Source organism: Streptosporangium sp. NPDC023963 (assembly GCF_040639135.1).
GTDB lineage: Bacteria > Actinomycetota > Actinomycetes > Streptosporangiales > Streptosporangiaceae > Streptosporangium.
Window position 1 is genome coordinate 57,672 of the sequence record NZ_JBEZZK010000008.1, and the last position, 55,277, is coordinate 112,948.

Consider the following 55,277-nt stretch of genomic DNA (forward strand, 5'->3'; position numbering starts at 1 on the left):
CGGCGACGACCTGCTGGTCTGCCTGGAGCACTCCGCGGCGATCCGCGCGATGGAGCAGGGCCGTCCCTTCACCCTCCGGGACCTCGAACCGGCCAACTCCCGGGCTCTGGGCACGATTCTCGACCATCTGGACGCCCAGGAGAAGGACTGGTTCCGCTTCGGGCGCCAGGCCGTGCAGTTCCACCTCCGCAACGCGGAGGCCTGGGCGAACAGGGCCACCGGCGAGGATCTGGCGGCCCAGATCGATCCCGGCTTCGTCTTCGGGCCCACACGAGTGTCGCTCTCCCGCTAGATGGAGTGATCCGTAGGCCCGACCTAGTGTCTGATGAATCCCCTTCTGTGAGGAGAACGCAGCATGTCGCTGACCGTTTCGAACGACCTTCTCGACCAGGCCAAGGCCGGTGAGGTGGAGGACGCGGCATTCGTCACCTGTGTCAGAGACTCCCTTCCATACGCCTGGTCGCTCATCAGCGACCTGGTCAAGGAGCGTGAGCACACCGGTGCCGAGTTCGCCGACAACACGGTGCCCCCGCCGGACGAGGCCGCTCGCGGCCAACTCCTGCGCGCTCTCGCCAGTGACGCCATGCGCGGCGCCCTGGAGCGCCACTTCGGGGTGAGGCTGGCCTTCCAGAACTGCCACCGGGTCGCTGTCTTCGACCCGTCCGCCACCGGCGCCCACGCGGAGTTCGTCACCGCCAGGTCGCAGATTCTCAACCAGACGCCCGAGCTGGTCGACTGCTGACGGCTTCGTTCCGAGGAGGACCGGCCCCCGGCCGGACGTTCACGGAGAGCAGGGCGCCCCGTTCCCGAAGAGCCGGGCGCCCCGTTCTTTGAAAGCCGGACGTTCCCAGAGGAAGGCGTCTATCCGAAGAGCCCGAGCTGGCCCTCTCCGGCCAGCGGGTTGCGATGTCTCTTGAGGTGGCGCCACCGGGGAAGGTCGTCCAGATAGGACCAGGACAGGCGGTGATGCTCCGTCGGGCCGAAGGCGGCCAGCGCCGCCTGGTGGACCGGTGAGGGGTAGCCCGCGTTGTCGGCGAACCCGTACTCCTCGAAACCCAGCGAGGCCATGTAGGTGTCCCGACGAACCTTGGCGATCACGGAGGCCGCGGCCACCGAGACGCAGGAGAGATCGCCCTTGACCTCGCACCTGACCGGCCAGGGTGCGCCCAGATAGTCGTGCTTCCCGTCCAGGACGACCACGTCGGGCCGGGCGGGAAGCCCGGCCAGCGCCCTCCTGGCCGCCCGGCGCAGGGCCTCGGTCATCCCGAGCGCGTCGATCTCCTCGTGGGACGCCTCTCCGTACCCGATCCCGGCCGCCCAGGCGGTGATCTCGGAGACCATGGCGGCGCGGCGGGCGGGGGTGAGCAGTTTCGAGTCGGTGAGCCCGGAGGGCGGTTCCGACAGGTCGGTGACCACGGCGCAGACCGCCACCGGACCGGCCCAGGCTCCGCGCCCGACCTCGTCCACCCCGGCGACCAGTTTGGAACCGCCGTCGTTCAGCAACCGCTCGAGCACGTAGGTGGGAGGCACGTGCCGACGTTACCGGGCCGCGAGCCTCCGGACGCCATCCCGGTCAGGCGTCGTCATCCCGGTACGGGCCTTCGTCCGCCACTTCATCCGGGGCCTCGAACTCCGGCCGGGCCTCCGGGCGTTCCCGGGAGGCCGGTTCGACCCCCTCCAGGTCGGCGGCGAGGAGCCGGGCGGCGACGTGGACGGCCCGGAGGGTGACGGAGACGGCGGGACGGTGGACGCTGGACGACCGGGCGACGGCGTGCACGACCCGGCCCACCGGCGGGCCGGGGAACCGGCGGACGGCGATGCCGCGGACCCCGCTGGCCAGTGCCAGGGCGGGGACGGCCGCGATGCCGATGCCCTTGGCGACCAGGCCGATGATCGTGCCCAGTCCCTCGAACTCCCAGGGCACCGGCCTGTGGCCGCCGACGTCGGCCATCAGCCGGTCCACCGCCAGCCGGGAGGGCTCGCCGTCCGGGGTGGCCATCCAGGGCTCGTCGCGCAGCTCCCACAGGTCGACCGGGACGTCGGGGGAGGCGAGCCGGTGCCTGCGCGGCACCACGAGCACCAGCGGATCGCGCAGCAGCGGGAAGACCCGTACGGTGTCGGGCTCGCGCATCCGGCCGTGCCAGTCGTCGATCAGGGCGATGTCCACCTCGCCCGACTGCACCTCGCGCATCCCGCGTCCCGAGCGGCCCTGTCCCATCCGCAGGGTGAGCTCACCGTGCCGGCGCAGCGTCCTGGCCAGCGCGGGCGCGAAGGCCACCGCGGCGGTCGGGAAGGCGGTCACGGTGACCCGCCCCGACGGGGTCGCGGCCTGGGCCGACAGGTCGGACTCGGCGCTCTCCACCATGGCCAGGATGCGCTCGGCGTGCTCGACCAGGCGCCGCCCCGCGTCGGTCAGCTCCGCGCTCCTGGCGGTCCTGTCGATCAGCACGGCGCCCGCCTGGCGCTCCAGCGCGGCCAGCTGCTGCGAGACCGCCGAGGGGCTGTAACCGAGGGAGGCCGCGGTGGCCGCGATGCTGCCCCGGCGAGCGAACTCACAGATCAGGACGAGTCTCCGCAAATCGAGCATCAGTTTTCCTTACGCCCACCCACGACAACCGAAGCTTGTCCTGATGCCCCCATCCCACCAGGCTGGAAGGCGTTCCACAACGGCCCGCGCTGTTCCGTGGCGGTCCGTCCTGTCCGCGAACAGCCCGCACTTCTCCACGGCACATTCCGCACTTCTCCACGACGAGGCAGGGGTCCCGCGATGAGCGTCACACTTTCCGCCACCCTGGCGGCCAACGAGGACATCGAGCGAAGACGGCGCGCCGGGGAGCGCGTGCTGCACCTGGCCTTCGGCGAGGCCGGCCTGCCCGTGCATCCGGCCCTGAGCGAGCGACTGGGCGCGGCGTCCGGACTCAACGGCTACGGGCCCGTCGCCGGCGCGCCCGCGCTGCGCGAGGCGGCCTGCGGCTACTGGTCGCGGCGCGGCCTGCCCACCGACCCCGACCTGGTGGTCTGCGGCCCCGGGAGCAAGCCCCTGCTGTACGGCCTGCTGCCGGCGATCGGCGGCGACATCGTGCTGCCGATGCCGAGCTGGGTCAGCTACGCCGCCCAGGCCGAGCTGGCCGGGGCGCGCTCCCTGCTCGTTCCGACGCCCCCCGGCGAGGGTGGGGTGCCGGATCCCGAGCGCGTGACGGCGGTGGTCAGGCACGCCCGTGCCCGGGGGCGCGACGTGCGCTCGCTGCTGGTCACGCTTCCCGACAACCCCAGCGGCACGCTGGCCGGTGCGGCCACGATCCGGCGGATCGCCGAGGTCGCCCGTGAGCTCGACCTGACGATCATCTCCGACGAGATCTACCGCGACCTGGTCCACTCCCCGGACACCGGTTTCCTCAGTCCCGCCGACGTGGCTCCCGAGCGAACCGTGATCACCAGCGGGCTCAGCAAGAGCCTCGCCCTGGGCGGCTGGCGGATCGGCGTGGCCCGGCTCCCGTCGCCGGCCCTGCGCGACCGGCTCCTGGCCGTGGCGAGCGAGATCTGGTCCAGCCCCGCCGCGCCGGTCCAGCAGGCGGCGGCGTACGCCTACACCGAGCCGCCGGAGCTCGTCGAGCGGGTGAGCCGGAGCCGCGAGCTGCACGGCGCGGTGGCGCGGGCGGTGTACGAGCGATTCGTCCGCGCGGGCGTGCGGGTGGACGCGCCGCGGGGCGGTTTCTACCTCTACCCCGACTTCACCGGGCTCGACTTCGCGTCCTCCGCCGACCTGACCGCCTGCCTGCTCGACCGGCACGGCGTCGGGGTGCTCCCCGGCCACGCCTTCGGCGACGACCCGGCGGCCCTGCGGGTACGGGTGGCGACCAGCCTCCTGTACGGCGAGACGGCGCGGCTGCGGCTGGCCGCGCTCGACGCCCCCGACCCTCTGGCGCTGCCCTGGATCTCGGCCTCGCTGGACCATCTGAGCGAGGCGCTGACCGGTCTGCTCGCCGGGCGGGGAACACCCCCGCCCCCCGTGCGCGTCCCGCTCGTCACGGCCCCCGCGGCGGGGTGACCGCACCCCGCCGGGCCCGCTCGGGCGGCGGAGGTCTCCGGGGTGGCGTTATCGGCTCTGACCTGGTATCTCTTACCCCGAAGACCCACGAGCCACGTGTGTTCCTCGATGCTCATCAAGATGTCTCGTGTCGTTTGGTATCAAGCAGGGGAAAGAGCCCTCATTATGTGCTCATGCCCGCTTTCGTCACCCTGTCCGGGCGCCTCGTGCGCCTGGAACCGCTCAGCCTCGCGGTCGTCGACGACCTCGTCGCCGCGGCGAGTGAAGACCGTTCTACCTACGCCTTCACTCGCGTCCCCCATGGCCGGGACGAGATGGTCTCCTACGTGGAGGCCGCTCTGGCTGAGCAGGCGGAGGGCCGCACGATGCCCTTCGCCATCCGGTGGCTTCACACCGATCGCGTGGTCGGTGCCACCCGTCTCATGAACCTGGAGTACTGGCAGGGCCCCATGCCCTGGCCGCCGGGCGCCCGTGGGGCGGTGGGCGATGTCCCGTCCGTGGCGGACATCGGTTACACCTGGCTCTCCGCCTCCGCGCAGGGAACCGGCGTCAACCGCGAGAGCAAGTATCTGATGCTCTCCCTCGCCTTCGAGACCTGGCAGGTCCACCGCATCACCATCAAGGCCGATATACGGAACGTACGCTCCCGGGCCGCCATCGAAGCCCTCGGCGCGCACCTCGACGGTGTGCGGCGGGCGGAGAGCCGAGGCGCCGACGACACGGTCCGAGATACCGCGTACTACTCCATCCTGAGTGACGAATGGCCGGTCGTCCGAGAACGGATGCACGCGCGGATGGGCCTGGTCGAGGCCGCGTGAGACGGACACCCCACGTGCGGCGATATGAGAAGTGGTGAATGATCAAAAGGATGGAGAGCTAAAAAGCACTCAGAAAGCACATAGAGTCAAAAACATTATTCTAATTACTTAATGGAACAAAAGGCCCGCCCGGAATTTCGGGCGGGCCCGGTGTTCGTCCGATGTCGCACGTGAGTCGCGGCTCGCGTGGTCAGCGGGTCGAACGGAGATCGCGGGTGAGAGGAGGGCGTTCGCACACCGGTGTCACCGGCACGGCCACCGGATCCACCGGGGCCCCGTGGTCACTCCTCGTCGGACTCGACCTCGTAGATGTAGCGCCACTTGCCGCACAGCGTCTTCTTGGCGTGGTGCCTGTCCCAGTAGCAGACCCTGACCTGCAGGTTGTCGATCTCGTCCGCGACGTAGTGGAACTTCTGGTAGCCGCTGGTGCCGCACTTGCGGGCCCAGGTGTAGTTCTCGTCGCCGTCGTGGGTCTCGAACTTGAACTGGGCGTAGCCGCAGAGCCGGCTCGGCGAGTACTTGTCGTAGAGCCTGCCCTGGACGTGGAGGCGGTCGTCCTCGTCGAGCGACACGCTGCCCCTGGCGGCGGCGCGGGAGTCGTCGTAGTACTTGGAGTAGTAGTAGCCCCAGGGCTCCTCGTCGTACCCGCTCGAAGCGGTGAGGGTGGCGGCTGTGGCGGGAGTGGCGAGGGCGGGGACACCGATCGCGATGACGGCGGTGGCGGCAGCGAGACCGAGAAGTTTGGTGATCGAGCGGCGCATGGTGGTTCTCTCCTTGAGGGGTGTGGCTCCCGGCTTCCGAAGGAGCCATGGCTCATTGATAGGCCCCGGTGCCTGCATCGCACTTACCGCGCCTTTATCCACACCTGCAATCCACTGACATGTCGGGCATGGCCGCCCCCGTATGGGGCCATGCCCGACGACACCAGCATTGGGGGCACGGCTCAACAGCCGATTGACGTGCAATCAACGTCTCGGCGAACAAGCAAGCCTCTACCTACGGGGTAAGCAAGGGAGGATCTATCATTTGGCCATAAAACTTCCCATTGGGCGGAGATTCAAGAAATGGCTGTTCAGGGCAGCGAAGACGGACTGCGGTTCGCGGTGCTCGGTCCTGTCCAGGCATGGCGCGACGGTTCCGAGCTCGATCTGGGCACTCCGCTGCAACGTTCCATCCTGGCGATGCTCCTGCTGAGGGAGGGCCGGGCGGTCACACCGGCCGAGATGATCGACGCGATCTGGGGGGAGGACGCCCCGCCCCGCGCGCTCGGCGCCCTGCGTACCTACGTCTCCCGGCTGCGCGCCGTGCTGGAGCCCGGCAGGTCGCCGCGCACCCGCCCCGAACTGCTCACCTCCGTCGGCAGGGGGTACGCGCTGCGGCTGAACGGCGGCTCCCTCGACCTGCTTCTCTTCGAGCGCGGCCTCCAGGAGGCGGAGACCGCGCGCCGCGAGGGCGATCTGGCCCGCGCCGCGGAGAGCCTGCGCGCGAGCCTGGCGCTCCACACCGGCGAGCCGCTCGCCGGGGCCGTCGGCCCGTACGCCGAACACCAGCGCGGACGGCTCGCCGAGCGCCGGATGAGCGTGCTCGAGGTCCTGATGGACCTGGACCTGGAGCTGGGCAGGCACGCCGACGTCCTGTCCGAGCTGATCGCGCTGACCGGCGACCACCCGCTGCGCGAGCGGCTCCGGGCCCAGCTGATGCTGGCCTACTACCGGTGCGGGCGCAGGGCGGAGGCACTGGCGGCCTTCGCCGACACCCGCGCCACGCTGATCGAGGAGCTGGGCATCGAGCCGGGCTCCGACCTGACGAGCATGCACCAGCGCATCCTCACCGGCGACCCGGCCCTCACCCCGGCCCCGGCCGGCCCGCCGGCGCGGCCCGCGCCCGCGGAGGCCGTCACGACCGCCGAGGCCGCCGAGACGGCCGCGCGCGAGGGCTCCGAGGCGAAGCCGCCCCCGGAGGCGGACCCGGAGGCCGCGAGGACGCCGGAGGCGCGGGCGGCGGCGAGCCCGGAGCTGCCTCGACCGGCGCAGCTTCCCGCCGCCGTGAACGACTTCACCGGCCGCCGCCAGATCATCGCGCGGCTGCGCACGCTGCTGTCGGCCCAGGACGGCTCCGAGGGCGTGCCCGTGGCGGCCATCTCCGGTATCGGCGGCGTGGGCAAGACGGCCCTGGCCGTACACGTCGCCCACGCCATGCACGACCTGTTCCCCGACGGCCAGCTCTACGCCGACCTGCGCGGGTACGGCGAGGAACCGACCGCGCCCGAGTCGGCGCTGGCGGCCTTCCTGCGCGGGCTCGGCCTGCCCGCCGACGCCATCCCCGACGGCCTGGCCGAGCGGTCGGCGCTGTTCCGCTCGCTCCTGGCCGACCGGCGGATGCTCGTGCTGCTGGACAACGCCCGCGACGCCGCCCAGGTGAGTCAGTTGCTCCCCGGCTCGGCCGGGTGCGCGGCGATCGTGACCAGCCGGGGCAAGCTCGCCGACCTGGCCTCGGCCAGGCTGATCGACCTGGACGTCATGGAGCCGGACGAGGCCCTCGCGCTGTTCGGCATCGTCGCCGGCGAGGAGAGGGTGGAGGCCGAACGCGCCGCCGCCATGGACGTGGTCGCCGCCTGCGGTTTCCTGCCGCTCGCGGTGCGGATCGTGGCGGCGCGCCTGGCCGCGAGGCCGGCCTGGACGGTCGCCTCCCTGGTGCCCCGGCTGGCCGACGAGCGCCGCCGCCTGGACGAGATGCGCGTGGGCAACCTCGCGGTGGAGGCGACCTTCGCCCTCGGGTACGGCCAGCTCAACCCCGCCCAGGCCCGCGCGTTCCGGCTGCTCTCCCTGCCCGGGGGGCCGGACATCTCGATCGGGGCCGCCGCCGCGCTGCTCGCGCTGGACCCGATGGGCACCGAGGACGTCCTGGAGTCCCTGGTGGACACCAGCCTGCTCGAAGCCCCCGCTCCCGGCCGTTACCGCTTCCACGACCTGCTCAAACTCTTCGCCCGCCGCGTCGCGGAACGGACCGAGAACGCGACGGAGGAGAGCTGCGCCGCGGGCGAGACGAAGCGGGGAGAGCGGCGCGGGTCCGGTGTCAGCGTGACCATCGGCGGGGAGGGCGAGGCGGCGCTGCGCCGGTTGCTCGACTTCTATCTGGCGTCCGCGCGCTCGGCGCACCGCCTCGCCTACGAGGGCAGCACGATGGCCGACCGGCTGGGAGTCACCGGCACCGGTCACGCCTTCGCCTCCGCCGACGAGGCGGTGGCCTGGCTCTCGGTGGAGGCGGAGTCGCTGTTCGCGTCGATCGCCCAGGTGACCTGCGCCGACAAGGCCGACGAGCTGCTGCCGGGGGCCGACCTGCTGCTCGCCATGGAGCCGCTGCTGGAGTCGGGGAGCCACGTCCGCGAGTTCGAGAGCCGGACGCGGGAGATGCTGGCCGTCGCGCGGCGGATCGGCGCCGGCTCCAGCGAGCTGCGCTGCCGCTACGTGCTCGGGCGGGTGCTTTTCGGCGCCAACCGGCTGGCCGAGGCGGAGGAGGAGTTCCGTACGTCGCTGGAGCTGTCGGCCGGAGGCGACCGCATCGTCACCGGCGAGGTGCTCAACGCGCTGGCCGTCGTGGCCGGGCGGCGGCGCCGCCACGAGGAGGCCCTGGCCTGGTTCGGCGCGGCGCGCGAGGCGTTCAGGGAGGCCGGGGCGCGGGGCGGGGAGGCCCTGACGCTCAGCTACTCCGCCCGCGACCACCTGTTCCTGGAGCAGCCGAAGGAGGCGATCGCCGCCGCCGAGCAGGGGCTGGCCCTGTTCATCGAGATGGGCTCCAGCGCGGGCACCGCCAGGGCCCGCTACCACCTGGGGATGATCCTGTCGCGGGTCGGCCGGCTGAACGAGGCGGTCCACCACCACGCCGAGTGCCTCGCCTTCTTCAGGGCGAGCAGGCAGCGGGTCTGGGAGCAGCGGGTCTGTTCCCGGCTGGCCGAGACGTTCATCAACGCGGGACGCTTCACGGACGCGGCCCGTCACGCGGAACAGGCGCTGACCGTGAGCCGGGAGATCAGCCACCCGTACGGCGAGGCGCAGGCGCTGTGGGTGCTAGGCAAGGCGCTCAACGGTCTCGGCAGGGTCGGGCGTGGCCGGGACTGCCTCGAACGTGCCCACGACCTGTTCGGCAGGCTCGGGGCGCCCGAGGCCGAGGATCTGCGTCTTCTGCTGGAGCGCGACCAGGTCGACAGCTGATGCCAGGCCGTCGTACAGGTCGTCGTCGAGACGCGTCATCCAGACGTGGTTGATCACCGGTGTTCCCCTCGAAGTCAGGCCCCGTGGCTCGGGATGGGCGTGGGGGTCCGGCCGGCCGTCTGACCCGGGCGACGCGTAGGGGGCCCGGTCATCCGGTGCGTCGCCCGCGGGTCGGCCGCCTCACTGTGACAGCCGGCCGGACGTGGCACGGACCCTTCACCCCCCGGGTCCGTGCCCCACGACCAGAGCTTCTCCCGCGGCGTTTGCCATCCGATTGACAAGCGATAGCGGGGATATCCACAGCCTGTGGACGATCACCCTGTGGATATGTGGAAAAACCCTTCCGCGATCAGCGGGCGGAGGGCGGCGGGAGCCTTTGTCCGCAGGTCATCGTGGTCCTCGCCGGTCAGCTCCGCGATCGCGGCGAGCAGCGGGTCCAGTGGATAATCGCCGTCGCAGACGCCCGCGAGGGCGGCTTCCACGGTCCCGACCACCGCGCTGCGGCGCAGCCCCCCGGTCTGCCGCAGCACGATGCGCGCCGGGTCCTCGGCGCCCGGGGGGCCGACCCGCTCCTCCAGCACCCCCTCGGCCACCACGAGCCTGGAGCCGAGCAGCTCGGCGTCGGTCAGGCGGTGCGCCGTGGTGATCGAGCCGAGCACCTCGTCGACGTATCCGCCGACCGGCAGCTCCACCGGCCGCCCGTACTCCTCCACCCGTACGACGGGGTCGAGGCTCCCGGAGTCGTTCAGCGTGATCCAGCCGAAGCCGATCCCGGTGACGTTCGCCGCCTCGAACCAGCCGAGCCAGTCGTCGTAGAGCTCGCGGTGGCGCGGGGTGCCCTGCTCGGCGGCGTCCCGCAGCCACAGCTCGACGTACTCGGCGGGATCCTGGACGTCGCGCTGCACCACCCAGCCGTCGCAGCCGGTCCCGGCGAGCCAGCCGCCCACCCGGTCGCGCCAGTCCTCGCCGTCGACGTGCAGCCAGTTGGCCAGCAGGTGGCAGGTGCCGCCGGGCGCGAGGTGGCGGGGCGCCCGGCGTACGAGGTCACGGCAGAAGTCGTCGGCGTGGAAGCCCGACTCGCGGTAGGTGAACCGGCCGGCCGGAGAGATCACGAACGGCGGGTTGGCGACGATCAGGTCGAAGCGGTCGTCCTCGACGGGATCGAACAGCGAGCCCAGCCGGGCGTCGACGCCGGTGATCCCGGACAGCGCCCAGCTGAGACGGGACAGCTCCAGGGCGCGCGGGTTGACGTCGGTGGCCGTGATCTCCTCGGCCCTGCCGTCCAGGTGAAGGACCTGCACCCCGCACCCGGTACCGATGTCCAGGGCACGCACGACGGGGCGGCGGGAGGCCAGCTGGGCCAGGTTCGCCGAGGCGCCGCCCGCGCCGACGACGTGGTCCGGGCGCAGGGCCGGGTCGCCCGGCCTGACCTTGCGGTCGGAGACGACATAGCCACCGGGGCCACCGGTCTCCCAGGGCTGCAGATGGACCGTGGAGGTGACCCGGCCGCCCTCGACGGTCACCAGGCCCGCGGCGGCCAGTTCCTCCACGGGAAGGCCCGCGGGCACCCCGCGCGCCTCCACGGGAGCGCCGAGCCACCACAGCCGGATCAGGGTGGCGAGCGGGTCGCCCTCCGCGGTGGCGCGCAGGGCGGGGACCGTCTCCTCGCGGGAGAGCGCGGTGGCGGCGACGTCGCCGAGCCGCTCGCGGACGCCGTCGATGGTGTAGCCGGTGTCGAGCAGGAGTCCCCTGAGCCGGCCGAGCAGATCGTTCACCGGGCAATCCTCGCACCGGGCACGTCCGGATGCTCCCGGTGATGAGACTGTTACCCATCGGGGTAAGCGTTCTGCAAGCGGACTTCAAGTGGAAAGCGGTACTTCTTGGGAGCCGCACCACCCGCTCCAAAGGATCCATGATGCTGATCCCCTGTTTCGCCTGCGAGTCCCGTTTTCACCCTGACGAATATTTCCGCGCTTGCCACGACTACCACCGTGGCAAGGATCTGGTCGCATGGACCTGCCCGCGGTGCGGCAACCAGGATGAGTTACGGGTCTTCCCGGGGGAGCTGGGATTCGGCTACGCCCGGCGCGGCAGGTTCGACGTCTCCGACCGGGTGCGGGTGCCCGGCCTGCGGCGCCGGCGTCAGGACCTGCGGTTGGACATCTCGCTGGACGAGGGCGTCTGGCGGGTGGCGACGCGGACCCGCCAGCTGGTGGGAGCGCACTGAGAACCCACGCGCCGAGACCCCGGCTGGTGGGAGCGCACCGAGACCGCTCCGGCCCGGAAAAGCCCCCGTGATCCGGGCCGGAGTATCGGTGACACCCGTCGCCGCACAGGCGGCGCTCGAAGTGGCCGGGGACGGGGGGCGCTCGGAGTGGCCGGACGGGGACGGCGGACGAGCGGCGGTCAGGGGGTCTGCTGGGGGGCCTGCTGCCGCAGGCTCTGCCAGGCCGCCTCGCGCAGGCCGCCGATCTCCTCGGGGGTGGGCTGGTGCGCGCCGGCGAACCACAGGCGGCACATCTCGGTGGCCGGTCCCAGCCAGAGCACGTAGCACATCGTCGGGTGGACGGGCTGGAGCAGGCCGTCCTTCATGTGCGGGCGCCACCAGTCGGAGACCTTCCTGAAGAACGCCCTGCGCGACTCCGACACCTCGGTGCCGCCCGGCTCGTCGCGCCTGGGCGGCCGCTCGCTGATCAGCAGATGGGCCCGCTCGCGGTGCTCGCCGCACCAGGACATGTGCAGCGCGACGATGGCCTCGATGCCGCCCCGCGCGCTCTCGTGACGCTGGAGCTCGGCGAGGAAGGCGTCCTGGTACATGCGCAGGGTCTCGGCGTACAGGACGCCGAAGACGTGTTCCTTGCTGGCGAAGTGGTGGTAGAAACTGCCGACGCTGACGCCGCTCTCCTCACGGAGGCTGGCCAGCGTGGTGGCCGAGACCCCGTCCTGGCTGAATCGGCGCAGGGCACCCTCGACGATCCTGGTGCGGCCGTCGCGTCCGCTCTTGGCAGTCTTCACGGATCCCATGGTGGAGCAACAGAACCTTGTTCCGCAAACTGCCCGGGAAACAGCTTGGACCACGTCGATCGTACCGCCTTGATCCGGGGGCCGTATCGCCGCCCCGGATGACCGGTTCGGCGGCGTCGCCCCCGGGCCTCCGGTCCGGATCCTCCCCCCGGTACGCCCCCGCTGGGACCGTCCGCCGAGACCGCCCGGCGAGACCGTTCGACGAGACCGCTCGGCGAACCCGGGCGGGGCCGCGCGGGAACCGGCCCGGACGGCGGCGTTAGCGGAGAATCCTCGCGGTCACCTCGACCGTGCCGGAGGAGACGCGCATGGTCGCCTCCGGCCATGTCCTGCGGACCATCGCCAGGACCGTGCGGTTGTCCCCGAGCACGTCCATCCCCACCGTCCTGGCCCCCCTGGCCTCCGCGCGACGCATCAGCGTGCGGACGAGCCGGGAGCCCAGCCCCATTCCCTGCCACTCGTCGCCCACCACCACGGCGATCTCGACGTCGGCCTCCTCGCCCCGGTAGCTCATCGCGTGCCCGACGAGAAGGTTCCCGTGCACGGCGAGCAGGGCGTCGCGCCGCCCGTCCACCGTGAGCAGCGTTCTGACGAAGCTCGCGCTCGGACGGCCCATCCCGGCGAAGAACCTCCGCGTCTGGGTGCGGGGCGACAGTCCCCCGAGGAAGCGGCGAATCCCCTCCTCGTCGTCCGGCCGCGCGGGCCGGATCTCGACGGCGCCTCCGGGCACGGCCGCGACCTCCCCCGGCCCGGTCGCGACGTCACCGGACGTCCGCACGACGTCCTCGTACACGACCGGGGCGTCCCCGGGTCTCCGCACGTCCCCACATAAGGCCGGGGCGTCCCCGGGCGCCTGGACACCGCCAGGCGACACCACCTGAGTTCGCATCATGGACTCAGAGTCTCGCGAGACGGCTGAGTATGTCAACTAGACTTAGGGGTACGTTGGAGGTGCTGCGATGGCGACTTACGATTCGCACATGAATGAGGCGGCTCCCGGCAACCTGCCCCCGCGATTGGACAACTGCTCCATCGAACGCGCCCTGGGCGTCGTCGGCGAGAAGTGGACGTTCCTGGTGCTGCGCGAGGCGTTCGGCGGCGTGCGGCGCTTCGCCGACATGCAGGCCGCCACGGGAGCGCCCAGGCAGGTGCTCAGCGCCCGGCTGACCCGTCTGGTGGAGGAGGGACTGCTGCGCAAGGTCCCCTACCGCGAGCCCGGCCAGCGGCAGCGCGACGAATACCGGCTGACCCAGATGGGCCTCGACCTCTATCCGACCCTGGTGGCCCTGATGCAGTGGGGCGACCGGTATCTCAGCGACCACGAGGGACCGCCGGTGCTCGTCACCCACCGCGGCTGCGGCGCCCTGGTCGAGCAGCACTTCCGCTGCGCCGAAGGGCACGAGGTGGCCGGTCCGAGAGAGGTCACCCCGCGGCCCGGCCCAGGACTGCGCCTTCGGTCTACGGCCTCGGCGTCTCCAGGGCCGGCGTCCCCGGCTCCGGGCTCTCCGTCCCTCGCGTCTCCAACCTCCGCAGGCAGTGCCTCAGGCTGAGCACCGAGATCAGCCCCGCACCGCCGAGCAGCACCGCGACCGCGGAGGTGCGGACGAGGAGGTAGGTCTCCAGAGTCTGGCTGAGCAGCAGCCACAGGCTCAGCGCCCCGTTCAGCAGTTGCGCGCAGCCCCACAGCACCGACTGCGACACGAAGAAGCGACGCATCCGCGGATGCTCCGTCACCTGGTCGGGCAGCGGCACGAGATCGGCTACCACCCGCCGGATCAGCGGTCTCCGCAGCGGCGCGGTGAGCAGGAAGCCCATGCTCACGCAGAACACCCCGAGGCAGGGCTGCAGGAAGAACACGATGGGGTTGCCCGTCGCCACCGTCAGCACCACCCTGACGGTGATCGTGCCCGCCGCCAGCAGCAGCGTGCCGGGCGCCTCGCCGCCCTTGACCAGCCGCCAGGCGACGCCGCCGTAGACCCAGGCCGCCGCCACCGCCAGCGCGACGTTCGCGTTGGTGAAGATCAGAACGACGTAGAAGACGAGAACGGGAAGGATCATGCTCTCGAACACCCTGGGGGCGGCGTGCCGCAGCAGGGTCCCGATGCGGGGGAGTACGAGCGGAGCCGGGGGGGCGGGCATGAGCACAGTCATCAGGGGCGGGCTCCGGAGGTGGTGGAACATCCCGGGGGAAATCTCACCCGACCGTACGTGATGTCCGGAGTGTCCGGCGAGCTTTTCCATGACATCCGAGGATCGGGCGGTCCCGGGCACCTTACTACGCCCAAAGACGCGTCCGGCCCCCCTCAAAGGCGCACTCGGAGGACGGGGCGGTGCCCCCGGTGCCTACCCTTGATGACGTGTACCGGTTCCTGCTGACTCCCCGATGGCTGGCCCTCCACGTGGTGGTGCTGCTGGTCATCCCCGCTTTCGTGCTGCTCGGCCAGTGGCAGTTCGGGCGCTTCGAGGAGAGGTCCACCAGTAGCGACCAGATCACCGGCAACCTCCACGCCGCCCCCGTCGCGGTGGAGGAGCTCACCGCACCCGGCGGCACCGTCTCTACGCAGGACAAATACCGCACCGTCCTCACCAAGGGGACATACGACGCGAACGCCCAGCTCCTGGTCCGGCGCCGCGTCCAGGACAAGGCGGTCGGCTTCTACGTGCTGACCCCGCTGGTCACGGCGAACGGCACCGGCGTGCTGGTGAACCGGGGCTGGGTCAAGGCGGGCGGCACCGCCGACGCCCTTCCCGAGGTCCCGGCGCCGTCCTCGGGTGAGGTGACTGTCACCGGCAGGTTACGTCCCAGCGAGACCGAGGAGAGCTCGGGCATCCGTGACCGGGCGGGCCTGCCCGCGGGGCAGGTTCTGCTGATCAACACCGAGGCGATCGGGGCCCGCCTGCCGTACAAGCTCCTCGGCGGGTACGTCGAGCTGATCGAGCAGTCGCCGGCGGCCGCCGCCGCGCCCGCGCCCGTCCCCACGCCGGACGTCGGCGAGGGAGGCGGCCTCAACCTGGCCTACGGCGTGCAGTGGTGGCTGTTCATCGGCGTCGCGATCGGCGGCTGGGCGCTGCTGATCCGCAGGGAGGCCGCCGACCTCAAGGCGGCGGCCTCGGCACCGGCCACGACCGGCGGCCCGGATCCCGGCGCCACCTCCGAGCGGGATGAGCGCGGTGAGTCCGGTGAGTCCGGTGAGTCCGGTGAGTCCGGTGAGCGCGATGGATCCGGCGGGCCCGACGAGTCGCTGGACACCGCCCCGCGGGCCGCGGCGGCACCGGCGGAACGGGCCGGGTCCTGACCGGGAGCACCCCCGTAACACGGAACCCCTGAGGGCGGGAGCGCGGAGACGAGCCGTCAGGAGCTCGCCGGCACTAGCTGAGCACAAGGTTCAGAAGGTAACCGACGACCGACGTCAAGGCCGTGGAGAGCATTCCCAGCAGTATTCCCAGCAGGAAGCCCTCCCAGCCTCTCAGCCGCCCGCGCGGCGCGGGAACCCGTCCGGCCTCGAACCAGAACGGGCGGGGTTCGAGCAGGAGGAACAGGATCGCGCCGATCCACCCGGAACCGAGGATCCAGAACCAGGCCCACCGGTTGCCCAGCCGGGGTGTCGAGCCGAGCATGATCAGGAAAGTGAGCACCCAGGCCGCGATCGGCCACCCACCGTTGATGGGCGTCGGCAGCTCGAGGACCCACTGGGACCCGAGACTGATCTCCCTGGAGTCGCTCAGCTCGGTCACCCTGGCGCCGCTCCGGCCCAGATCGCCCTTGAGGTCCGCCATCGTGTAGGGGGGCGGTGCCGCCCCGAGCGTCTCGGCGTCGAGCTCGCGCCAGGTCAGCGGGCCCTCGACCCATCGGAGGTAACGGATCGCACCGTCCTGCTCGTCGTACTCGACGAGGGAGACGCGGTCGGCCGCGGCCGCGGCGCGGAACTCGGCCCGCGTCTCTGGCAGGGGCGCGCGGTTCAGCACGTTGATCAGGACGCCGAAAATCAGGATGATCAGGAGAACCGACCGGATGGTCAGCCCGACGATCCGCCAACCGCGACGGACCTCCAGCGCTTCAAGAGCCATACTCCATTTACTACTCGACGATCACGCGTTGACCATGGCCATGCCGAAAAGAAGCGCCACCGCGATCGCGAACCCGCGTGTCCCGTCGAGCCTGGCCGGCGCGGGCAGCGCCTCGTGCGGGTCCCGCCACAGGGGCCTCGGCTCCAGCAGGACGTAGAGCAGCGAGCCGCCGGTGAGGAACATCCAGAACCACGCCCAGCGGCTGGCGTAGCGGGGGTTCGGCCGGGCCAGCATGAGCAGCCAGGCCAGGATCTCCGCCGCCACCGCCACCGGGCCGAACGGCTCCCACCACCGCGCGTAGGCGGGCGAGCCCGCCAGGGCCCCGAAGCCCTCGGTGCGCACGATCTCCACGGAGGGATCGGCGGCGGCGCGCACCTGGGCCAGGAAGGCCTCCTGGCGGCGCTCCAGGGCCTCGGGGACCAGCCGGGTGGTCCGGGGGTCCCAGACGTCGTCGGGCTGGTCGAAACGGGCCTGGCTCCAGGAGAGCGGCCCGTGAGACCACGTCAGCGTGCCGTAGGCGGGCCAGTTGCGGTCGTAGACGACCTTGGTCACCTCGCCCGCCCGCAGGTCCGCCACGAGCTCCGCGGCGGGCCGCAGGGGAGGTGCCTGGTTGATGTGGACGACGACCGTGGACAGCGCGAGCACGAACAGCAGTGCCACCCGCACGGCGTACGGGATGTCATCCCGTGCCGGAATCGCCACTCGCATCCCTGCCCCCATCACGCGAGACCCACCGCTGGATAGGTTAGAGGGCGTGATCCGGCATATCGAGTTCGCGCGGCTGTACAACTTCCGCGACGTGGGCGGCTACCGGACGGACGGCGGGATGGAGGTGCGCTGGCGGCGGCTCTACCGCTCCGCCTCGCTGCACATGCTCGCCGACGACGACCTCGACCGTTTCCACGCGCTCGGCGTCCACACCGTGATCGATCTGCGCCATCCCGACGAGGTGGCGCGTCGCGGCCGTGCCCCGCAGGGGCCGGGCTACCACAACCTCCCGGTCGAGCACCGCAGGTGGGACACCGCCGGCGACTACCACCCCGACGCCGGGGTCGCCAGGTTCTTCGCCGACCGCTACCTGGAGGTGGCCCAGGACGGGCACGCCGAGCTCAGGAGCGCGCTGGAGGTGATCGCCGAGGCGGACAACGCGCCCGTGGTGGTCCACTGCGCGGCGGGCAAGGACCGCACGGGGCTGCTGGTCGCCCTGGTCCTGCGGCTGCTGGGGGTGTCCGAGGAGGATGTGGTCGCCGACTACGCGCTGACCGGGCTGTGCAAGCCCCAGATGGTCGCGTACTGGGAGAAGGAGCATCCGGGGGAGCCCCGGTGGGCGGGGTTCGGACAGGCGCCCGCCGAGGCGATGCGCCTCTTCCTGAGCGAACTGGGCCCGGTACGGGACTACTGCCTGCGGACCCTGGGCGTGGACGAGAGCGTTATGTCCGCTCTTAAGAATCATCTTTTGAAAAATCCTGATATTGAGGCGATCTCTGGGTAGGCGCCCTCTCAGGGCCCGCCATGGGCAGCACCCTCCGGCGGGCCCGCCCCCCCGGGGCCGCCTTACCCCCCTACGGTGGCCCCGGGGCCCACCCGCCCGCCCGGCCGCCTGCCGAAGACGTCACGGCGAGCATCGCGGGAGACGTGGGAGGCGTCGTGGAGGCATCGTGAAGGACGTCACGGCGAGCATCGCGGGAGACGTCGCGAAAGACGTCGTGGGAGACAGAGATACCAAGCGGAGACCTTGCGGCTTGATGAGTGTTATTCCAGCGGAATACGGTTGACCGTGTGACTACGCCGCTGCTCCCCGACCCCGAGCCCAGGCGGCGGGACTATGTGATCATCTCAGCCGACGACCACCTGATCGAGCCGCCCGACATGTTCGACGACCGGCTCCCGGAGAAATACGCCGACAAGGCGCCCAAGGTGGTCGAGACCGACTCCGGTCACCAGGTCTGGCGTTACGGCGGGGCCACCTACCCCTGCGCCGGGCTCGACGTGGGCGCCGGCCTGCCCCGCGAGCAGTGGACGCTCGACCCGGTGCGGTTCGAGCACATGCGTCCCGGATGCCACGACGTCGAGGCCCGGATCGAGGACATGGACCGCGCCGGCGTCTGGGCCGCGCTCTGCTTCCCCGGGATGCTGGCCGGGCAGTCGGGCATGGTCTTCGCCAAGACCCGTGACCAGGAGCTGGGCCTGTCGGTGCTGCGCGCGTGGAACGACTGGCACGTGGAGGTCTGGGCGGGCACCTACCCGGAGCGGATCATCGCCCTGCAGCTGCCCTGGCTGACCGACCCCGAGGTGGCCGCCAAGGAGATCCGCGACAACGCGGCGCGCGGGTTCAAGGCGGTGCTCTTCCCCGAGTTCCCCACCCGGCTGCGCCTGCCGTCCATCCACAGCGACCACTGGGACCCGTTCTTCCAGGCGTGCGAGGAGACCGGCACCGTCGTCTGCCTGCACGCCGGTGCCGGTTCCTGGGCCCCGGTCCCGTCTCCGGACACCCCGATCGAGGCGATCACCACGTTGATGCCGGCGAGCGCCATGTTCGCCTGTGCCGACTGGCTCTGGTCGGGCATCCCGCTGCGCTTTCCCGCGCTGCGGATCCTGATCGTGGAGGGCGGCGTGGGCTGGCTGCCGATGCTGGCCGAGCGGGCCGACTACGCGCTCGACCACCCGGTGGCGGGAGAGGCCTCGTGGGAGGGTGGCCTGAAGCCCAGTGAGGTGCTGCGGAGAAACTTCTTCTTCGGCACGCTCAACGACCACGCCCTCTCCGGGGTGCGGCTCGCCGTCGGGCTGGAGCACGTGCTGCTGGAGAGCGGCTACCCGCACTCCGACTCCACCTGGCCCGACACCCAGCAGGCCGTCGCGACGAACCTGGGCAGCCTGCCGCCCGCCGACATCGCCCGGGTGGCCTACGGCAACGCCGCCCGCCTGTTCGGCCACCCGCTGCCCTCGCGTGCCTGGCTCAGGATGGAACAGATCTGACCGTCCGCGCGCCCGGCCCGGGAAGGGCCCATGGGAACCCGCTCGAGTGGGAACCCGCTCGAGTTCCCCGCCCGGGACGGAGCGGCCCTGACGCGGCCCTGACCCGCTCGCGCCCTCGGCTCAGGGCCGAACGGACCTGACCCGCTCGCGCTCCCAGTCGACGTAGCGCCCGCCCTCGCCGAGCAGGGAGCCCATCAGCCAGAGGAACACGCCGAAGTCGTCGGCCACCCCGAGGAGAAGCAGGAAGTCGGGGACGACGTCGATCGGCGAGATGATGTAGAGCACGCCGAGCCCCATCATCGCCAGCTTGCCCTTGCCCATGCCGGAGTACTCCCCGCGCATGACCGCGCCGACCATCCTGGGGAGGGCCCGCAGACGAGCGCCGAGACCGGGCGAGCCCGGCTTCGTCACGTCCTTGTACGTCCGCCACGCCTGCGCCGCGCGCGCCGCCTTCGCCATGGAATCCTCCTCGGAACCACGTTCGCCTGGCGGCGTACTACCCCGCCGCCTCACGATATAACGCGTGGCTTCCGGACAGGGTTCCCGAGGCCGGTCAGCGCATCGCCGCGTGCCGGAAGGGGCGTTCCTCCTCGATCTGGGCGGCCACCCGGACGAGCAGGTCCTCCCGCCCCGCGGCGGCGACCAGCTGCACCCCCACCGGCAGTCCGTCCGCGGTGTGGTGCAGCGGCAGGGAGATCGCGGGCTGCCCGGTGGCGTTGACGGGCGAGGTGAACGACACCGCCTGGTTGGTACGGCCCCGCGAGGTGCTGACGTCGTCGGGAGGCAGCCAGCCGAGGTGGAAGGGCGCCACCCCCAGGGACGGCATGAGCAGCAGGTCGTGCGACTCCCACCAGGCGGCCATCCGCCGCCTGAACCCGTCGATCCAGTCGCGCGAGGTCACGTAGCCGACCGCGCCGAGCCCACGGCCCGCCGCCGCCAGGATGCGGTTGCGCGTCTCCAGCTCGCCGAGCTCGACGGGCCTGCCGCGCCAGCGCCCGATGTCCTCCACGTCGGCGGCCACGTGTGCGGCGACGATCGTGCCGAAGTGCGAGGCGAAGCCGTCCTCGGCGAGCGCGGCAGGCCCTCCCCGCTCGACGTCGTGGCCCAGCGCCTCCAGCAGCCTGGTGGCCCCGGTGACCGCGGCCACCAGGTCCGGGTCGGACGGGACGTCCCCGCCGGGGTGCTCGGTGAGGAAACCGATCCGCAGCCGCCCGGGGTCCGCCCCGACCTCCTCGGCGAGCGGGCGCCTCCAGGCGGGCGCGCCGTACGGGTCGCCCGGCATCGTCCCGGCGATCACGTCGAGGGTCGCCGCGCCGTCCCTGACCGTACGGCAGAGCAGGCCCGCGACCGAGAAGCCCGCCCAGGGCTCGCCTCCGGAGGGACCGGAGCTGACCCTGCCCCTGCCGGGCTTCAGCCCGACCAGCCCGCACATGCTCGCCGGGATCCGGATCGACCCGCCGCCGTCGCTGGCCGTGGCCACCGCGACCATGCCCGCCGCCACCGCCGCCGCGGACCCGCCGCTCGATCCTCCGCTGCTGTAGCGGAGGTCGTACGGATTACGGGTGGGACCGAACGTCACCGGTTCGGTGGTGATCGCGGTGCCGAACTCCGGGGTGTTGGTCCGGCCCAGGATCGTGAACCCCGCCCGGCGCAGCTTGGCCACCGCGTAGCCGTCGCGCTCGGCGCGCATCCCGTCGAGGGCGCGCGACCCCGCGCCGTACGGCTCCCCCGCCATGGTCCAGCCCAGGTCCTTCAACAGCGTCGGCACGCCCGCGAAGGGGGCGTCGGGGTCGGCCTCGCCCGCCTCGGCCAGTGCCCGCTCGAACCTGCGGTGGACGACCGCGTTGATCGCGCCGTCGTGCGCCTCGATCCGCGCGATCGCCGCCTCGGCGAGCTCCCTCGGGGAGACCTCTCCCTTCCTCACGGCCCGCGCCTGTCCGAGCGCGTCGAGCTTCAACAGGTCGTGCAAGGGGTCACTCCTCGACAGGGGCCAGATCTCGTACGGCCTGGGCGATCGGGACCCCGCCCACGGGGATGGGGGCAAGGATCGGAGTGTTCAGACCGTTGTCCACATACTCCCGGATCCTGGCCCGGCACGTGGCCGCGTCGCCGTGCACGATGAGCTCGTCCACGACCTCGTCGGGGATGGCCTTGAGCGCCGCCTGCCGGTCTCCGGCCGCCCAGGCCTCGTGCATCGGCCGCAGCACCTCGCCGCGTCCCAGCCAGTCGTGGAAGGCGGCGTAGACCGGGACGGTCAGGTAGCCCGCGAGCATGCGGCGGCCGAGCTCGCGAACCTTCTCCGCGTCCTCGCTGACGCACACGAACAGCCGGGCGATCAGCTCGGTCTCCGGGCCGACCTCGGCCCTGACCTTCCGCACGTCGCCGGGCGAGAGCCAGTTGGTGATCGCGCCGTCGGCCTCCTCGGCGGCCAGGCGCAGCATGCGGGGGCGCAGCGCGGCGAGCACGATCTTCGGCGGGATCTTGGGGGCGCGCTCCAGCTTGAAGCCCTTGACCTCGAACGTCTCGTACCGCTCGGTGACCTTCTCACCCGCGAGGGCCGTGCGCAGGAAACGCAGGGTGTCTCTGGTCCTGGCGAACGGCTTGACGAACTCCCCGGCGTTCCAGCGCTCCACGATGGCCGGGGAGGAGGCACCGATGCCCAGGACGAAGCGCTCGGGGGCGAGGTCGGCGAGCGTGGCGGCGGACATGGCGAGCAGGCCGGGACCGCGGGTGGAGACCGGGACGATCGCGCTGCCGAGCCGCATCTCCGGGGCCCATTCCGAGGCCATCGCCAGGGGTACGAAGCCGTCGACGCCGTTGACCTCGGCGGACCAGGCGTCGGTGTAGCCGAGTCCTGGCAGCTCGGCGATCAGATCCCTGGAAGCGGCCAGCGAACGGTCGTAGAAGGGGATCGTCATACCCCAGCGTGGGCCCGTGGTCATGTGCCGCCTCCGTGTCGGTGCTCGCCGCCGGGGACCTTTCCCCAGAACGATGTTCTGATGTAGCTTGCCGCACCCGCTCGGGGCGCCGTCAAGAGCTCGACCGTACCAACCGGACGGTATGTCAGAAAAGAATGATCTCCACCGACCGGCTGCTTACCGCCTCATCACTTTCCGTATGATGTTAGAAACTTTACGTGACGAAGCATCGGCGGAGGAACCAACGACGGGGCCGGCTCGGCGGGGCGGTCCTCGCGACCTGCATGGCGGCCCCCGTTCTGGCCGGGACACATCCCCTCGCGGCGGAAGGCGGCTCGGGGCCGCCCCCGGGGGTCTCGCACGCGGCCCTGAGCCTGGCCTCCGGCCGATCGGCGCTCCCGGAGCCCGAGCGGTCATCCCCGGCCTCCCCGGCGCCGGACCACCGGCCGAAGCCGGAAACCGGCCATTCGGCCGCACTGAAACCCGAACCGGACTACCCGACCGCGCCCCCGCCGGGGGCGGACGACCGGAAGGTCCCCTGGTGGCACTGGTGGAACTGGTGGAAGCCCGCGTCAGACCATCCGGCGGACCTCCCGGCCAAGCCGAAGCCAGAGCCGAAACCCGAACCGAAGCCAGAGCCGAAACCAGAACCAGAGCCGAAACCGAAACCCGCGCCGGAGCCGGAGCCGAAACCGGAACCCGCGCCCGAACCCGCGCCCGAGCGGCCGGCTCCCACCGTTTCCGCCCCTCCCGCCCCTCCCGCCCCGGAGCCTTCCGCACCTCCCAGGCCCCGCGTCCCGGTGCCCCCGCCCGTTCCCGCCCCCGTTCTCGAAGTCGTCACGCCGACGCCGACGCCGAGCCGGAGCCGCACGCCCCGGCCCAGGGCGACGCCCTCCGGCGTGCCCCCTCTCCTGCGGCAGCGGCTGGTGCTCGATCGCTACGCCGAGCGGCGCAAGGGCACCGACAGAAGGCTGGTCCTCCTGGTGATGTTCACCGGCGTGATCTCGGTCGCCGCGGTCACCGCCCTCAACCGCAGGGGCCGCGGATGATCCGGGCGGCACGGACGGCGAAGCCCGCCGGCGGGACATCCACCGGCGGGCTTCCGGGCCGCCCTGCGCGCCAGGCCGCGGCCTGATCGCCGAGGAGGGCGAGGAGGGCTACGGCTGGGCGGGGAATTGGCCGTCGATCTGGTCGTACTGCCGCTGCGCGGCCTTGAACGCGTCGGGCTCGACGGCGCCGAGCCCGCTGAACGGATGGCTGATCAGGATGATGAAGCAGATGCCGACGACGACCACCCCCGCCCGGACCACGTCCGCGATGATCGACGAGGTCGTGGGCCGCACCCCGAGCGTCCAGGGCAGCGCGATCACCAGCAGTCCGGAGATGATCATCAAGATCACGAAGGTGCTCTCCAGGCCGGTGCTCGCGTCGTCACCCCGCACGATGCGGGCGTGGGAGACCTCGGAGATCCGGTCGAGCGCGGCCTGCTGGAGGTTCTTGCTCTCGTCGCCGAGCGGGCGGAGCCTGAGCACCGTGGCCCGCATGTCCGCGAGGATCTGGCCGGGGAGCGGGGACATCTCGCGCCCGGCCATGAGCGGCCAGTCGAGGTCGATGCTCTGCGCGGTGTACTGCCGGATCTGGGAGCGGACGGGTACCGCCTCGGGGATGGGCGCGACCGACCAGTACATCTCGGTGAGGCTCTCGGCCTCGGCCTGGACGTCGGCGTCCGACACCGAGAGCCCGTCCCGGCACAGGACCGCGGCGTAGGCCAGCACCAGCAGGTAGACGGCGAGGGCGAGATTGGCGGAGAAGTCGACGGACGACGAGACGTGCTCGCCGTCCTCCCGCCCCTTCCTTCTGAGGACGCGGAACGCGATCAACATGATCGCGACGGACACCACCACCAGCACGGCTACCCAACCCATGGGACTCCCTCGAAACCGTCATCGAATCAACTACACAGGGTAATCAGATCGATACGGTTGTTCATGGGGTTCCGCCGGGATTCACTCGCGAAGTTCGTGAACCCCCGCGATGAAGTCACGGGCGACCCCGCGCAGGCCGGGCAGGTGCGAGAGCCCCACCAGGCGGTCCACCAGCGGCACGGTGAGGTCGATGAACCGGTGCGTCCTGCGGCATCCCTCCGACTCGTCGTGCACCCAGAACAGGACGACGCCCATGGACATCAGCCAGAGCAGCTCGGGCAGCTCGGCGCGCAGCTCGCTGTCCATGCGGTCGGAGGACCCCTCCACGACCCGCCGGTAGATCGCGATCGACGCCTCCCTGGAGGGTGAGGACTCGGCGCTGAAGGGGTTGAGCGGGTTGTTCGGCTCGGCCGCGTGCTTGAAGAACTTCACCGCGAACTCGTGGTACGGCTCGGAGACCCGCACCCACTCCCGCAACACCCCCGCCAGCCGCGCGGCGAACCGGTGCTCGGCGGCCAGCAGCTTCTCGCACGCCGCCTCGTGCTCGGCCTGGGCCCGGTCGTAGTACGCCTGGACCAGGATCTCCTTCGAGGCGAAGTAGTAGTAGGCGTTGCCCACCGACACCCCGGCCTCGGCGGCGATGGCCCGCATGGTGGTCGCCTCGTACCCCCGCTCGCGAAAAAGACGCAGGGCCGTCTCCACGATGGCCTCACGGGTCTTGTCCGATCCACGGGTTCTCGGGGGCGGCTCGGTCATGGGGTGCTCGTTACCTGTCGATCGGAGCTGGGAGAACGGGCTCATCTGGTCTTTCTCCACTGAACGAACCCTAGATCATCCGTCCCGCACCACCGGGGATGAGCCTCAGTGAACGACCCTAAGCGCGCCACATGGCCCTCGCCACTCATATCCGTGATTGCTCCGCCACTCTCGATGCCGCCCTGCCCCGCGCCGTCCGCCAAGGACGTGACGATGGTGCCGTACGCGGCAAATACCGACATGTCGCCTATCTCTGGAACTGCCGTCTCAGCAGGTCATCGAGCCGCCCGATCATTCCCACTACCGGGCAAAAATCACTCTTCGTGAGGGATCATCCGGGTTCGGGAGTGGGATTGATCCTTTTGGCGGAAGGGCTCCCACGACAAGGGATACATAAATGGGGACATGTCCCTGTAGACAGCGGGCTGCCCGGTTTACCGCCGGAGCACTGCTCGCTCTGCAGCTATCTTTCATCGCATCGGCCCCGCACCACAGCGCGACCGCGGAAAGCGGGAACGCGTCGGCCGGCGCCGCGATCGTGAGCCGGCCCGTCGCGGCCGGCCCGGCGGAAGGACGCCGGTCCACGATCATCGGAGTGTACGACATCGGCACCCTGGAAACCGCCGGGCGCCGCATGCGGGAGCTGTGTCACCCGGCGGCCGCTCAACCGGGCCGGGAGAGCGCGGTTCCTCTCCGGCCGGAGGACGCCGCTCCCGCGGACACGCCGCCGCGGTCCACCGAGACCACCGCGACCGCCGCGCGGACACGGACCGCCACCCTGGCGGGCGCACCCCGTGAACAGGCGGCCCCCCGACCGCCTGAGACCACCGCGCGAACGCGGACCGCCGCCCTGGCGAGCGCACCCCGCGAACAGGCGGCCCCCCGGATCCCGCAGACCACCCCCCAGACCCCCGGGAAAGCACGGGCGTTCCAGGCCCAGGGAAGCGTGCAGGCCCCTCCGGCCGCCGCCACCTCGGGGGAGAAGGCTCCCGCCGCCCTCGAGAAGCCGGCCGAGGCCCACCCTCCCCAGGCGCAGCAGGCCCGGCAGCCCACGCGGCTCCAGCAGACGGACGCCAAGCGGCTCCTGCGGGCGGCGGGCCTGCGCTGGACCTCCTCGGGTAAATGCGCGAACCGCCAGGGGCGGAACTGCACCTCGCTGGAGGCCGTACGGTCCGCGACCGTCTCCAGCGCCATCGAGCTGAAGCGGCGCAGCGGCTGTCCCCTCGTCGTCACCGGTGGCACCGAGGTGGGCCACGCCCCCGGGCCCTACAGCCACTACGCGGGCTACAAGCTGGACATAAAGCCCAACGCCTGCATCAACCGCTACATCACGAAGAACTATCCGGCGCAGGGGGTACGAGGGGACGGAGCCCGCCTGTACGGCCAGTCGGCGACGTCGGGCCCCCTCTTCGCCCGCGAGGCGGACCACTGGGACATCCTCTTCCGCTGACCCGGCGGAGCACCCGGCCACGCGGGGGCACGGGCCCTCGATCCGTGATCAGGCGGGATCGCCGGCCCTCGGTCCGGGAGTGCACGGGGCCACCGATCCTCGATCCACGACCACGCGGGATCACCGCTCCTCGAAGTGCCCGTCCTCGGCCTTCCCGCCGTCGCGTGGACCCCACCGCCCCGGCGTCCGCGCCCCCGCGACCGCGAGGGCCGTACGGCGGCGTGGCGTCATCGGACACCACGCCGCCGTACGGCCCTGGAGAAACCCCGGAGAAACCCCGGAGGAACTACGCGAACTCGGCCGCGACCAGTTCGGCGATCTCCGCCGCGTTCAGGGCCGCGCCCTTGCGGAGGTTGTCACCGCAGACGAACAGGTCGAGGGTGTTGGGGAAGTCGAGCGCCTGGCGGACCCGGCCCACGTAGGTGGGGTCGGTTCCGACGACGTCCGCCGGGGTCGGGAAGACGCCGTTGGCCGGGTCGTCCATGACGACCACGGTCGGAGCGGCCTCGAGGATCCGGTGGGCGTCGGCGACGGTGATCTCACGCTCGAAGGTCGCGTGCACGGCCAGCGAGTGGGTGGTGATCACCGGGACGCGGACGCAGGTCGCGGAGACCTTCAGGTCACCGATCCCGAGGATCTTCCGCGACTCGTTGCGGAGCTTGATCTCCTCGGAGGCCCAGCCGCCGTCCTTGAGCGAACCCGCCCACGGCACGACGTTGAACGCCACCGGCGCGGGGAACGGCGACTCCTCGTCCCCGAGCTTGTTCTGCAGGGCCTTGCGCACGTCACCGGCGGTCTGCCCGACCGTGCGGTCACCCGCCAGGGCCTCGACCTCGTCGTAGAGGCGGGCCGAGCCCGCCACGCCCGCGCCGGAGACCGCCTGGTACGAGGCGACCACCAGCTCGCGCAGGCCGTACTCCCGGTGCAGGGCGCCCATCGCGGCCATCATCGACAGGGTCGTGCAGTTGGGGGTGGAGATGATCCCCAGCGGCCTGGTGCGCGCGTCCTGCGGGTTGACCTCCGGCACGACCAGCGGAACCTCGGGGTTCATCCGGAAGGTGCCCGACTTGTCGATGACGACGGCACCGCGCTCGGCGGCGATCGGCACCCAGGTCGCGGAGACCTCGTCCGGCACGTCGAAGATCGCGATGTCGACGCCGTCGAAGACCTCGGGGGTCAGCTCCTGGACGACGAGGTCCTCGCCGCGGACCCGCAGGACCTTGCCGGCCGAGCGGGCGGACGCGACGAGCTTGATGTCGCCGTAGACGTCCTCGCGGTTGGAGATGATGTCGCGCATCACGGTGCCGACGGCACCGGTCGCGCCGATCAGGGCAAGGGTGGGCTTGCGGCTCATCGCCCGCTACCTCCGTAGATCACGGCTTCAACCTGGTCCGCGTCGAGATCGAACGCGCGGTGCGCGGCGCTGACCGCCGTGTCCACCTCGTCCTGCCCGACGATCACCGAGATGCGGATCTCCGAGGTGGAGATCATCTCGATGTTCACCCCCGCGTCGGCGAGGGCGGCGAAGAACGTCGCGGTGACGCCGGGGTGCGAGCGCATGCCTGCCCCGATCAGCGAGATCTTGCCGATCTGGTCGTCGAAGAGCAGCGACTCGAAGCCGATGCGCTCCTGGATCTTCTTCAGCGCGGTGAGCGCGGCCGAGGCGTCACTCGTGGGCAGCGTGAAGGAGATGTCCGTCCGGCCGGTCGTCGCCGCCGACACGTTCTGCACGATCATGTCGATGTTGATCTCGGCGTCGGCGAGCGTTTTGAAGATCGTCGCAGCCTCACCGACCTTGTCGGGCACCCCGACAACGGTGATCTTGGCCTCGCTCCGGTCGTGCGCGACGCCGGAGATGATCGGCTGCTCCATCTCTGTTCCTTCGCTGTCGGGGTCGGAGACGACCCACGTGCCTTCCTTGGTGCTGAACGAGCTTCTGACGTGGATCGGCAGGCTGAAACGGCGAGCGTACTCGACACAGCGCAGGTGCAGGATCTTCGCACCGCACGCCGCCATCTCCATCATCTCGTCGTACGAGATCTTGGGGATCTTGCGGGCGGCCGGGACGATGCGGGGGTCGGCGGTGAAGACGCCGTCCACGTCGGTGTAGATCTCGCACACGTCGGCGTTCAGGGCGGCGGCGAGCGCCACCGCCGTGGTGTCGGAGCCGCCCCTGCCGAGCGTGGTGATGTCCTTGGTGTCCTGCGAGACGCCCTGGAACCCGGCCACGATCGCGATCTGGCCGCCGTCGAGCGCCCCGCGGATCCGGCCGGGCGTCACGTCGATGATGCGCGCGCGGCCGTGCGAGGAGTCGGTGATCACGCCGGCCTGGGACCCGGTGAACGAGCGCGCCTCCTGGCCCAGGTTGGCGATCGCCATCGCCAGCAGCGCCATCGAGATGCGCTCACCCGAGGTGAGCAGCATGTCGAGCTCGCGGCCCGGTGGAAGCGGCGAGACCTGCTGGGCGAGGTCGAGCAGCTCGTCCGTCGTGTCGCCCATGGCAGAAACGATCACCACGACGTCGTTGCCGGCTTTTTTCGTCGCGACGATCCGCTGCGCGACCCGCTTGATGCAGGACGCGTCGGCGACGGACGAACCACCATACTTCTGAACAACGAGCGCCACGAGATGTCTCCGAAGCAATCTAGGGCTGTGGAGCTCACAGTCTACTGGCGCCCTCGCTGAGGCCTTCTGATCAAACCAGTATGTGGACGATCACACCGTTGTGCGCTCCTCGGCGACATCGAGTCGCGTGTGGGCGACAAGCGCCTGAAGTGCGCGCATCGCCGCTCCGGCGTGGTTGCCCCAGGTGTTGAAGTAGGAGTACTGCCACCACCAGAGCGCCTCCAGGGGGCGCCCCGCCCTGTGGTGCCTCAGGCCGTGCAGGAGGTCGGCGGCCACCGCCGTCAGGTCGTCCGACAGGCGGTACGGGGTGACCCCGGTGTCCTTGTAGGGGTCGAAGACCTCGGCGTAGTCGTCGACCGGCCCCAGCCGCTCGGCGAGGGCCGTACGGACGACGTCGACGTCCGGGTCCTCGCCCAGGTGCGGCTCCCAGTTGCCCGACAGGATCACGTCCTGGCTCGCGCCGAGCTGCGCGCCGGCCGAGCTGACCTGCGCGACCTCCACCAGCAGCAGCGGCAGGATGGCGTCGCCGCCCTCACCGCCCGCCAGGCGGGTCAGGCCGTCGATGTAGTTCTTGGCGTGCTCCGCGATCCGTTCCGCGAGAGCGCTCCACGCATCGTCAGACATCAAGGAGCCTTCTTCCTTCGAACGCGCGGCCCAAGGTGACCTCGTCCGCGTACTCGAGGTCACCGCCTACCGGCAGACCGCTGGCCAGTCGTGTCACTTTCAGTCCCATCGGCTTGACCAGACGGGCGAGATAGGTCGCCGTCGCCTCCCCTTCGAGGTTGGGGTCGGTGGCGAGGATCAGCTCGGTGACCTGACCGTCCGCCAGGCGGGTCATGAGCTCCCGGATGTTCAGGTCGTCGGGGCCGACGCCGTCGATCGGGCTGATCGCCCCGCCGAGGACGTGGTACCGGCCCCGGAACTCGCGGGTCTTCTCGATGGCCACGACGTCCTTCGACTCCTCGACGACGCAGATCACGTGGAGATCGCGCCTGGTGTCGCGGCAGATCCGGCACTCCTCCTCCGCGGCGACGTTGCCGCAGACCCGGCAGAAGCGGACCTTCTCCTTGACCTCCAGCAGAGCGTGCGCGAGCCGCTTCACATCGGCCGGCTCCGCGGCCAGCAGGTGGAACGCGATGCGCTGCGCGCTCTTGGGACCGACTCCGGGAAGCATCCCCAGCTCGTCGATCAGGTTCTGGACGACCCCTTCGTACATGACCTAGAACCCGGGAAGCTGGCCGAGCCCGCCCCCGCCGCCCAGCCCCTGCGCGAGGGGACCGAGCTTCTCCTGCTGCAGGTCGGCGGCGGCGCGCACGGCGTCGCGGATGGCTGCGATGACCAGGTCGGCGATGGTGTCGGCCGTCTCCTGGGGGTCGCCGGGGTCCACGGCCTCGGGACTGATCTTGAGTTCGAGCAGCTCGCCCCCGCCGTTGACCGTGGCCACGACAAGTCCGCCGCCCGCGGAGCCCTCGACTTCCGCGTCGTTCAGCTCCTGCTGGGCGCTCACGAGCTGCTGCTGCATGAGCTGTGCCTGCTCCAGCAGCTGCTGCAGGTTGACATCCCCTGGGTTCACCGTCGTTGTGCTCCTCGTCCGTGACATCGGTCGTCACGAGCCTACGGGGTTCGGGCCGGGTGTTGTACTGCAGCGAGCACGCGTTCCCCCAGTATGGGGATTAAACCCCCGTCGGGCCCCGGGCCCCCCTCCAGACGTCCGAGACCCGACGCGACACGCGCCGGAGCGGCCGCACACGACAGCGTGTGATCGGAAGATAGCCCTCCGAAGGTTGCACACACGTTGCGATCATTCACTCACCCTTCGCACACCCTCTTTGGCCGAACGGGTTGCGGGCGGGGGTCTCGACCGTTGATGCTTCGGCCATCGGCTCTATTCCGGGGGGATATGTGCGCGACAGCCACCGGGGAGCTGTCCAGGCGGCCGATCTCGACTCCTACTCCTCACGACTGCGACGCCTGCACGAGGCGCTGATCAGGGGCGAGCGGCCGGCGGGCGAGGGACCCAGGAGCGTGATCTCCGCGTCGTGGCGGCGGTCCCTGGACGCCGGGGTCGACCCCGACGCCAGGTCGGCCCCCCTCGCCTTCGAGGGCGAGGACATCCGCGAGGTCCGCTCGGCGCACCCGATGAGCAGGCTTCTGCCGATCATCACCGGGACCCTCCTGGAGGCCGTCGACGCGGACGACCAGATCCTGCTCGTCACCGACGCTCGCGGCAGGGTGCTCTGGCGCGACGGCAACCACCGGACGATGGAGAGCGCCGACGAGGTGGGGCTGGCCGACGGCTTCGACTGGAGCGAGGGCGCGTTCGGGACCAACGGCCCGGGCACCGCGCTCGCCACCCGGCGGCCCCTGCACGTCTTCTCCGCCGAACACCTGGTCAGGGCGCTCCACTTCTGGTCGTGCTCCGCCGCGCCGATCGTCGACCCCGACAGCGGCGACCTGCTGGGCTGTGTCGACATCAGCGGTAGGACGCGCTCCATGCACCCGGCGAGCGTCGCCCTCGTCGAGGCCGCGGCCCGGCTGGCGGAGAGCCACCTCACGCTGCGCATGCTCGAACGCGACGAGCGGCTCAGACGCCGTCACGAGCGGCACCTGAGCGCGCTGCGCGGCGAGCCGGGCGCCCTGGTCACCACGACCGGGCGGATCATCGCCGGTGACGACACACGCCAGTGGGCTCCGCGCATACGCCTGCCGGAGGCGGGCGACCGGGTGATCCTGCCCGACGGGCGGAGCGCCTTCCTGGAGGTCCTCGGCGACGACGGCTTCCTGCTCCGCCTCGCGGGCCCGGCCAGGAGGCCGGTGCTCGCCCTGTCCTTCCTCGGCGCCGAGCACCCCTCGGCGCACCTCGACGGGGTCCGCCTGGCGCTCTCCCTGCGCCACGCCGAGATCCTCGCGATGCTCGCCCTCAACCCCCGCGGGATGACCGCCGCCCAGCTCTCCTTCCACCTGTACGGCGACGCGGGGAACCCGGTGACCATCCGCGCCGAGATCCACCGCCTCCGCACCCAGCTCGGCCGTACGATCGCCGCCAAGCCGTACCGCCTGGCCTGCGTGGTGGAGGCCGACTTCCTGGAGCTCAAGCGGCTGCTCGCGGGCGACGGGGCCGCCCCGGTCGCCCGCGCCTACCGCGGTCCGCTGCTGCCCCGCTCCGAGGCGCCCGCCCTGCGCCTCGAACGCGAGGAACTGGAGGGGCAGGTGCGGGCCCGGCTGCTGCTGCGGGGAGGTCCCGAGGACCTGTGGGCCTACGCGGAGACCGAGCACGGCAGGAACGACATCCAGATCCTCGAACGCCTCGTCACGGCGCTGCCCCGCCACGACCACCGCGCGGTGGCCGCCCGGATCCGTCTCAGCGGAGTCGACCTGCCCTGAGCCGGCCGTACCGGCGGGCCCGGGACCTCGCCGGGCGCGGCCTCGCCGGACGGCGCCTCGTCAGGCGAGGCCTTTGAGACGAGACCTGTCGGGCGAGGTCTTTCAGGTGGTGCCGGCCGTCAGGTGTGGTCGATCTCGCCGATGACCTGGCCGCCCAGCTCCCGCTGGAGGAGGGCCATGCCGGTGAGCGCGTCGACGTCGGCGTCCGCGTCGTTGAGCGGGTCGACCTCGTCGGTGTCGGGGGTGGTGCCGCGGGCGCCGCGGGCGGGGATCGCGTCAGGCCAGGCCGCCGCCTTGGCGCCGGTCTTGACCGCGGCCTTGGGCCCGGCCTGGGCCGCCGCCCTGGCCGCCGAGCGGGCCGCGGCCAGACCGGGGCTCGGCATGGAGCTCGGCGGGGGAGGCGAGCCGGGGTCCTCCGGCAGGGGGGCGTCCGGCCAGGACTCGTCCGTCGCTGGCGGCCCCTGCCTGGGCGTGGCCTCCCGCGAGTCCACGGGCGCGGGCGACGGCCCGGGGGCGGGCGCCTGGGGCGGAGACTGCGGGGTCTGTGCCTGCGGGGCCTGTGCCTGCGGGGCCTGGTTCTGGGGCGCGGGGTGCTGGGGAGCCGGGGGCTGCCTCGGAGCCGGGGGGCGGCTCCCGCCCGAGGGAGCGGGCCCGCCGCCGACGACGGCCTCGACCTTCCAGGTGCCGCCCAGGACCTCCTGCAGCACCGCCGCGACGACCGCGTCCTTGCCGCCGCCGGTGAAGTTCTTCATCGCGCCGACCTGGGCGAACCCGAGGGTGACGATCTTGCCTTCGACCCCGACGACCTGGGCGTTGGTGTTGACGTTGGCCCACACGACGATGCTGCGCCGCTTGAGCGCCGCGAGCACCTGGGGCCACGCCTGCTGCACGGCCCCGGCACCCGAACCGGACGCCGGCGCCGTGTCGACCGGCGTGGACGTGCCGGGAGCCTGCTGGACCGGGGCCGGTGCCTGCTGTCCCTGTGCCTGCTGCCCCTGGGCCGGTGCGCCGGGCCTGACCGCCACGGGCCAGTCGTCGCCCTGGCCGCCGGACCGCTCGGCGGGCGCGGCAGGCATGGCGGGCGCGACGACGGGTGCCTCCGCCTGCGGCGGGGGGGCCGCGTGCACCGCGGGCGTGGGAGCGGGAGCCTGGTACGGGAGGGACGCGGGAGCGGGAGCCTGCTGCGGGAGGGACGCGGGAGCGGGAGCCGCGACGACTCCCCCCCTCTCCAGCCGCTCCAGGCGGGTGAGCAGCGCCGCCTCACCCTGGGCGGCGCCGGGAAGGAGGATCCTGGCGCACATCAGTTCGAGCAGCAGCCGGGGCGAGGCCGCCCCGCGCATCTCGATCAGGCCGGCGTTGAGGATCTCCGCCGCGCGGGTCAGCTCGGCCGGGCCCATCGAGGCCGCCTGGACCTGGAGCCGTTCCAGCTCGTCGCCGGGCCTGTCGAGCAGCCCGCTGGTGGCCGCCTCCGGCACGTTGGCCAGGATCACCAGGTCGCGGAAGCGCTCCAGCAGGTCCATCGCGAACCGCCGGGGGTCGTGACCGCCCTCGATCACCCGGTTCACGACCTGGAACACCAGCGCCCCGTCACGACCGGCGAAGGCCGCGACCACGTCGTCGAGCAGGTCCCCGTCGGTGTAGCCGAGAAGGGAGACCGCGCGGGCGTACGTGATGCCCGCCTCGTCGGAACCGGCGAACAGCTGGTCGAGGATCGACAGCGAGTCGCGGGCCGAACCCGCGCCCGCCCGGACCACCAGCGGGAGCGCGGCGGGTTCGAACGGGACCTTCTCCGAGGTGAGGATCTCCTCCATGAGCGCGCGCAGCGCGGCCGGGGGGATCAGCCGGAAAGGGTAGTGGTGGGTCCGGGACTTGATCGTCCCGATGACCTTCTCCGGCTCGGTGGTCGCGAAGACGAACTTCAGGTGCGGGGGAGGCTCCTCGACGAGCTTGAGCAGCGCGTTGAAACCCTCGCGGGTCACCATGTGCGCCTCGTCGATGATGTAGATCTTGAAGCGCGACGACACCGGCGCGAAGAAGGCCCGCTCGCGCAGGTCGCGGGCGTCGTCCACGCCACCGTGGGAGGCGGCGTCGATCTCGATGACGTCGAGGTGGCCGGGGCCGGTGGGCGCCAGCGCCACACAGGACTCGCACTCCCCGCACGGGTCGGGGGTGGGGCCCTTCTCACAGTTCAGGGAGCGGGCCAGGATGCGCGCGCTGGACGTCTTGCCGCATCCCCTGGGTCCGCTGAACAGGTAGGCGTGGTTGATGCGCCCGCTGCGCAGCGCCTGGCGCAGCGGATCGGTGACGTGCTCCTGCCCCTTGACCTCGGCGAAGGTCCCGGGCCGGTACTTGCGGTACAGCGCAAGACTCATGCGGCGATCCCACCTGCGAGGGGTCTCAAACGAAGAGACCCCTCGCACACCCGCCAGAGCCCGCTTATCCTTGCTGCCTTCCGGCCCTGGGGAGGTTCACAGGATGACGCCGCGCGAGGGGTCGGCCCCCAGTCTAGCCTCAGATCCGAGTGGTCGGTATCGGAAAAGATCAGAGTGTTCGGTGTCGGAAATTAATGGTCCGTGCCGCTCCGAAAGTTGGGTAAGCTTCTCCACGGAGGATTCGCCTAGTTGGCCTAGGGCGCACGCTTGGAAAGCGTGTTGGGGGCAACCCCTCAGGAGTTCGAATCTCCTATCCTCCGCCAGCCGTAACACGAAAGCCCGCTCCGTCTCGGAGCGGGCTTTCGTGCGTCAGGGTCTCGGTTGGCCTGTTCGGAGGGGTTCTCTCCCCCGTCCGGCGCGTCCGCCGGGTTGGCCGGGACAGTGATCCACCGATCCCGGACCGGGACTGGTCGCGCTGCTCAGGCCGCGGCATGTTCGGGACATGTGATCCCCAGCCATGGCAGGAGCAAGGTAGGACGATCGACGGCTCGTGGCTCTCCTGCACGAACATGCCGCTCAAGGGCTGGGGCAACTACCTATGACGTCTCTTTTCCCCGCAGTGGCCTCAGTCGGGGCTTGGCACCTCGGCCGCACCCATGTGCGTTCGACTTCCTCTCGCATGTGAGCCGCCTCGGCCGAACGCTCCAGCCGCGATAGGTGGACGCCGAGCAGTCGAGCCCCGTTCAACCCCGGTCCGGAGGGATCGGCTGCACCTGCCGGCCCACATGGTCGTCGTTCAGCGCAGCCGGACGGAGCCGGCGTCGATCGGTGTGCGAAACAGCGCGTAGGGATAGCGGCGCAGGTCTTGCCCGTTCTGGTAGGCCGCCTGCCGGTGGAGCTGATTGGAGGTGACGTAAAGATAACTCTGGGCGACCGACATGGTGTCGGGCCACAGCAGTCTCGGGTCGTGCACGAGAGTCTCGAAGGTTCCGTCCGGGAGGCGGCGCATGATGGCGTTGTGCTCCCAGTTCGTGATGTAGACGCGTCCGGCGTCGTCGGTTTCCAGGCCGTCGGCCGAGCCACCCTTGTCTCCTTCGTCCGTGACCGTGACCGCCACCTCCTCCTCGCTGACCGAGCGGTCGGCCAGGGCGTCGGCCGACACGCTGTACAGGTGTCGTGACATGAGCGGGCAGTAGAACAGCCGTTTGCCGTCGGCCGAGATGGCAATGCCGTCGGCGCCCATCAGGACCGGCTTGGGCGGGCCGTCCTTCGGGCGTTCCATGAAGACGCGACCCTCGACGATCGGCAGGTAGCCGGGCGGCCTTTCCGCCTTGGTACTGGGGTGATCGTCCAGTCGCCGCCAGGCCTGTCCGGTCGCCAGGTCCACCACGACGATGGCGTTGGGACCGTTGCCGGAGGAGTCGGTGATGTAGGCGACGCCCTCGGTCGCCTTGCGCAGGTCGAAGCGGACGTCGTTGAGGTAGGAGGTGCTCGGCGCCACGTCGGGTTCGAAGGCGATGACCCGAACCACGGTGTCGCTCCGCAGGTCCACGCAGACCAGCTTGGGGCCGCCCGGTTCGGTCGGCTTGAACAGCGGACTGCCGGTGTCCAGGATCCACAGACGATCGGCTGGATCGACCACCACGCTCTGCACCGACACCAGCCGCTCGAACAGGTCGCCGGACCTGGCGTTCCATGCCCGGTCCGGGAACGGCACGGCCTTGCCGTCACGCAGCTCGGCCACGGTGGCGGCGACGTCATCGCCCCACAGCGGGTAGTTGATGAAGATCCGGCCGGCGTGCGACACGGTGACGCCGGTCGGCATCGGGCCTTCCTCGAAGGCGTGCACCAGCTCCAGCACACCGAGCGTCCGGTCGGTCTGCTCTCTGATGTTCTCGTGGTCGTTCGCCGTCATGACACCGTTCCCCTTACTCAGGATTAGTTGTGCTCCGCCACGGAGCGTCACGGAGTCCTGGGGGCGACACCGCGGCGCGGAAGATGACCCACGCCTCTCGGGTGAGATGTGGATGACGGTCTTGCCCCTGACGTAAACCAAGATCCAGAGATACACGGAGGGCCTCCCCCTCCCCGGCAGAGATCACACAGGTTCGCAGCAGGTCATTGCACCCACCAGGCGAGGAAATGGCGATCCACTTCAGAACCGGCGGCCGCGGGTTCGAATCCCGCAGGTGCAGGTCTCGCGAGCAGCGGAAAGACGGAAGTTCACCCCGAAGCGTGGACACCGATTGTCATGCGGCAAAGGGCGTTCCCGACTCGATTCTCGTTTCGGACGGCCTTCGGCGAGGGCTCTTCAGCCCCGCGCGGCCTTCCCTCCGGAACAGCCCGGCACGACCGCGTTCCGGCCGCCTCGCGGGCCCTGACCAGCCGGTTACCCGCGTAGATGGACGCGTGCGGGGAATGTCCAGGACGGCGAAGGGAGAAGTCCGCTCCGCCCGGTCGCCCGATCGCGGCCCGGCGGACGGGACGGGACCCGCGGGCGTCCCGCCCCGGTCACCTGATCACCCGAGCCACGGTGCCTTCCCCGAGGGGTGTCCGGCCCCGTCGGCATGGCCGGCCCTCCCCTGGGCAGTCGGAGGGTCCCAAGCGGATCGAAGGGACGTCGGCGATGGATTTCAAGGATGACGCCCAGCTGGACAGCTCGCAGGTCGAGAGTCGCGGCGGTGGGGGGAGGATCCCCGGAGGTGGTATCGCGATCGGCGGCGGCGCGGCGGGAATCATCGCGCTCATCGTGGCCCTGGTGTTCGGGATCAACCCCGGGGACATCACCGGCGGCTCCTCCCAACCGGCCCCGGTGGGTCCGAGCTCCGACCTCACCGCCCAGTGCAAGACAGGGCAGGACGCCGACCAGAACGAGGAGTGCCGGGTCGTCGGCGTCGTCAACAGCATCCAGGACTACTGGCCGAAGGCGGTCCAGGGGTACGAACCGGCCAAGACCGTCATGTTCTCCGGCCAGGTCGACACCGCGTGCGGTGCCGCCGACGCCTCCGTCGGCCCGTTCTACTGCCCGGCCGACCGCCAGGTCTACCTGGATCTCAGCTTCTTCAAGGAGCTGGAGAGCAAGTTCGGTGCCAAGGGTGGTCCCTTCGCCCAGGCTTACGTGATCGGCCACGAGTACGGTCACCACGTCCAGAACCTTCTCGGCACCAACGCCAAGGCCCAGCAGGGCCCGGAGAGCGGTCCGGAGAGCGGCTCGGTCCGGCTGGAGCTGCAGGCCGACTGCTACTCGGGCGCCTGGGCCAAGAACGCGTACGAGACCGGCCTGTTCGAGAAGCCGTTCACGAAGACGGACATCGAGGAGGCGCTCAGCGCGGCCTCGGCCGTGGGCGACGACAGCATCCAGGAGCGGACCCAGGGCCGGGTCAATCCCGAGGGCTTCACCCACGGGACGTCGGCGCAGCGTGTCAAGTGGTTCACCACCGGTTACCAGAGCGGCGACCCCGCCAAGTGCGACACTTTCGCCGGGAGCATCTGAAAACGGCCTGTGAGCTGGGACGAGAGAAACCCGCCGGGCAGGAGGCGGGATTCTCTCCTAAACTACATACCGTGATCTTTAAGTTGGTCGGCGACGAACGGCCCTATCCCGAACACGGTCTCTCGCATCGCGAGTGGGCGCAGATACCGCCGCGACAGGTCCGGCTCGACACCCTGATCACCACGAAAGCGGTGCTCGACCTGCACTCCCTGCTCGCCAAGGACTCCACGTTCTACGGTGACCTGTTCCCGCACGTGGTCCAGTGGCGCGGCGACCTCTATCTGGAGGACGGCCTGCACCGGGCGCTGCGCTCGGCCCTGCACCAGCGCTCGGTCCTGCACGCGCGGGTCCTGGAACTGCCCGCGGAACGCTGAACCCCTCCGCAGCGGCTCCTGGACCCACCCGCCGAACCCTTCCGCGAGCGGACCCCGAACCCACCCGCGGGAAACCGAACCCTTCCACGAGGCGGCCGGAGAGGGCCGGCTCTCCACGACCACGACCACGACGCGTGATCGCGGGCGTCCGGGGAGGACCGCGAAGACGATCAGGACGATCCCGGGCTCGAGACTGACGGGCGTCGCCCTCGCGTTGATCGTCTCGGCCCGGCGGCAGCCCGTCTCGCGCGCACTCGCCCAGGATCGGGATCGGGATCGATCGGGGTCAGGATCAGGGCCGGGATCGGTGCCGCCTGGGCAGGGTGGTGATACGCGAAGAGCCCCTGACCGCGTACGCGGTCAGGGGCTCTTCCTGTGGCGGTGGAGGTGGGATTTGAACCCACGGATAGGTTGCCCCATCACACGCTTTCGAGGCGTGCGCCCTCGGCCACTAGGCGACTCCACCGCGGAGCAGCTTACCGGATAACCGCTATTGCTCGCGCATCCGGCGAGCGGTGAAGAACTCGGTGAGAACCGCCGCGCATTCGCCCGCCAGGACCCCTCCGAGGACCTCGGGCCGGTGATTGAGACGGCGGTCCCTGAGCACGTCCCAGAGTGACCCCGCGGCGCCGCCCTTGGGGTCCGCCGCACCGTAGACGACGCGATCGACCCGGGCGAGCACGGCGGCCCCCGCGCACATGGTGCAGGGCTCCAGGGTGACCACCAGCGTGCAGCCGCTCAACCGCCACTGGCCGCGCGCGCTCGCGGCCTGCCGCAGGGCGAGCATCTCGGCGTGCGCGGTGGGGTCGGCCGAGACCTCCCTGTCGTTTCCCGCCTGTGCCAGCACGGAGCCGTCGGGACCGAGGACGACCGCGCCGACGGGAACCTCCCCACGGGCTCCGGCCTCGACGGCCTGCGTCAGGGCGAGCCTCATCTCCCGGACGTAACCCACCGGCGTCGAGCCGGTCACCGTACGCCCACCGGCGCCGGGCCGGTCACCGTTACGCCCGCCGGGCCGGTCACCGTTACGCCCGCCGGCGCGGGGCCGGTCATCTGTACGTCCACCGGCCCCGCGGCGGTCACCGTACGCCCGCCGGCGCCGAACCTGTCATCCGTACGCCCACCGGCGCCGGGCCGGTCAGCGCGCATCGGCCGACATCGGGCTGGTCACGGCGCGTCCGTCAGCGCAGCCGGTCGAGCTCGTCGGCGAAGGCCAGCCGCTCGGCGATCACCGAGAGCGTGTCCGCGGGGAGGGCGCCCTCCTCCATGCTGAGCTCGATGAGCTCCTCGGAGCTCAGCCCGAGGTCGTTCAGCAGCTCGAAGTCGCCCGCCGGCCGCACGCCCAGGTCGGGGGTGTCCTTGTCGACCGCCACCCCGGCGAGTTCGGTGAAGAGCTCACCCAGGTCGTCGGAGAGACCCGCGTGGGCGTCGGACAGGAACGTGCGCGGCTCCAGGTCGCCCTGGTAGCGCACGATCGCGAACCACTCGTCCTCCACCTCCACGCACAACAGGGCCAGCTCGTCGCCGGTGAGGCCCAGATGCTCCTGGACGGCGTCGCCGAGGTCGTCGGCGATCTCCGCCTCGCTGAGGTCGACCTCCGCACCGTTCCAACCGTCCGTCGTACGGACGAAGGCGGCGGAGAACACGCTGTTGGATGGTCTGGAGGGCATGGCCGATCTCCCGAGGTCAGCCGAACACAGAGTCGATGGCGCGTTCGAACGGCTCGGAGAACCCCAGCCGCGCGGCGATGCTCGACAGGACGTCCTCGGGGAGAAGGTCGATATCCCCTGACAGGATGCCGAGCTCCATCTCGTCGAGGCCCAGGTCGGCGAAGATGGACAGGTCTCCCGCGGGGAGCGCCGTCTCCTCGTCCTGGAGGATCGCGTCGAGTTCGTCCTCGTCGGGGACCGGCACGTCCAGGTATTCCAGCGCCTGCTGCGCGAGCGGGAAATCCCAGGACGCGGCGATGTCGGAGAGGAACACCTCGACCCTCTCCCCGAACACCCGTAGCGCCACGAAGAACTCATCCCCAACGGCGACCAGGCCAATCGTGCCGTTCATGCTCGGCTGCTGGCGCAGGGCGTGGATGAGACCCTCGAGGTCGGAGGTGAGTGACACCGGGAGCATCTCCGCTTCCCAGCGGTCGTCCTCGCGGTAGATCACGATGGCAAAGTCCAGCGAGTCTTCGTCTGACATGGCCATCCCCACCGAATGCTTTCTCTACGGAGGTCAATGCTTTCAGAAGCGAAGCACCGACGTGGGCCTCTCCGACCAAATTGTGATCAAATCCGAGTGAGCGGGCGATGTCGAACAGGGGTGGCCCGTCTTCCCCCCGGCTCATCGCCGCCCGCCGGCCCAGGATACCTTTGACCACCATGGAAACCCTGGTCGTCGACCATCCCCTGGTGGCCCACAAGCTGACCGCGCTGCGGGACGTGAACACCGACTCCCCCACGTTCCGGCGTCTCGCCGACGAGCTGGTGACCCTGCTGGCCTACGAGGCGACCAGGCAGGTCCGCGTCACCGAGTGGTCGGTGGAGACCCCGGTGGCCCCCGCCAAGGGCGTGCGGCTGGCGCACCCGTATCCGCTGGTGGTCCCGATCCTGCGCGCGGGGCTGGGGATGCTGGAGGGCATGACCCGGCTGCTGCCGACGGCCGAGGTGGGTTTCCTCGGGATGATCCGCAACGAGTCCACGCTGGAGGCGGAGACCTACGCCACCCGCCTGCCCGAGGACCTCTCGGGCCGCCAGGTCTACGTGGTCGACCCGATGCTGGCCACCGGCGGCACCCTCGCGGCCGCGATCAAGTTCCTCTTCGACCGGGGCGCCGACGACGTGACCGCGCTGTGCCTGCTGGCCGCGCCCGAGGGGATCGCCCATCTCGACGAGGCCTTCGCCGGCACCGGCAGGCCGATCCGCCTGGTGACCGCGGCCCTGGACGAGCGGCTGAACGAGAACGGCTACATCGTCCCCGGGCTGGGCGACGCGGGAGACCGTCTCTACGGCGTCGTCTGAAGCGCTCCCGGCATCCCGTACGGCGCCCGTCCGAACGCCGCTTCTCCCGCCTCCGAGATTCCAGCACCATCCTTTTCCCTTAAAGGATGGTTCTTCTACCCACCGACAGTTACATAATGTGGTTCCCCGGGTACTAAGCGTGGCGAAGACATCTCTTCTGTGTCCCCGGTCCGCCGAGGCCGCGGGCGCACACCAGGGAGAACCATGAGCGAGCGAATCATCCCGGACACCGAGCCGGACCCGTACGCGGACTTCAGCGCCGCGCTCAGGGACGAGTTCTCGGAGATCCATCCGGCGACCACGGTGACCCGTTGCATAGAGGCGGCCCACTACGGAGCGCTGGAGGTGGTCGGCCACGCCCATCCGGCGCTGGTCGAGCGGATCGCCCGCAAGCACCTCGAGGTCCTCGCGCTGGTCGCGAGCGAGCGCGGGTGACGCAGGCGGCGGACGACGGCGGGCGCGCCGGCGGAAAGTGCCCCGCGAGGGTCCCGGACAGGATTCTCGCGACGCGCACGAGACCGAATCGGCCGATGCGCTTTACCTCGGCATGGCCCTGGGTAATGTATATGGCGGGTGCAGTGGGTGAGCGGTAGTAGGAGGCCAAGGTGCAGGTCAAAAAGGTGCTGACGTACGGCGCTGTCGGATTCGTGGCGTTTTTCCTGTTCACACGACCAGGTGACGCGGCCAACGCTGTGAAGGGTGCCATGGACACGGTTTACACGGCGGCCGATTCTCTGGCCCAATTCGTCTCACATCTGTCATGAGGCTCGTGACCCACGGGGACTCCGCTCCCTCGTCGGTCAACCGCTACCTGCTCCCCCACGAACACCAGGTCATCATGGTGCGGCGCCACCCGGCCGTGCTGCTTCGCGCGGTCGCCGAGGTTTTCGGCGGCCTGATCCTCGCCGGACTGCTGAGCAAGTGGTTCGGCGACCAGGGCGGCGGCGGCGCGCTCGTCGTCGTCTGGTGGGCCTGGCTGCTGTTGCTGATCCGCTTCGTCTGGAAAGTCGCCGAGTGGTCCGTCGACTACTTCGTCGTCACCTCCAAGCGAATGCTGCTCACCACGGGGCTCATCACCCGCAAGGTCGACATGATGCCGCTCGGCAAGGTCACCGACATGAGTTTCCAGCGCTCGATTCTCGGCCGCATGCTGGGCTACGGTGAGTTCGTCCTGGAGTCGGCCGGCCAGGACCAGGCCCTGTCGAGGGTCAATTACATTCCGTACCCGGAGACCCTCTATCTGGAGGTCTGCCAGATGCTCTTCCCCGGGGGTAACGACTCGGACGATTAGCGTCCCGCGCCCGCAATGGCACGGGAATGTGTCCACGGAACATGAGGACCGTTGACACTTTTCGGTGAGGATTTTTCACTCGGGGTTACCTGATTCGACTTCTTCATGCAATCATGGCGTGAACATTGACCATCCCCCGCCCTGAGAGATCAGATGCCGAGTCAGGGAACCATCGGTGACCGCGTCCGCGGACTGCGCCTGAGCAGGCGCATGTCCCAGGCCCAGCTCGCAGGGCCGGACCTTTCCGACAGCTACGTCTCCCTCATCGAGTCCGGCAAGCGGACCCCGACCCCCGTGGTCGCCCGCCTGCTGGCCGAGCGCCTGGGATGCACCACCGAGTTCCTGCTGCACGGGATCGAGCCGCGCCAGCGCATCGACACCGAACTCGGCCTGCGCCACGCGGAGCTGGAGCTCCTCCACGGGAATCCGTCCGTCGCGGCGGACCGCTTCGGCGAGATCGTCAAGGTCGCCGGCGAGGAGAACGCCATGCTGGCCGCGCACGCGCGGTTCGGCCGTGCCCGCGCCCTGGAGGTCCAGGGCAAGGTCGGTTCGGCGGTGAGGGCGTTCGAGCGCCTCCGCCGCGAGGCGGCCGCCCATCCCGAGCGTCTGGCCGACCTGCCGCTGGCGGTGGCGCTGAGCCGCTGCTACCAGCGCGCCGGAGACATCCTTCGCGCCCGCGACCTGGCCGTCCACGCGCTCGGCGAGGTCAACCGGCTGCCCCTGGCGCAGGGAGAGATCGCCGTCGAGCTGGCCGCCTCCCTGGTGGGGATCGGCGGCACCCGCGGGTCCGGTTCGTCGAGCATGTCCTACGTCCGGAACATCCTGTCGGTCAACGGCGTTCCCGCCGCGGTGAACCGCACCGCGGAGATCCACGCCCTCTGGCAGGCGAGCATCACCGCCGCCGACGGCGAGGATTCGGCCCTGGCCGTCCGCTTGGCCGACGACGCGATCGCGACCGGTCGCCCGGCGCGGATGGCCTCGCAACTCGCCCTCATCGCGACGGACTGGGCCCGTCTCGCCGTCGGCGGTGACGAGCCGCTCGACGAGGCCCGCGAGCTCGTGACCGCCGCGAGCGAGGTCTTCGCCGTGTTCCCCGAGCACGTCCACGAGTACGTCAGAAGCCTTGTCGTGCGCGCCCACATCGAGCTGGGGGCCGGAGACGCGCGGGGCGCCACCGCCCTGGCCGGAACCGCCCTCGACACGCTGGGCGACCAGGCGGGCGCCATCAGGGCCACCGCGCAGCTGGTTCTCGCCCGTGCCGCGCTCACCCGCGGCCAGGACGACGACGCCACGACGGCCCTGAACGTCGCCAGGCAGCTGCTGAGCGATGTCCGGCACGAGTTTTCCGGTCCCGACCGGGAGACCGCGCGGACCTGGCGTGACCTGGGAGACCTGTACGGCCAGGTCGGTGTGGTCGACGAGCAGACCAGTGCGTATCGTAGGGCTCTTGAGACTGCCGGAGTGCGCGATGCGATGGTGGGTATGACGGTCGATTCGGCTCTGGTCCGTTAAGACGGTCCCACTTCTGGAGTTCCAGATTTGTTTTTGCACCTCCGGAATAACTAGGGTCTACCAGTCATTGATTCGTAGGATGATTGGTTTCTCCGGAGGAGGCGGACGGTGAGTCTGCGTACGGCGCAGCGAGCATCCCTCGTCGACCAAGTGATCGATCAACTCAAGGAGCAGATCACTTCTAACTCCTGGCAGATGCACGCGAAGATTCCTACCGAGACCGTGCTCGCCGAGCAGCTCGGGGTGGGGCGCAACACCGTGCGCGAGGCGGTGCGTGCCCTCACTCACGCCGGGCTGCTGGAATGCCGCCAGGGCGACGGGACGTACGTCCGTGCCACGAGCGAGCTCTCCGGGGCCATGCTGCGGCGGCTGCGCACCGCCGAGCAGCTCGAGATCCTGGAGGTGCGGCGCGCGCTGGAGGTGGAGGCCGCCAGACTGGCCGCCACCCGGCGCACCGACGCCGACATCACCGGGATCGAGGCGGCGCTGGCCGAGCGGGAGCGGGCCTGGGAGAGGGGAGAGCCGGACGCGTTCGTCGAGGCCGACCTCGCCTTCCACATGGCGGTCGTCCGCGCCACCCACAACCTCGTGCTGATCGATCTCTACGAGGACTTCTCGGCGGCGCTGCGCGCCAGCATCACCGCCGCGGGCACCTCGCTGAACAGCACCCTGAACAGCACGTACATCCCGCACGAGGCGATCGCCCGCGCGATCGCCGTCGGTGACGCCGCCGCCGCCGAGCGCGCGGGTCACGCGTGCATGGAGCACATCCTGATCGCCCTGACGGAGGAGCAGGAGCTCTCTCTCTGACCCTGTCCTCCTTCGCCTTCTCACGATGTGGGCCCCCTCACCGGCGGTGAGGGGGCCCACATCGTGAGAAGCGCCGTCCTGGGCACGGCGGCGGGCGTGGCCCGCGCCCCAGGCGCCGGGCGATCAGGTCAGGCGCAGGGACATCACGAGGTAGCGGAAGGAGGGGGCGGCGTCGCCGGGAACCTCCGTGATGAGGGCCGGGCGGCTCGGCGACTCCATGTTGAGCCGGACGAGCTCGGTCTCGACCCCGCTCAGGCCGTCGAGCAGAAACTGGGACTGGAAGGCGATCTGGATGTCGGCGCCGGACAGCTCGGCGTCGACGACCTCGGTGCCCCGGCCGATGTCACCGCCGCCCGCCTGGATGAGGACCTGCCCCTGGACGAAGGAGAGCCGGATCGCGGTGTGGCGCTCGGCGACCAGCGCCACCCGCTTGATCGCGTCGATGAACGGCGCCACCGGCAGGTCGGCCCGGATCGACCAGTCGTCGGTCAGCCGCGAGCGATAGTCGATGAACTGCTCGTCGAGCAGGCGGACCGTGGTGACCCGGCCGACGCTCTCGAAACCGGCCACGCCGTCGCCCAGCGCCACCGACACCTCGCCGCCGCGCAGCGACCTGGCCACGTCGACGAGCACCCGCGCGGGCACCATCGCGGCGGCCGTGGCATCGGCCACCTCGGGGCGCCAGCCGAACTCCCTGGCCGCGATGCGGTAACGGTCGGTGGCGGCCATGGTCACGTCGTCGCCGGAGATGTCGACCCGGATGCCGGTCAGCATGGGAAGGCTCTCGTCGCGGCTGGCGGCCGGAGCCACCTGGCCGACCGCGCTCGCGAAGACCACACCGCCGACCGCGCCGATCTTCGGCGGCATCTCGGGGAGGGAGGGGAAGTCCTCGACCGGCATGGTCAGCAGGCCGAACTCCGCGCTGCCGCAGGTGAGGATCGCTTCGGAGCCGCTGGTGAGGACCTCCACCACCTCGCCGGTCAGGCTGCGGGTGATCTCCGCGAGGATCCGGCCCGGGATCAGCACCCGGCCGGGCTCCGCCACGACCGCGTCGATGGAGACGCGGGCGGAGACGTCGTAGTCGAAGGCCGACAGCACGAGGTCTCCGTCGTCGGCCTCCAGGAGCAGGCCGGAGAGCACGGGGATGGCCGGCCGGTTCGGCAGCACCCGGGCCACCCAGGCCACCGCGTCGGCCAGGACATCACGGTTAACCCGGAACTTCACCTGATCATCCCTTCGTCCCGAACGGCACCCCCACACGCGGAAGCCGTACTTCAACAGCACGTTATCCGCTGAGACCGACAGAACCGCTGCCCGGTCGGGGAAAAGGGAACGGGGAGCCTCAGCCGCGGGCGGCGTTGAGGTAGGTCAGGACGGCGAGCACGCGGCGGTTGTCGTCGTCGGAGGGGGCGAGGTCGAGCTTGGCGAAGATGCTGGCCGTGTGCTTGCCGACCGCGCTCTCGCTGAGGAACAGGCGCTGGGAGATGGCCGCGTTAGAGCGGCCCTCGGCCATCAGCTCCAGCACCTCGCGCTCGCGCGGGGTCAGCGCGCCGAGCGGCTGGTGCCGGGCGGTGCTGGCCAGCAGCTTGGCGATCACCTCGGGGTCCATCGCGGTGCCCCCCGCGGCGACCCGGCGGACCGCGTCGACGAACTGTTCGGCGTTGAAGACCCGGTCCTTGAGGAGGTAGCCGATCGCCCCCGAGCCGTCGGCCAGGAGCTCTCGCGCGTACAGCTGCTCGACGTGCTGGGACAGCACGAGCACCGGCAGGCCGGGGACGGCCCGGCGCGCCGCCAGCGCGGCCTGGAGCCCCTCGTCGGTGAACGTGGGCGGCAGGCGCACGTCGACCACCGCCACGTCGGGCCGCAGCCCGGTCAGCGCCCCCAGCAGCTCGGGCCCCGACTCCACCGCGGCCACCACCTCGAAGTCGTGCGCCTGGAGCAGGTGGACCAGGCCGTCCCGCAGGAGGTACAGGTCTTCGGCGATGACGACTCTCAGGCTCACCGGCCCAACCATAGGCGGGCCGGCAGGACCTCCGCCAGCCGCTGCTGGCGGGCGTGCATGACGGGGATGAGCATGCCCGCGGCGTACATGGACAGGCCCAGGAGGATGTTGAAGACGATCAGCGGCCACTGCAGGGCCTCGGGCAGGTAGAGCGCGAGGAACCAGCTGCGGTTGTCGGTGTCGATGATCTTCATGACCATCGTCACCAGTCCCTGCGGGAAGAGCGGGAGCCAGCCGATCCCCCAGCAGATCCCGACGACGGCGGCCTTGCCGCGGGGCAGGGACGGCGCGCAGTCCGGCCCCTTCTCTCTCGGAAGGGCGTTGGGCAGGTCGAACGTGGCCGTGGTCGGGCCGCCCCGCGGGCTGCTGACCGCGAGCACCCCGTCGAAGGCCGCCAGCCTGCGCTCGATGCCGCGCAGGCCGGTGCCCAGGGCCGGGTCGGCGCCCCCCGAGCCGTCGTCGGTGACCACCACGCGCAGCGCGTGGTCGTTGCTGCTGATGTCGATCCACACCCGCTCGGCGCCGCCGTGGCGGGTCGCGTTGGTGAGGAGCTCGCTGATCGAGAAGTAGGCGGCCGACTCCACGGGCGAGTCGGGGCGGGTGTCCAGATCCACGGTGACCGTGACCTTCAGCGGGCTGTCCAGCGCCAGGGCGCGCACGGCGTCGCCGAGGCCGCGCTCGGCCAGGACCGGCGGGTGGATGCCCTTGACGAGGTCTCGCAGCTCGACGAGCGCCGTGGAGGAGGCCTCCCTGACCTTGGCGAGCAGGGCCTTGGCCGCGGCGGGGTCCTTGTCCATCAGCTCCTCGACCGCGCCGAGCGTCATGCCCATCGCGACGAGCCTCGCCTGCGCCCCGTCGTGCAGGTCGCGCTCGATCCGCCGCAGCTCGGAGGCCTGGGAGTCGACCGTCGCCAGGCGCGCCTGGTCGAGTCGCTGGATCCGCGCCGCGAGCACGGACTTGTCCGTGGGAGACAGCAACTGGTGGTTCCACCAGGCGTACCCCCGCAGCAGCCGCGGCGTCGCGGCCAGCGCGCCGGCCGAGGCGAACGCCAGGACCAGGGGCAGCACCGCGGGGGCCGCGGACCACGCCGCCAGGACGGCGCATCCGGCCAGGGTGAGGGGCAGCAGCGGGAGGGCGCAGACGACCACCGGGTTGAGGTAGAGCCAGAGCCCGTCCCGCCAGGTGGCCGGGTCGCCGACGATCCACTTCCAGCGGTTGTTCCAGTCGGGCCACCGCGGCGTCTTGTAGAGCTGGCGCTCGTGGCGGTACCAGCCGTCGGGCTGGGGCCGGGTCGGCAGCGGCGGGGGCAGGTAGGGCACCGGCACGGCGGTCCCGAGCCACGTGCCGTTCAACCTCCTGGCGAGCGCGGTGCGGTGCCTGATCAGCTGGGCCGCCGGAGGGAACATGAAGACCATCCCCAGGCCGAACGCCAGCACGAACGCGGCCAGGGTCACGACGACCAGGACCGTGTCCAGCAGCGCCATCGCTCCCAGGGCCAGTGCCCTGCCGGCCGTCACCGCGTACGTCTTCATGGGTCAAGTGTCGGTGATCCGGCTGGGCGTGCCCAGTGGTGGCGGGTGCCGTGAGGGGGTGGAGGTAACCACACCCCCGGTGGGTGCCTGGCCCGTCCCCGCCGGGGGTTTAGACGGATTCTCCGGGCGCGTCGCGGCTCGTAGCGTCGGTGAGCATGAAGGTCATCGAGGTCAACAACCTCCGCAAGCAGTACCGCGACCAGCTGGCGGTGGACGACGTCTCGTTCACCGTGGAAGAGGGCGAGATCTTCGGCGTTCTCGGCCCCAACGGCGCCGGCAAGACGACCACCGTGGAGTGCGTCGCCGGCCTGCGCGTCCCCGACTCCGGCACCGTCAGCGTGCTCGGGGGTCTGCACCGCGCCGAGCTCAAGGAGCAGCTGGGGGTCCAGCTGCAGAGCTCCACGCTGCCGGAGAAGCTCAAGGTGTCGGAGGCGCTCGACCTGTACGCCTCCTTCTACCGGAATCCGGCGAACTGGGAGGAGCTGCTGGAGCGCGTCGGGCTCGCCGGCAAGCGCGACACCCCCTACGGCAAGCTCTCCGGCGGCCAGCAGCAGCGGCTCTCGATCGCGCTGGCGCTGATCGGCAACCCCCGCGTGGCGATCCTGGACGAGCTCACCACCGGCCTGGACCCCCAGGCCCGCCGCGACACCTGGGAACTCATCGAGCGGGTCCGCGAGGACGGTGTGACGATCCTGCTCGTCACCCACTTCATGGAGGAGGCCGAGCGGCTCTGCGACCGGCTCGCGCTGATCGACTCCGGCCGGGTGGTCGCGATGGACAGCCCGTCGGGCCTGATCGCCAAGGTCGGCGGGCAGCAGACCATCAGGTTCCGGCTGTCCGGACCGCTCGACGACTCCCGGCTCAGGGCCCTGCCCGAGGTGACCAAGGTGAGCCGCAGCGGCGGGCAGGTCGCGGTCACCGGCACCGGCAACCTGCTCCTCGCGGTCACGACCGTCCTCTCCGCCGCGGGCGCCGTGCCCATCGACCTGCGCATGGAGCAGGCCACCCTCGACGACGCCTTCCTCAGCCTCACCGGAAAGAAGATCTCCTCTTGACATCTTCCCCGCGGTTGATACCGGGGGATTCCAACCCTCGCGGGTTGGTCTTCCTGTTTCACGGAGCCGTGCCCTCGCTGCTTTCGCAGGTCGGGTCCTATCAGCCCTCCACAGGCGTTTCACCTCTCCGCCAGCCCGGCGGCGAGAGTGCTTCTGATCATGTAAACAGCGGCTTGGTCATCGCCACCGTCGAACAGGTTATCGAATCGAGCGGCACCGTGCCGCGTTTCCTCCCCAGGGCTATCGCCCGGGGTCTCCACGCTGGAGGTATCCGATGAACAAGATGCTCCTGACCGAGGCCAAGCTCTTCCTGCGGGACCCGGGCGGCCCGATCTTCTCGATAATGCTGCCCCTCGTCCTCCTGCTCGCGCTCGGGCAGATCCCCGGCTACCAGGAGAAGGTCCCGGAGCTGGGCGGGGAGCGGGTCATCGACACCCAGCTGCCCGCCATGATGGTGATCCTGGCGGTGGTGACGATGGCGCTGACCGTCCTGCCTGCGACGCTGGTGACCTACCGGGAGAGCGGCGTGCTGCGCCGGATGTCCACCACCCCGGTCAACCCGGTCCGGCTGCTGGTCGCCCAGATCGTCAACAACCTCGCGGTGGCGATCGTCGCCACCCTCCTCCTGATCGGCCTGGGCTATCTCGTCCTCGGCTCGGTCCCGCCCAAGAGCCCGCTCGCCTTCGCGGGGGTGTTCGTGCTCGGCACGGCCTCGTTGCTGGGCCTGGGGTTGCTGATCGCCGCGGTGGCGCCCAACGCGAAGGTGGCGCCGGGCATCGGCTCGCTGCTGATGTTCCCGCTGATGTTCATGGCGGGGATGTGGATCCCCCGGGACCTCATGCCCGAGCTGGTGCGGCGGATCGGGGACTTCCTGCCGATGGCGCCGTTCGCCGACGCGCTCCGTGACACGTGGGCCGGGCAGGCTCCCCAGCCGCTGCACCTGGTGGTGATGGCGGTGACCGTGCTGGTCACGGTCGGACTGGCCGCGCGGGTCTTCCGCTGGGAGTAGCCCGTGAGTACGACTTCCGATTCGCTGTGGCCCGTCTCTTACCAGGGGCAGAGACGGGCCACAGCTTATTTGATCGATCATTCTATTTTGTTCTACGTTTCCTTCATGGTGAGGACGAAGGAGTTCGATCCGGACGCCGCCCGGCTCGCACCGTCCCCCGTTCCGCCGACCCTCCCTCTCACACCGGCTTTCCCCACCCGGTGCGTTCCTGCCCTCCGTCCCGGATGCCCGGCGGCAGGAAGCCGGATATGTCACTCTTGATTGATGCTGATCCTGGCGCACGTAAGTGACGTCCACATCGACGGTTCCCCCCGCAGCATCGACAGGACCCGATCCGTCATGCGACACCTGGAGAACCTGCCCGGTCCCCTGGACGCGGTCATGGTGACCGGCGACATCGCCGACAACGGCCTGATCGAGGAGTACGAGATCGCGCGCGAGCTCCTGACCACGCGCTATCCGACGATCATCTGCCCGGGTAACCACGACGTCCGTTCGGCGTTCCGCAAGGCGCTGCTCGACGTCGACGAGGACGGCGACGGGCCGATCAACCAGGTCCTCAGGCTCGACGGGCTCACCGTCGTGCTGTGCGACTCCAGCGTCCCCGGGCGGCCGGAGGGCTTCCTGGAGGACGAGACGGTCACCTGGTTGAACGGCGTGCTCGCCGAGACCCCGGACACTCCGGTCATCGTCGGCATGCACCACCCGCCGGTGTCGCTGGGCACCCCGTACGTGGACTCGATCCGGCTGCGGAACCCGGAGCGGCTGGAGGCGGTCGTGCGGCGGCACCCGCAGGTGGTGGCCGTCATCGCCGGTCACGCCCACACCGCGGCGAGCACCACCTTCGCGGGCCTGCCGCTGTCGGTCGCCCCAGGGGTCGTCTCCACGTTGCGGCTCAACCAGGAGCTCGACGCCCCGGTCCCCGTCGACTACGACCTGCCGCCGCAGATCGCCATGCACGTCTTCGACGGCGGCCGCCTCATCACCCACGTCCGCCCGGTCCTGTGACATCACCGCGGCCCGCCCCCACGGCGTGCCGCGGCCCGAGCGGCACGCCGCACGAGACCGGCCACCCGATGTCCGCACGACGACCGGCGCCGCTTTTGTATACGCACACCGCACGACGACCGGCGCCGCACCTCGTACCCGCACGACGACCGGCGCCGCACCTCGTACCCGCACGACGACCGGCGCCGCACCTCGTACCCGCACGACGACCGGCGCCGCGCCTCGTACCCGCACGACGACCGGCGCCGCGCCTCGTACCGGAAGGCCGCGCGACGATCGGTCGCACCCCCGTACGAACGCCGGTCCCGCACCCTCGTACCCGCCGTGTCCGGCCGGGAGACGTCATGGTGACTCACCGGTTCGAAGAGATGCCTTTGCCGGGAATTAACCGATTTTTCCTCTTGTGAGAAGCTAGTTCGGCTGATAATCGAAAATCCACGCGATCCGTTGAACCTCCTGGGATCCGGCGCCGTACTGCCTGCCGACACCGGAAAATCGTCCGGCGGCCGACCCCCGGAGGGCACAGCGTGATCGTGAACGCCCTGCGGCGGCCCGCTCCAGCGGGCACCGCCGTGATCGCGGAACCGCCGTCCGGCATCCGCGCCCACGATGAGGCGGGCGATACCGCCCCGTGCACCCGTCACGACTCCCCTGCGCGAACCGCGGGGCGCGCGTGATGGCGCGGCAAGACGCCTGCCCCTCCCCGCCGGCCGATTTTCCCGGAGAGAACCTCGACGTGAAAGCCTCCTCCTGGCCCGGTGACCGGCGAAGCCGGTCCCGCCGTCTGCGACCGGTCGACGCCCCCGACGACGAGCTGATCGTCGCGGAGCTGTACCGGGTGTACCACCGGCCGCTGCTCTCCTTCGTCGTACGACTCACTCGCGGCGACGTGCAGTGGGCCGAGGACGTGGTGCAGGAGACCATGGTCCGGGCATGGCGCAGCGCGGACCGGTTCGACGCCGGCGCGTCGTCCCTGATGCCTTGGCTGGCGACGGTCGCCAGACATATCGTGATTGACGACCAACGCCGTAAGGACGCGCGTCCCCACGAGGCGGGTGAGGGACCACTGGAGAGTGTGCCCATGCCCGATCAGATGGAAGATCTTTTGCGACAGGTCGTCGTGTCGGACGCGCTCGACTCGCTGTCTCCCGCCCACCGCGAGATCCTCAAAGAGACGGTCCTGCGCGACCGGTCGGTGAACGAGGCCGCCGAGACGCTCGGCATCCCGGTGGGCACGGTGAAGTCGAGGGCGTACTACGCCCTCCGCGCGCTGCGCGTCGCCCTGGAGGAAAGAGGGGTGACGGCATGACCTCGCAGGTTGAGCACACCGATGTGGGCGCGTACGCCCTGGGCATCCTCGAAGAGCCCGACCGGACGGCTTTCTCGAACCACCTGGCCGCGTGCCCGTCCTGCACCGCCGAGCTTCAGGAGTTGTCCGGAGTGGCGGGCGCCCTCGCCGGCGTCGGACCCCTGGAAGACGAGCGCGACGACGCCGACACCGGCGACCGGGGTCCCGCCGAGGTGGTCAACCTGCTGCGCCGCCGCAAGGCGGCCGACCGGCGCGCCCGCAGGGGCACGTTCGTGATCGGCGCCGCCGCGGCCGTCACCCTGGTCGCCGGTGGGATCGCGGCCGGCACCTCGATCTCCGGCGAGAAGGGCGGGAGCGTCCCCGTCGGCCACTCCGCGCACGGCCCCGCCGAGGACGCCTACCGGTCCGGCACGCCGCTCGCGGGCACGGGTGCCTCCGGTGTCACCGGCGGCCTGGTGCTGGAGACGAAAGGCTGGGGCACCCACGCCGCCCTGGAGCTCAGGGGCGTCAAGGGACCGCTGGAGTGCGAGCTGGTCGCCGTCTCCCGGACCGGCGAGCGGCGCGTGGTCACCGGATGGGCGGTGCCCGAGCGGGGCTACGGGGTGCCCGGCTCTCCCGAACCGCTCTACGTGCACGGCGGGGTCGCCTGGGGGCCGGCCGGGATAGACCGCTTCGAGGTGCGCACGACCGGCGGCGACACGCTGCTCACCGTCACGGTCTGAGCGGGACGGTCTGAGCGGGGCATCTTAGCCCTTTTCCGGAACGGGAGCGCCTTTCCGGAGCCGTTTCCCTGTGTGCTTTTTTACGTATTTGAAGATTGAACCATATGTAGCCGTGGCGCCGTACAACCGGCAGAAGAACGCAGCAGCCCCTTACAGCTACGAGAGGTTCACGATGTCCAAGCGCACCCTCACCGTCTCCGGCGTGGCCATCGCCGCGGCCCTGCTCTCCTCGGCCCTCGCCCCGGCCGCGCAGGCCGACACAGCCGCGGCCACACAGTCCGATACCGCGAGTACAGCGGACGCCTACTTCGCGGGAACCCTGATCGGGAAGAACGAGGTGCCGGTCAGCGGCGGTCCCGCCGTCGGCGACAAGAACGGCAGGGCCCTCGCCGTGGTCCGCATCCGCGGCAACGAGGTCTCCTACGCCGTACGGTGGGAGGGGACGGCCACCCCCACCGCGTTCCACATCCACCAGGGCAAGGCCGGCAAGAACGGCGACGTGAAGGTCGGCTTCTTCATGGAGGCCCTGCCCGGCGGCAGCAAGGCCATCCTCGGCAGCGTCAAGATCAACGATGGCGGCCTGCTGTCCGGGATCAAGAAGAACCCGAAGAACTGGTACCTCAACCTGCACACCGCCGAGTTCCCGGGTGGCGCGGTGCGCGCCCAGATGCACCGGATCCACCCGACCAACCTGGCCAACGTGCTGGCCAGCGGCGTGCACCCCATCTACCACTCCAACGCCGACGGCCGCCAGGAGGTCCCGGCCCCCGGCAAGAAGGTCGGCGACCCGAACGGCCGCGCCGAGTGGCTCGTCGGCATCAAGGGCTCGAAGGTCTACTACGCCACCATCTGGGAGAAGCTCGCCGCCCCCACCAACGGGCACATCCACCGTGGCAAGAAGGGCAAGAACGGCGATGTCGTGATCGACTTCTTCGCCGACACGAACGGCCTGCCCAAGGGCGTCACCGGCATCGCCGGCACCGCGTCGGTGAAGTCCGACATCGCCCGGGGCATCAAGAAGAACCCGAAGAACTGGTACACCAACCTGCACACCACCGAGTTCGGCGGCGGCGCGGTGCGCGGCCAGCTCTACCGGTCCGGCAGCGGCTGGTAGAACGACGTCCGGGGATCACGCGGCGGTTGTGAGCGTCCGGACGCGGAGGGGATCCACGGCGGCCACGAGCCACCCGTGACCCCGGAGACGACGGCGCCCGCCACCCGGAACACGATTCCGGGCGGCGGGCGCCGTCGTGCGTGGCGGCCGACGCGTGACGGCCGACGACACGCTCGGACCCGCTCGGGTCCGCTGGACAGACCCGCACGTGTGACGACCGGCGACATGCTCGGTCCCGCTGGACAGACCCGCACGTGTGACGACCGGCGACATGCTCGGTCCCGCTGGACAGGACCGTACGCGTGACGACCGGCGACATGCTCGGGTCCGCTCAGCCCATCTGGACGGGCCCGGGTTCCTCGGCCGCGCGGAGGTCGTAGAGCTCGCGAGCGGCCATGATCTCGGCCACGTGCTTCTCCGACCAGCTCTTGACGCCCTCCATCAGCGTGACCACGCT

Annotated in this window: 55 protein-coding genes, 2 tRNA genes and 1 other RNA gene (2 of these 58 cut by a window edge); 28 read left to right on the plus strand and 30 right to left on the minus strand. The window is 70.7% G+C overall.

Annotated elements, in window-relative coordinates; genetic code table 11:
* Both AB0F88_RS23885 and AB0F88_RS23890 read left to right on the plus strand, forming a co-directional pair.
* Window positions 1–292, plus strand: the 3' end of a protein-coding gene (locus AB0F88_RS23885) for an ATP-binding protein (RefSeq protein WP_362687963.1). The gene continues 674 nt to the left of window position 1, outside the view; only the last 292 of its 966 coding nucleotides appear in the window; its start codon lies beyond the left edge, outside the window; its stop codon occupies window positions 290–292.
* A 63-nt stretch (window positions 293–355) separates the two neighbouring features.
* Window positions 356–742: an SCO5389 family protein gene (locus AB0F88_RS23890; protein WP_362687966.1), complete on the plus strand. Its 387-nt coding sequence runs from the start codon at window positions 356–358 to the stop codon at window positions 740–742.
* A 119-nt stretch (window positions 743–861) separates the two neighbouring features.
* Here the strand turns inward: AB0F88_RS23890 and AB0F88_RS23895 are convergent, their stop codons facing one another.
* Together AB0F88_RS23895 and AB0F88_RS23900 are read right to left on the minus strand one after the other, a co-directional pair.
* Entirely contained in the window at window positions 862–1,530 is a 669-nt protein-coding gene (locus tag AB0F88_RS23895) for a ribonuclease HII (protein ID WP_362687969.1), read from the minus strand.
* A gap of 43 nt (window positions 1,531–1,573) precedes the next feature.
* Complete coding sequence (locus tag AB0F88_RS23900) at window positions 1,574–2,587, minus strand: LysR family transcriptional regulator (RefSeq protein WP_362687972.1); 1,014 nt, start codon at window positions 2,585–2,587, stop codon at window positions 1,574–1,576.
* Window positions 2,588–2,767: 180 nt separating this feature from the next.
* Between AB0F88_RS23900 and AB0F88_RS23905 the strand changes: the two genes are divergently transcribed.
* Together AB0F88_RS23905 and AB0F88_RS23910 are read left to right on the plus strand one after the other, a co-directional pair.
* Complete coding sequence (locus tag AB0F88_RS23905) at window positions 2,768–4,048, plus strand: pyridoxal phosphate-dependent aminotransferase (protein WP_362687975.1); 1,281 nt, start codon at window positions 2,768–2,770, stop codon at window positions 4,046–4,048.
* Between the two features lie 173 nt (window positions 4,049–4,221).
* Window positions 4,222–4,866, plus strand: a complete 645-nt coding sequence (locus tag AB0F88_RS23910; RefSeq protein ID WP_362687978.1) for a GNAT family protein — start codon at window positions 4,222–4,224, stop codon at window positions 4,864–4,866.
* Between the two features lie 281 nt (window positions 4,867–5,147).
* Here the strand turns inward: AB0F88_RS23910 and AB0F88_RS23915 are convergent, their stop codons facing one another.
* The gene (locus tag AB0F88_RS23915; protein ID WP_362687981.1) at window positions 5,148–5,627 is read right to left on the minus strand and encodes a hypothetical protein; all 480 of its coding nucleotides are present in this window, start codon (window positions 5,625–5,627) and stop codon (window positions 5,148–5,150) included.
* Window positions 5,628–5,930: 303 nt separating this feature from the next.
* Between AB0F88_RS23915 and AB0F88_RS23920 the strand changes: the two genes are divergently transcribed.
* Complete coding sequence (locus AB0F88_RS23920) at window positions 5,931–9,077, plus strand: BTAD domain-containing putative transcriptional regulator (protein WP_362687984.1); 3,147 nt, start codon at window positions 5,931–5,933, stop codon at window positions 9,075–9,077.
* A 314-nt stretch (window positions 9,078–9,391) separates the two neighbouring features.
* Here AB0F88_RS23920 and AB0F88_RS23925 read toward each other — a convergent pair whose 3' ends face one another.
* Entirely contained in the window at window positions 9,392–10,852 is a 1,461-nt protein-coding gene (locus tag AB0F88_RS23925; RefSeq protein ID WP_362687987.1) for a methyltransferase, read from the minus strand.
* Window positions 10,853–10,992: 140 nt separating this feature from the next.
* Between AB0F88_RS23925 and AB0F88_RS23930 the strand changes: the two genes are divergently transcribed.
* On the plus strand, window positions 10,993–11,304 hold the full coding sequence (locus AB0F88_RS23930; RefSeq protein WP_362687990.1) for a hypothetical protein: 312 nt from the start codon (window positions 10,993–10,995) through the stop codon (window positions 11,302–11,304).
* A gap of 179 nt (window positions 11,305–11,483) precedes the next feature.
* Here AB0F88_RS23930 and AB0F88_RS23935 read toward each other — a convergent pair whose 3' ends face one another.
* The gene (locus AB0F88_RS23935) at window positions 11,484–12,092 is read right to left on the minus strand and encodes a TetR/AcrR family transcriptional regulator (RefSeq protein ID WP_362687993.1); all 609 of its coding nucleotides are present in this window, start codon (window positions 12,090–12,092) and stop codon (window positions 11,484–11,486) included.
* Between the two features lie 268 nt (window positions 12,093–12,360).
* Complete coding sequence (locus AB0F88_RS23940; protein ID WP_362687996.1) at window positions 12,361–12,921, minus strand: GNAT family N-acetyltransferase; 561 nt, start codon at window positions 12,919–12,921, stop codon at window positions 12,361–12,363.
* Between the two features lie 160 nt (window positions 12,922–13,081).
* Here AB0F88_RS23940 and AB0F88_RS23945 point away from each other — a divergent pair, with 160 nt between their 5' ends.
* On the plus strand, window positions 13,082–13,651 hold the full coding sequence (locus AB0F88_RS23945) for a helix-turn-helix domain-containing protein (RefSeq protein ID WP_362687999.1): 570 nt from the start codon (window positions 13,082–13,084) through the stop codon (window positions 13,649–13,651).
* Here AB0F88_RS23945 and AB0F88_RS23950 read toward each other — a convergent pair.
* Window positions 13,560–14,252, minus strand: a complete 693-nt coding sequence (locus AB0F88_RS23950) for a VC0807 family protein (RefSeq protein ID WP_362688002.1) — start codon at window positions 14,250–14,252, stop codon at window positions 13,560–13,562. The genes AB0F88_RS23945 and AB0F88_RS23950 overlap by 92 nt on opposite strands.
* Before the next feature lie 188 nt (window positions 14,253–14,440).
* Here AB0F88_RS23950 and AB0F88_RS23955 point away from each other — a divergent pair, with 188 nt between their 5' ends.
* The gene (locus AB0F88_RS23955; protein ID WP_362688005.1) at window positions 14,441–15,397 is read left to right on the plus strand and encodes an SURF1 family protein; all 957 of its coding nucleotides are present in this window, start codon (window positions 14,441–14,443) and stop codon (window positions 15,395–15,397) included.
* A gap of 73 nt (window positions 15,398–15,470) precedes the next feature.
* Here AB0F88_RS23955 and AB0F88_RS23960 read toward each other — a convergent pair whose 3' ends face one another.
* Both AB0F88_RS23960 and AB0F88_RS23965 read right to left on the minus strand, forming a co-directional pair.
* Window positions 15,471–16,169 carry a hypothetical protein gene (locus tag AB0F88_RS23960; protein ID WP_362688008.1) on the minus strand — a complete coding sequence of 233 codons (699 nt, stop codon included), beginning with the start codon at window positions 16,167–16,169 and terminating at the stop codon, window positions 15,471–15,473.
* Between the two features lie 21 nt (window positions 16,170–16,190).
* On the minus strand, window positions 16,191–16,877 hold the full coding sequence (locus tag AB0F88_RS23965) for a hypothetical protein (RefSeq protein WP_362688011.1): 687 nt from the start codon (window positions 16,875–16,877) through the stop codon (window positions 16,191–16,193).
* Between the two features lie 46 nt (window positions 16,878–16,923).
* On the opposite strand from AB0F88_RS23965, the gene AB0F88_RS23970 reads away from it, so the two are divergent.
* Window positions 16,924–17,661: a tyrosine-protein phosphatase gene (locus tag AB0F88_RS23970; protein WP_362688014.1), complete on the plus strand. Its 738-nt coding sequence runs from the start codon at window positions 16,924–16,926 to the stop codon at window positions 17,659–17,661.
* 287 nt (window positions 17,662–17,948) lie between these two features.
* The gene (locus AB0F88_RS23975) at window positions 17,949–19,145 is read left to right on the plus strand and encodes an amidohydrolase family protein (RefSeq protein WP_362688017.1); all 1,197 of its coding nucleotides are present in this window, start codon (window positions 17,949–17,951) and stop codon (window positions 19,143–19,145) included.
* Between the two features lie 120 nt (window positions 19,146–19,265).
* On the opposite strand, the gene AB0F88_RS23980 is transcribed toward AB0F88_RS23975, so the two are convergent.
* The 3 genes from AB0F88_RS23980 to AB0F88_RS23990 form a co-directional block, all read right to left on the minus strand.
* Complete coding sequence (locus AB0F88_RS23980; RefSeq protein WP_362688020.1) at window positions 19,266–19,604, minus strand: YkvA family protein; 339 nt, start codon at window positions 19,602–19,604, stop codon at window positions 19,266–19,268.
* Window positions 19,605–19,698: 94 nt separating this feature from the next.
* Window positions 19,699–21,114, minus strand: coding sequence for an amidase (locus AB0F88_RS23985; protein ID WP_362688023.1), 1,416 nt, complete (start codon window positions 21,112–21,114; stop codon window positions 19,699–19,701).
* Window positions 21,115–21,118: 4 nt separating this feature from the next.
* Complete coding sequence (locus AB0F88_RS23990) at window positions 21,119–22,087, minus strand: LLM class F420-dependent oxidoreductase (RefSeq protein WP_362688026.1); 969 nt, start codon at window positions 22,085–22,087, stop codon at window positions 21,119–21,121.
* Between the two features lie 875 nt (window positions 22,088–22,962).
* On the opposite strand from AB0F88_RS23990, the gene AB0F88_RS23995 reads away from it, so the two are divergent.
* Window positions 22,963–23,112: a hypothetical protein gene (locus AB0F88_RS23995; RefSeq protein ID WP_362688029.1), complete on the plus strand. Its 150-nt coding sequence runs from the start codon at window positions 22,963–22,965 to the stop codon at window positions 23,110–23,112.
* A gap of 108 nt (window positions 23,113–23,220) precedes the next feature.
* Here the strand turns inward: AB0F88_RS23995 and AB0F88_RS24000 are convergent, their stop codons facing one another.
* Window positions 23,221–23,988: a hypothetical protein gene (locus tag AB0F88_RS24000; protein ID WP_362688032.1), complete on the minus strand. Its 768-nt coding sequence runs from the start codon at window positions 23,986–23,988 to the stop codon at window positions 23,221–23,223.
* 81 nt (window positions 23,989–24,069) lie between these two features.
* Entirely contained in the window at window positions 24,070–24,744 is a 675-nt protein-coding gene (locus AB0F88_RS24005) for a TetR family transcriptional regulator (protein ID WP_362688035.1), read from the minus strand.
* A gap of 595 nt (window positions 24,745–25,339) precedes the next feature.
* On the opposite strand from AB0F88_RS24005, the gene AB0F88_RS24010 reads away from it, so the two are divergent.
* Window positions 25,340–26,194 carry a hypothetical protein gene (locus AB0F88_RS24010; protein WP_362688038.1) on the plus strand — a complete coding sequence of 285 codons (855 nt, stop codon included), beginning with the start codon at window positions 25,340–25,342 and terminating at the stop codon, window positions 26,192–26,194.
* Between the two features lie 286 nt (window positions 26,195–26,480).
* On the opposite strand, the gene AB0F88_RS24015 is transcribed toward AB0F88_RS24010, so the two are convergent.
* The 5 genes from AB0F88_RS24015 to AB0F88_RS24035 all read right to left on the minus strand — a co-directional run bounded on the left by AB0F88_RS24015 (window position 26,481) and on the right by AB0F88_RS24035 (window position 30,392).
* Window positions 26,481–27,548: an aspartate-semialdehyde dehydrogenase gene (locus tag AB0F88_RS24015; RefSeq protein WP_362688041.1), complete on the minus strand. Its 1,068-nt coding sequence runs from the start codon at window positions 27,546–27,548 to the stop codon at window positions 26,481–26,483.
* On the minus strand, window positions 27,545–28,819 hold the full coding sequence (locus AB0F88_RS24020; protein ID WP_362688044.1) for an aspartate kinase: 1,275 nt from the start codon (window positions 28,817–28,819) through the stop codon (window positions 27,545–27,547). The genes AB0F88_RS24015 and AB0F88_RS24020 overlap by 4 nt, the downstream gene beginning before the upstream one ends.
* A gap of 90 nt (window positions 28,820–28,909) precedes the next feature.
* The gene (locus tag AB0F88_RS24025; protein ID WP_362688047.1) at window positions 28,910–29,443 is read right to left on the minus strand and encodes a DUF5063 domain-containing protein; all 534 of its coding nucleotides are present in this window, start codon (window positions 29,441–29,443) and stop codon (window positions 28,910–28,912) included.
* Window positions 29,436–30,035 (minus strand): recombination mediator RecR, encoded by a 600-nt coding sequence (gene recR / locus AB0F88_RS24030; RefSeq protein ID WP_362688050.1) that lies wholly within the window; start codon window positions 30,033–30,035, stop codon window positions 29,436–29,438. Before recR ends, AB0F88_RS24025 begins: the two co-directional genes overlap by 8 nt.
* Window positions 30,036–30,038: 3 nt before the next feature.
* Window positions 30,039–30,392: a YbaB/EbfC family nucleoid-associated protein gene (locus tag AB0F88_RS24035; protein WP_329087916.1), complete on the minus strand. Its 354-nt coding sequence runs from the start codon at window positions 30,390–30,392 to the stop codon at window positions 30,039–30,041.
* A gap of 329 nt (window positions 30,393–30,721) precedes the next feature.
* Between AB0F88_RS24035 and AB0F88_RS24040 the strand changes: the two genes are divergently transcribed.
* The gene (locus tag AB0F88_RS24040) at window positions 30,722–32,203 is read left to right on the plus strand and encodes a GAF domain-containing protein (RefSeq protein WP_362688053.1); all 1,482 of its coding nucleotides are present in this window, start codon (window positions 30,722–30,724) and stop codon (window positions 32,201–32,203) included.
* A gap of 119 nt (window positions 32,204–32,322) precedes the next feature.
* Here AB0F88_RS24040 and AB0F88_RS24045 read toward each other — a convergent pair whose 3' ends face one another.
* Together AB0F88_RS24045 and ffs are read right to left on the minus strand one after the other, a co-directional pair.
* Entirely contained in the window at window positions 32,323–34,575 is a 2,253-nt protein-coding gene (locus AB0F88_RS24045) for a DNA polymerase III subunit gamma and tau (protein ID WP_362688056.1), read from the minus strand.
* Window positions 34,576–34,605: 30 nt separating this feature from the next.
* An RNA gene (gene ffs, locus AB0F88_RS24050) (signal recognition particle sRNA small type) lies at window positions 34,606–34,701 on the minus strand.
* Between the two features lie 108 nt (window positions 34,702–34,809).
* On the opposite strand from ffs, the gene AB0F88_RS24055 reads away from it, so the two are divergent.
* A tRNA-Ser gene (locus AB0F88_RS24055) sits at window positions 34,810–34,898 on the plus strand.
* A 473-nt stretch (window positions 34,899–35,371) separates the two neighbouring features.
* On the opposite strand, the gene AB0F88_RS24060 is transcribed toward AB0F88_RS24055, so the two are convergent.
* A complete protein-coding gene (locus tag AB0F88_RS24060) occupies window positions 35,372–36,490 on the minus strand; it encodes an L-dopachrome tautomerase-related protein (protein WP_362688059.1) in 1,119 nt (372 codons plus the stop codon).
* 711 nt (window positions 36,491–37,201) lie between these two features.
* Here AB0F88_RS24060 and AB0F88_RS24065 point away from each other — a divergent pair.
* Together AB0F88_RS24065 and AB0F88_RS24070 are read left to right on the plus strand one after the other, a co-directional pair.
* Window positions 37,202–38,068, plus strand: a complete 867-nt coding sequence (locus AB0F88_RS24065; RefSeq protein WP_362688063.1) for a neutral zinc metallopeptidase — start codon at window positions 37,202–37,204, stop codon at window positions 38,066–38,068.
* Window positions 38,069–38,139: 71 nt separating this feature from the next.
* The gene (locus AB0F88_RS24070) at window positions 38,140–38,442 is read left to right on the plus strand and encodes a type II toxin-antitoxin system VapB family antitoxin (RefSeq protein ID WP_362688066.1); all 303 of its coding nucleotides are present in this window, start codon (window positions 38,140–38,142) and stop codon (window positions 38,440–38,442) included.
* Between the two features lie 376 nt (window positions 38,443–38,818).
* On the opposite strand, the gene AB0F88_RS24075 is transcribed toward AB0F88_RS24070, so the two are convergent.
* From AB0F88_RS24075 to AB0F88_RS24090, 4 genes are all read right to left on the minus strand, one after another.
* Window positions 38,819–38,908 (minus strand) — tRNA-Ser (locus AB0F88_RS24075).
* Window positions 38,909–38,932: 24 nt separating this feature from the next.
* The gene (tadA, locus tag AB0F88_RS24080) at window positions 38,933–39,376 is read right to left on the minus strand and encodes a tRNA adenosine(34) deaminase TadA (protein WP_362688069.1); all 444 of its coding nucleotides are present in this window, start codon (window positions 39,374–39,376) and stop codon (window positions 38,933–38,935) included.
* 247 nt (window positions 39,377–39,623) lie between these two features.
* A complete protein-coding gene (locus tag AB0F88_RS24085) occupies window positions 39,624–40,112 on the minus strand; it encodes a tRNA adenosine deaminase-associated protein (RefSeq protein WP_362688072.1) in 489 nt (162 codons plus the stop codon).
* A 16-nt stretch (window positions 40,113–40,128) separates the two neighbouring features.
* On the minus strand, window positions 40,129–40,638 hold the full coding sequence (locus tag AB0F88_RS24090; RefSeq protein ID WP_362688075.1) for a tRNA adenosine deaminase-associated protein: 510 nt from the start codon (window positions 40,636–40,638) through the stop codon (window positions 40,129–40,131).
* A 179-nt stretch (window positions 40,639–40,817) separates the two neighbouring features.
* On the opposite strand from AB0F88_RS24090, the gene upp reads away from it, so the two are divergent.
* The 6 genes from upp to AB0F88_RS24120 all read left to right on the plus strand — a co-directional run bounded on the left by upp (window position 40,818) and on the right by AB0F88_RS24120 (window position 45,069).
* Window positions 40,818–41,456 (plus strand): uracil phosphoribosyltransferase, encoded by a 639-nt coding sequence (gene upp, locus AB0F88_RS24095; RefSeq protein ID WP_362688078.1) that lies wholly within the window; start codon window positions 40,818–40,820, stop codon window positions 41,454–41,456.
* 204 nt (window positions 41,457–41,660) lie between these two features.
* Window positions 41,661–41,891: a hypothetical protein gene (locus AB0F88_RS24100; protein ID WP_329087977.1), complete on the plus strand. Its 231-nt coding sequence runs from the start codon at window positions 41,661–41,663 to the stop codon at window positions 41,889–41,891.
* A 170-nt stretch (window positions 41,892–42,061) separates the two neighbouring features.
* Window positions 42,062–42,220 (plus strand): hypothetical protein, encoded by a 159-nt coding sequence (locus AB0F88_RS24105; protein WP_362688081.1) that lies wholly within the window; start codon window positions 42,062–42,064, stop codon window positions 42,218–42,220.
* Entirely contained in the window at window positions 42,217–42,747 is a 531-nt protein-coding gene (locus AB0F88_RS24110) for a PH domain-containing protein (RefSeq protein WP_329087979.1), read from the plus strand. Before AB0F88_RS24105 ends, AB0F88_RS24110 begins: the two co-directional genes overlap by 4 nt.
* Before the next feature lie 153 nt (window positions 42,748–42,900).
* A complete protein-coding gene (locus AB0F88_RS24115) occupies window positions 42,901–44,259 on the plus strand; it encodes a helix-turn-helix transcriptional regulator (protein WP_362688086.1) in 1,359 nt (452 codons plus the stop codon).
* A 108-nt stretch (window positions 44,260–44,367) separates the two neighbouring features.
* Window positions 44,368–45,069, plus strand: a complete 702-nt coding sequence (locus AB0F88_RS24120) for a FadR/GntR family transcriptional regulator (RefSeq protein ID WP_344742921.1) — start codon at window positions 44,368–44,370, stop codon at window positions 45,067–45,069.
* A gap of 123 nt (window positions 45,070–45,192) precedes the next feature.
* On the opposite strand, the gene dnaN is transcribed toward AB0F88_RS24120, so the two are convergent.
* The 3 genes from dnaN to AB0F88_RS24135 form a co-directional block, all read right to left on the minus strand.
* Window positions 45,193–46,293, minus strand: a complete 1,101-nt coding sequence (gene dnaN / locus AB0F88_RS24125) for a DNA polymerase III subunit beta (protein WP_362688089.1) — start codon at window positions 46,291–46,293, stop codon at window positions 45,193–45,195.
* A gap of 118 nt (window positions 46,294–46,411) precedes the next feature.
* Complete coding sequence (locus AB0F88_RS24130) at window positions 46,412–47,065, minus strand: response regulator transcription factor (RefSeq protein ID WP_329093772.1); 654 nt, start codon at window positions 47,063–47,065, stop codon at window positions 46,412–46,414.
* A gap of 2 nt (window positions 47,066–47,067) precedes the next feature.
* Window positions 47,068–48,603, minus strand: a complete 1,536-nt coding sequence (locus AB0F88_RS24135) for a histidine kinase (RefSeq protein ID WP_362688092.1) — start codon at window positions 48,601–48,603, stop codon at window positions 47,068–47,070.
* A 155-nt stretch (window positions 48,604–48,758) separates the two neighbouring features.
* On the opposite strand from AB0F88_RS24135, the gene AB0F88_RS24140 reads away from it, so the two are divergent.
* The 6 genes from AB0F88_RS24140 (at window position 48,759) to AB0F88_RS24165 (ending at window position 54,820) form a co-directional block, all read left to right on the plus strand.
* Window positions 48,759–49,658 (plus strand): ABC transporter ATP-binding protein, encoded by a 900-nt coding sequence (locus AB0F88_RS24140; RefSeq protein WP_362688095.1) that lies wholly within the window; start codon window positions 48,759–48,761, stop codon window positions 49,656–49,658.
* Window positions 49,659–49,932: 274 nt separating this feature from the next.
* Entirely contained in the window at window positions 49,933–50,667 is a 735-nt protein-coding gene (locus AB0F88_RS24145; RefSeq protein ID WP_362688098.1) for an ABC transporter permease, read from the plus strand.
* 264 nt (window positions 50,668–50,931) lie between these two features.
* Window positions 50,932–51,675, plus strand: coding sequence for a phosphodiesterase (locus AB0F88_RS24150; RefSeq protein WP_362688101.1), 744 nt, complete (start codon window positions 50,932–50,934; stop codon window positions 51,673–51,675).
* Between the two features lie 817 nt (window positions 51,676–52,492).
* Window positions 52,493–52,984: a sigma-70 family RNA polymerase sigma factor gene (locus AB0F88_RS24155; RefSeq protein WP_362688756.1), complete on the plus strand. Its 492-nt coding sequence runs from the start codon at window positions 52,493–52,495 to the stop codon at window positions 52,982–52,984.
* A complete protein-coding gene (locus tag AB0F88_RS24160; protein ID WP_362688104.1) occupies window positions 52,981–53,706 on the plus strand; it encodes a zf-HC2 domain-containing protein in 726 nt (241 codons plus the stop codon). The genes AB0F88_RS24155 and AB0F88_RS24160 overlap by 4 nt, the downstream gene beginning before the upstream one ends.
* Before the next feature lie 88 nt (window positions 53,707–53,794).
* Window positions 53,795–54,820: a CHRD domain-containing protein gene (locus AB0F88_RS24165; RefSeq protein ID WP_362688107.1), complete on the plus strand. Its 1,026-nt coding sequence runs from the start codon at window positions 53,795–53,797 to the stop codon at window positions 54,818–54,820.
* Window positions 54,821–55,151: 331 nt separating this feature from the next.
* Here the strand turns inward: AB0F88_RS24165 and AB0F88_RS24170 are convergent, their stop codons facing one another.
* Window positions 55,152–55,277, minus strand: partial view of a helix-turn-helix domain-containing protein gene (locus tag AB0F88_RS24170; RefSeq protein ID WP_362688110.1) — the 3' portion only. Its footprint extends 291 nt past the window's final position; 126 of the gene's 417 nt are visible here — the last part of the coding sequence; its start codon lies off the right edge, out of view; the stop codon is at window positions 55,152–55,154.

Excerpts from the sequence above, each read along its gene's own strand:
- AB0F88_RS23890 (WP_362687966.1), top strand. The coding sequence starts at position 356 with ATGTCGCTGACCGTTTCGAACGACCTTCTCGACCAGGCCAAGGCCGGT.
- AB0F88_RS23900 (WP_362687972.1), bottom strand. The coding sequence starts at position 2,587 with ATGCTCGATTTGCGGAGACTCGTCCTGATCTGTGAGTTCGCTCGCCGG.
- AB0F88_RS23905 (WP_362687975.1), top strand. The coding sequence starts at position 2,768 with ATGAGCGTCACACTTTCCGCCACCCTGGCGGCCAACGAGGACATCGAG.
- AB0F88_RS23910 (WP_362687978.1), top strand. The coding sequence starts at position 4,222 with ATGCCCGCTTTCGTCACCCTGTCCGGGCGCCTCGTGCGCCTGGAACCG.
- AB0F88_RS23915 (WP_362687981.1), bottom strand. The coding sequence starts at position 5,627 with ATGCGCCGCTCGATCACCAAACTTCTCGGTCTCGCTGCCGCCACCGCC.
- AB0F88_RS23920 (WP_362687984.1), top strand. The coding sequence starts at position 5,931 with ATGGCTGTTCAGGGCAGCGAAGACGGACTGCGGTTCGCGGTGCTCGGT.
- AB0F88_RS23930 (WP_362687990.1), top strand. The coding sequence starts at position 10,993 with ATGCTGATCCCCTGTTTCGCCTGCGAGTCCCGTTTTCACCCTGACGAA.
- AB0F88_RS23945 (WP_362687999.1), top strand. The coding sequence starts at position 13,082 with ATGAATGAGGCGGCTCCCGGCAACCTGCCCCCGCGATTGGACAACTGC.
- AB0F88_RS23950 (WP_362688002.1), bottom strand. The coding sequence starts at position 14,252 with ATGACTGTGCTCATGCCCGCCCCCCCGGCTCCGCTCGTACTCCCCCGC.
- AB0F88_RS23960 (WP_362688008.1), bottom strand. The coding sequence starts at position 16,169 with ATGGCTCTTGAAGCGCTGGAGGTCCGTCGCGGTTGGCGGATCGTCGGG.
- AB0F88_RS23965 (WP_362688011.1), bottom strand. The coding sequence starts at position 16,877 with ATGCGAGTGGCGATTCCGGCACGGGATGACATCCCGTACGCCGTGCGG.
- AB0F88_RS23980 (WP_362688020.1), bottom strand. The coding sequence starts at position 19,604 with ATGGCGAAGGCGGCGCGCGCGGCGCAGGCGTGGCGGACGTACAAGGAC.
- AB0F88_RS23990 (WP_362688026.1), bottom strand. The coding sequence starts at position 22,087 with ATGACCACGGGCCCACGCTGGGGTATGACGATCCCCTTCTACGACCGT.
- AB0F88_RS24000 (WP_362688032.1), bottom strand. The coding sequence starts at position 23,988 with ATGGGTTGGGTAGCCGTGCTGGTGGTGGTGTCCGTCGCGATCATGTTG.
- AB0F88_RS24005 (WP_362688035.1), bottom strand. The coding sequence starts at position 24,744 with ATGACCGAGCCGCCCCCGAGAACCCGTGGATCGGACAAGACCCGTGAG.
- AB0F88_RS24015 (WP_362688041.1), bottom strand. The coding sequence starts at position 27,548 with ATGAGCCGCAAGCCCACCCTTGCCCTGATCGGCGCGACCGGTGCCGTC.
- AB0F88_RS24025 (WP_362688047.1), bottom strand. The coding sequence starts at position 29,443 with ATGTCTGACGATGCGTGGAGCGCTCTCGCGGAACGGATCGCGGAGCAC.
- recR (WP_362688050.1), bottom strand. The coding sequence starts at position 30,035 with ATGTACGAAGGGGTCGTCCAGAACCTGATCGACGAGCTGGGGATGCTT.
- AB0F88_RS24045 (WP_362688056.1), bottom strand. The coding sequence starts at position 34,575 with ATGAGTCTTGCGCTGTACCGCAAGTACCGGCCCGGGACCTTCGCCGAG.
- AB0F88_RS24060 (WP_362688059.1), bottom strand. The coding sequence starts at position 36,490 with ATGACGGCGAACGACCACGAGAACATCAGAGAGCAGACCGACCGGACG.
- AB0F88_RS24065 (WP_362688063.1), top strand. The coding sequence starts at position 37,202 with ATGGATTTCAAGGATGACGCCCAGCTGGACAGCTCGCAGGTCGAGAGT.
- tadA (WP_362688069.1), bottom strand. The coding sequence starts at position 39,376 with ATGAGGCTCGCCCTGACGCAGGCCGTCGAGGCCGGAGCCCGTGGGGAG.
- AB0F88_RS24085 (WP_362688072.1), bottom strand. The coding sequence starts at position 40,112 with ATGCCCTCCAGACCATCCAACAGCGTGTTCTCCGCCGCCTTCGTCCGT.
- AB0F88_RS24090 (WP_362688075.1), bottom strand. The coding sequence starts at position 40,638 with ATGTCAGACGAAGACTCGCTGGACTTTGCCATCGTGATCTACCGCGAG.
- upp (WP_362688078.1), top strand. The coding sequence starts at position 40,818 with ATGGAAACCCTGGTCGTCGACCATCCCCTGGTGGCCCACAAGCTGACC.
- AB0F88_RS24100 (WP_329087977.1), top strand. The coding sequence starts at position 41,661 with ATGAGCGAGCGAATCATCCCGGACACCGAGCCGGACCCGTACGCGGAC.
- AB0F88_RS24110 (WP_329087979.1), top strand. The coding sequence starts at position 42,217 with ATGAGGCTCGTGACCCACGGGGACTCCGCTCCCTCGTCGGTCAACCGC.
- AB0F88_RS24115 (WP_362688086.1), top strand. The coding sequence starts at position 42,901 with ATGCCGAGTCAGGGAACCATCGGTGACCGCGTCCGCGGACTGCGCCTG.
- AB0F88_RS24135 (WP_362688092.1), bottom strand. The coding sequence starts at position 48,603 with ATGAAGACGTACGCGGTGACGGCCGGCAGGGCACTGGCCCTGGGAGCG.
- AB0F88_RS24140 (WP_362688095.1), top strand. The coding sequence starts at position 48,759 with ATGAAGGTCATCGAGGTCAACAACCTCCGCAAGCAGTACCGCGACCAG.
- AB0F88_RS24145 (WP_362688098.1), top strand. The coding sequence starts at position 49,933 with ATGAACAAGATGCTCCTGACCGAGGCCAAGCTCTTCCTGCGGGACCCG.
- AB0F88_RS24150 (WP_362688101.1), top strand. The coding sequence starts at position 50,932 with ATGCTGATCCTGGCGCACGTAAGTGACGTCCACATCGACGGTTCCCCC.
- AB0F88_RS24160 (WP_362688104.1), top strand. The coding sequence starts at position 52,981 with ATGACCTCGCAGGTTGAGCACACCGATGTGGGCGCGTACGCCCTGGGC.